The following is a 48,334-nucleotide window of genomic DNA, read 5'->3' on the forward strand; positions in this document are numbered from 1 at the left end:
TAGAACGATTAGTAAAGAATTATAACTAACCAATAATTTCCAACGCATTTGCTACATATCACAATGTTATCCATTAACGTTCACTTAGGGGTACCGCCAAACATTTCTTCTATTCGTTTGGTTTCTTCAGGATTGTTTTCTTCCACTATTTCAATTAATGGATCAAACTCTTCTACAGATGCACTCATACCAAATAAACAAGAAACAGCAATTAGAAAAAACCATCTGAGCCCTTACTCAACCAAACTGCCATTCGTATTATATGATTAGCCAGAATTTTAAAATGTACCCTATGTAAAGGACAATAAAAAAAGGTTATGCCACACAAAGAAGATGATTTCTGTATTCTACAGGGCTCATCTTCTTTAAATTCCATTGATATCGATAATTGTTATAGTAGCTCATATAATTTCTTATTTCCTTTTTAAGTTCTTCTAAAGTATTACACTGTTTTATATTAGCCTCATCTTTAAAATGACCAAAAAAGGACTCTTGAAGAGCGTTATCCCAACAATTCCCTCTCCTAGACATTGATTGTTTTAGTCCTAATTTTTTTACATGTTTCTGAAAAGTAGGGCTGGTATAATGTGAGCCCTAATCGGAGTGAATAAACGCACCTTCAGCTAATAAGGTATGCCTGATTCTTTTTAATTTCAATAAGGTATCTATCGCTAAATCCAATGTAAGTCGATTGGATACATTATAGGCAAGTATTTCATTTGTGGAACTATCTAAAATAGTAGATAAGTATGCCTTATGACCGTTTCCGTAATAAAGATAAGTAATATCAGTAAGAAGTGCCTTACCTGGGATACCCTGTTTAAAATTGCGGTTTAGTAAGTTCGGTAAAACAGAGTGTTCTTGTGTAGCTTTTAACATCTTCTTATAAGGATTAGCCTTTCTGATTGGACAGATAATCTTATACTTCTTCATAATTCTTCGACTGATATAGAAAACAAGACATTAGTTAAACCTACTATCATTCTAGAAGCCACAGGACATTATCAAGCACCTGTCATACAATTCTTAGAGTAATACAATTACTTGTATATTATGATTAATCCTTTAGTGTCTCATCAGTCTAAAAAAACAAGCTTACGAAAAGTAAAAACTGATGCCATGGATGCCTATAATCTGGGCAAATTGTTTTATAAAGAAGAACTAGAGCCCTATAAAAAGCGAGGAATTCCCACTGTGCTTATTGAACTAATCTGCCATTTAGTTGAATAAGAAAAAGCTAAATAAGTGAGTATTCGAGAGATAATCGTATCTAACTGAGGGAGCTTAATAAGAAAAAGCTGCCAAAGGGTGGCAGCCAGACTTAAATATCAAGATCAGTTTAGTGTAATAAATTTAAAATTATCATTAACAAGATGGATATTGATAAGAAGCTAGCCATAAAATACCCAAAATATTTTAATGGTTTAGGCAACTTTTTTACAGCATCCTTGCTAACAACATTTGAAGCATTTCCTTCTATCTTGTTAAAGTGGTCTATTACATCATTAAATGGTTTGTTTTCTTCCTTCATAAAACAACCCCCTTTACCACATTTTAACATATGTACTATTGTATAAATGCAATTATTTCTTGAACTAAACTGCACGTTTGTTCAATAAGTAAGTTCAACAAATAGAGTGTTAATCTCTTTTTGATCAACGCTCCCGTTGGGTATAACAATCTATTAACGTGGATATTTTAGCTTTTTATGACTTTACGATTATTTAGAGATTGAACTGGACGATGATCATCGGGGAAAATCTTTTGAAATGCTTCAATTTGTTCTTTTGACATTTCAATCGGCATTTCAAAAATGGTCCATTTTACCTCTTCTGTACAAGGAGGGGTCGTTAATGAACCCTCATAATGAAATGCAGTTTGATCTTCAGGAAGCAAAGCCTTTAAATCAACTGACTCATTCAAGGGAATATCTTTATCTGTTTCTTCTTTCGGTAGAATATCCCAGACCGCTGCCAGATTTTTATTTTCTTCACCTTCCTGAATCATCACTCCAAGGACAGCAATCTTTCCATTTGAATCTTTATGTACAAGGTGAAGCTCCATTACATAGTTTTTGCTGTTGAATTGATGCTCACTTGGGGTATGGAAATGAAATTGTGCAAGCTTGTACTCCTTCCCCTCAATGAGTATGCTGTTACTACCACCCGCAGCATTTGCCTGTACAGTATGACCATTGTTCATGAGTGAAAATAAGGTCGGTTCATAATTAATTTGAAGGTCTTCTGCAGCTTGTTCATTCTCAACTTGCGAAAATTCAATGTTAATTGGCGATTGTTCACTACCATTTACACAGGCTGAGTTAGCAGGATCTAATTCCCCCCAGTGCTCGGGGCTTGTTTCCCCTTCATAGGACCAATGGGAAGTATTTATTTTAGTTACTTCTGTTCCTGCATTCTTTTCAGTTGCCTGTTCTTCTTTTAGTTTGGGAGTTTGTACATTTTGTGATGTACAAGCTCCTAATACAGAACTTAACATCACAGCTAAAATTGGATAAACGAGTATCTTCTTCATGTCAGTGTCTTTCCCCATTTCCTGTTTTTATAAAACCTATATTAATTAAGATACTAAATATCCAATAAAATACATATACCTAACCTTTAAGTATAACGCTTACATTTGAATTTTGGGTGTATTTTACTACCTCAAATTTTTTGTGTTGATTTTTGAATTTCTTTTCATATCTCCTTATTAAGCTAACCTGCCATTATGTTGAATAAGAAAAAGCGATCTTCTATTGAAGAATCGCAAGCGTTAGTTGCATAAGTTCATTCACTTCTTACAGACACAAATCATTTCAATACTGTTTTTATTTAATGTTTTTTTATCCCAAGAACCGTATACATCTAATTCAAAATAAAATTCTCTTCCAGAATTCCCACCCGCCAATGTTTAATAGAAAAAAGCGCCAAACCATGGGCATAGTCTGACCCTTAATTTGAGTTCCTCTTACCGAACTTCTTTAATTAATTAGCTTTACACCATTGATGATAATCGCAACCATCCCAATCAATGAAACGATTACCCACCAGTTCTTTTGCTTCTTCTTAAAGTGAAGTGCTACAAAGAAAATAATTACTCCAAGGATGATACTAGCAATAGAACTATATAATTCTATCTGTGAGTTTGCACTATTTAAAAAGATACTATCTAACTTTTCCTTCATGAACAATTCCTCCTTACAGTTAAATGACCGAATCGGCTAATAGCATTTGTTCAACTACGCATGCGTTAGTTGCATAAACTATTTAGTTATGTAAGTTATTATCCCTATTCTTTTTCCCGAGAGAATAAACAGAAGCAAAAAAAAATATCATAGCTAATCCAACTCCAATAATCATTGAATAATCAAAATAATCTTTAAGTGCCATACCTCCAGAAATAGATGCAGTAAACAATAACAAAAAGAAAACTGTATAATTCTTTTTCTTAATTTCCCATCACCCATTTGGTATATTTTACCATAAATATATAATTTCTTATTAAACTATACTGCCATATCGTATTATAAGGTTAGCCAGATTTTTCTGGTTGACCTATTTTTTTTAGGTTTTATGATTACAGTAGCCAGGGTAGAACGTAGCTGCCATTGGGACATTGATCTCGTCAACTAAACTGTTCTCCCTCTACTTATAGAAACATGTTTAGTTGAACAAGAAACTCTCCATTTTCCTATGAAAATGGTTCGAATCTAGTTTACATAAATACACTTAACGGAAGTACAATAAAAGCCATATCCCTTACATACCAAGGATATGGTTTTCTTCTTTTTTCTCACAATATACATTTTTAATATATTGTTGAGTTAACAGGGTTTTGGGGTGCTAATCCATCTTTAAGGATTCGCTTTTTTTGTATGAAATCCTGCATAAATTATTTGCAAAAATACCACATTTTCGTTTGTTAGTTGCTAGTAAACCGTTGAGTATCTTGCGTCCACGAATGTCTCCATTAGTTAGCGATCTCGACGCTCCATAGATGAACATTCTTTCTCCTTTTCCTGAAATTCTGCTACTACTTATGAGTTAAGTGTTAATTACTTCTAATAAATGATAAAATAAATTTCTCCTCTACATTAATAATTTATCCGATCATAGAAAACACGAATGAAATTTGGTTTTAGAAATATAGGAATATGTACCTATTTGTGAGTCTTTTCACTTAAACTAATCTGCCATTTAGTTAAACAAAAAAATCGACTATAAAGTCGATCATACAAATGCACCACGTTATTTCCATAAGCAGTTATTACATTATTTAATTTTTAATCCAAGTTAGCATACGTAAGAAAAGAAAAGGTTCAAACCAAGTAATCAATAAAAATATGATAAAAAACGATGATACTGCAAAAAATTTAGTGTTCCCTCTTTCTCTTTTGGAAATTGCTATAAAGCTACAGATCGCCCCAAATAATAACAATAAAAAACCAATTAATGCAATAAGTTCGTTGAAGCCTGGAATTACATAAATTATTCCAAACAAAATCAATCCAATGATTAATAATATTAGTGAAATTATACTGAAATTTTTCATAGTTTCACCTCTTTTAATAATTATTATTTTTTATGTTAGCTACTAATATATTAACATATATTTCCATTTTTCCTTTGTTCAACTATCTTGCTTTTTTAACAAAATAAAAAAACAGAAACAAGCCACTATAATCGGCTGTTTCTGTTTTAATATATTATTTCCCTTTATTACGTGTCATTACGTCAAATACAACCGCAAGAACAAGTACTGCTCCTCGAATGATGTATTGGTATGAAATATCAATACCCATTAAGTTCATCCCACTTGTTAATGAAGCCATTACGAATGCACCAATAATTGTACCTGTTACTTTACCTACACCACCAGCAGCAGAAACACCACCTACATAAGCTGCAGCAATTGCATCTAACTCAAACATTGTACCTGCTTGGGGAGAAGCAGATGCAAGTCGAGCTGTAAACAATACGCCTGAAAGGGCTGCAAGCATACTCATTGAACCGAATACAATGTAAGTGATTTTCTTTACGCTAATTCCACTTAACTGTGCTGCCTCAGGGTTCCCACCAACTGCATAAATGTGACGCCCTAAAGGAGTTCTTGTTGTAATGAAGTGGTAGACTACTACTACAATAAACATGATCACAGCAGTCCAAGAAATTCCTTGATAGCCTGCAAGAATATAGGAAATGTAACCAATGATACCGGAAATAAACAATAATTTTATGATTTGCATTGGCATTGAAAGTACTTCAAAACCGTACTTTATGTTTACGCTTCTCTTTTTAAAGTCGCTCCATATAAGAAGAATAATACAGATGGCACCAATTAATAGTGTTGAGATGTGTAAACCGTTCAAATCTCCTAAACTAGGAATATAGCCATTTCCAATTGCCTTAAAGCTTTCGTTAGCAACAATAATCGTACCAGTTTTAACAAGAGACATTAGTAGTAATCCCTTGAATATTAACATTCCTGCTAGTGACACTACGAATGATGGAATTCCTAAATTAGCAACGAAGAATCCATTTATTAAACCAATAATAGCTCCAAATACTAGAACTGCAATGATTGAGATCCAAACTGGCATTCCATGTGTTAGAAATAGAGCAACCACTGCCCCTAGAAAACCAGCAACAAACCCAACTGAAAGGTCAATATGACGAATGACAATTACTAGTGTCATCCCTACAGCAAGAACAGCTACATAACCTGTCATATTGATTAAATCACTTAAATTACGAGATGACATAAATAGTCCATCTGTATTTAAAGTAAACACTAACATTATTACTGCAAGAGCAATATACATTCCATATTCACGGATGTTTTTCCTTAATAACATGCCTGCTTCTTGAAAAAAGTTCATTTTATTCAACCTCTCTTAAACGGTAGCTAGAGCCATAACGCTCTCTTGAGTTGCTTCTTCTCTTGATAATTCCCCGGTTATTTTACCTTCTGCCATAACATAAATTCGGTCACTCATACCAAGGACTTCTGGAAGTTCAGAGGAAATCATGATAATGCTCATGCCTTGTTCAACCAGTAGATTCATAAAACTATAGATTTCAAATTTTGCACCTACGTCGATCCCACGAGTAGGTTCATCGAGTATAAGTACGTTTGGATTTGTAAATAACCATTTACTCAATGATACTTTTTGCTGATTACCACCACTTAATTTTCCAACGATTGAAGTAATTGAAGGAGCTTTTATGTTTAACTTGTTTAAGTAATCATTTGCAACGACGATTTCTTCATGTTGATTAATCACGCTTGACTTAGAAATTTCAAATAAGTTCGTAATCGAAATATTATTTTTAATATCTTGTTCAAGGATTAATCCATCACCTTTACGATCCTCTGTTACATAGGCTATACCTGCTTTTATTGCATCTTTCGGATGTTTAAAACGCTTTTGCTCACCTTGCACTAAAACGGAACCCTCAAGCTTGAAATTTGTTGGATTACCAAAAATACTTTTCGCTAATTCTGTTCGTCCTGATCCCATCAATCCAGCAATACCGATAATTTCACCTTTTCGAACATTTAGATTGATATGATGAAGAATCTTTCGACCTAATTTTGGATCGTATACATTCCAGTCTTTTAATTCTAATGAAACTTCACCAAACTTTTGGTTTGGACGTTTCGGATAAATATCGTCAATTTCGCGACCAACCATGTGCTTTATTATTGTGTTTTCGGTGATTTCTTCTTTATTTAAAGAGCAAATTGTTTTCCCGTCGCGAAGTACAGTAACCGTATCTGCAACAGCAATTACTTCTTTAAGTTTATGCGAAATCATAATACAAGAAATTCCTTGATTTTTTAATTCTCCCATCAAGAAAAGTAGGTTTTCACTATCATCTTCATTTAAGGCAGCAGTGGGCTCATCGAGAATAAGTAATTTAACATCTTTACTAAGTGCTTTTGCTATTTCAACAAGTTGTTGCTTCCCTACACCTAACTCTTTAATTTGCACGTCAGGATTTACATCTAGTTTTACTTTTTTAAGCAATTCAATTGCTTTTACAATCGTTTCATTGAAATCAACGGTCATTCCCTTTTTAATTTCATGTCCGATAAAAATATTTTCGTATACAGACAGCTCTGGAAAAAGAGATAACTCTTGATAAATGATTCCGATACCCTTTTTTTCACTATCGCTTATTTTTGAAAACTTTTGAACTTCATCTTCAAAAACAATATCGCCTGTATATGTTCCAAATGGATAAATACCACTTAAAACTTTCATTAAGGTTGATTTTCCAGCACCATTTTCACCAACTAAGCAATGTATTTCCCCTTTTCTAACCTTGAAGTTAACATCACTTAATGCTTTAACACCTGGAAACTCTTTTGAGATATTTCTCATCTCTAAAATAAATTCACTCATATGATCAGTCTCCCGAATTTGCCATCTACTTGAGTCATTGATTAAATTGAATAATTAACAAAATAGTGACGGTTAGACCATCACTATTTTGCAAGGTTTTCCTTCTATTAATTACTTCAATCCAGTGAAGTCTGAAGCACTATAGTATCCAGAATCAACTAAGTCTTTCTTCACTGTGCTTTGATCAACAACAATAATATCTGTTTGTTTTGTTTTGATATCAGCTTTACCGTTGTTTGTTACGCCTGAAGCATCAGGTGTTTCATTTTTTAAGATTGAAGTTGCAGTAGCGATTGCATCTTTAACTAAAGTACGAACATCTTTGAAAACAGTCATTGATTGTTTGCCATCGATAATGTATTGTACAGAAGCTTTTTCAGCATCTTGACCAGAAATTACATATGAAGATACGTCTTTATCTGATTTAAATGTATCAGCGATTGAACGAGCAGTTCCATCGTTTGGAGCAAGAACTAATACATCGCCTTTATCAGCTTTTGAAGCTTTTGTTAAGTTAGAAGCAGTTAAGTTTTTAGCTACATTGAAGTCCCAGTTAGTTGTAACTTGACCAATAATTTTTGCTTGCTCATCACGAGTTAAATCAGCTTTAGCTTTTAAGCTATTTGCAGCTGCTGAATTCTCAACTTTGAATGTACCATCAGCAATTTTTGGTTGAAGAACTTTCCAAGCACCTTGGAAGAATAAGAATGCATTGTTATCAGATGCAGCACCTGCATATAGGTATAAAGGTTGACCTGATTTACCTGAAGCATGGTCTACAAGATATTGTGCTTGTGCAGCACCTACAGCAACGCTATCGAATGATACATAGTAATCAACTGCGTCAGTACCTGTAATTAAACGATCGTAAGAAATTACTTTAACACCAGCAGCTTTTGCAGCTTCAGCTGAAGCAGCAGCAGCAGCACCGTCTTGAGGACAAATAATTAAAACTTTGATGCCTTTTGAAATTAAAGAATCAACGTTTGCTTTTTCTTTAGCAGAGTCACCTTGTGAGAATAAAATTTCAACTGAATAATCTGTATCTTTTAAAGCATTTTTAAAGCGAGTTTCATCTTGAGTCCAACGTGGCTCATCTTTCGTAGGTAAAACGATACCAATATCAACTTTACCATTTTTACTTTTCTTACCAGCAGAAGTGCTATCACTTGATGTTGCTGAAGATCCACATCCAGCTGCAACAAGAGTCATTACTAAAAATACTGAAATTATTGCAAAAATCTTTGATAACTTTTTCAAAGTGTTTCCCCCTTTTTTTCTGGTTACGCTTACATAAATAAGGTTATCACGATTTTTATTGGAAACGCTTACCCATTTCCTTCACTCTTTTGTCTATTATCTGCACTAATTTACCTAAACTTAGAAAACGTTTACATTCAGAATATTGAAACTAGCATTATCTTAACTTTGGGACATATTAGTACAGTTAATTTCGATTCAAAACAAAAAAGAGTCAAACAGCAACTTGATAAAAGTATGTACAAATTAAAAAGCAATTCGTAAATACGATCATTAAGTATGTCGTTAGACTCTTTTAACAATAAATATTCAAATACAGTAAATAATCGTTTATCAGTTCAAATTCAAGTATTCAAATTATCCTCTTATTCTCTTTAAATATTCATTAATACCTTTTTTCGATATTCCTTAGGAGATTCATTCGTACATTTTTTAAATACTCGGCTAAAATAATTTGGATCATTATAGCCCACTTGGTAACAAATTTCTTTTAAATTCAATTCTCTTTTTTCCATTAATTGTTTTGCTTTATTGATTCTCAAATTCATTAAATAATCACTGAAAGTCTCACCTGTTTGCTTCTTAAATAGTTTGCTAAAGTAGACTGGATTTAATTTTAAATAATTGGCCACTTGCTCAAGTGAGAGATCCTCAATGAAGTGATGAGCGATATATTCCCTCGCCAGTATCATCAGATGATTCGTTTTGATTTCTTTTTCTCGATCGATCTTTGTAATTAAATTAATGATTTGTTGCTCCACAAACCTCTTCAATTGACTGATTTCATTAATATCTGGAATATGAAATTTCTCAACTTCAATCGATGAACTACGGAGAGATTGGAAAATTTGATTAAATAGTGAATTTAATTCCCTTCTAACTTGTTTAACATGATAATTAACAAATCTTTCATACAAATTATTAAATTGGTTCATAACTTCTTCCAAATCAGCTTTTCTAAAAGTATCAATTAAAACTTGTTTTTCCTCGTCCGGTATACTTAAAGAAAGATTTACTGAATGCAGATTAACACGTGTTAACTCATCACATTCTAAACTTGCGTGAAATGCCTCATTATAAGATTGTCGTAACCCTTCAATTCCTTGCTTTAAAGACCCAATACCAATCACTGTTTGATAACCAGTTTGATTTTCTATGTATTCAATGGTTTTTAAAGCATCTTGATAGAGTACAAGCGATTGAAGATCAGCTTCTCGATTTGGCTGTACTGGAATAAATATCGCTAATTGGCCATCTACAACAGGGCTAATTAAACAATTCCTCGAAGTTTTCATAAAATGCCTTACACATTCATAAATTCTCCTCTGTTCCTTGGCATTTTGACTAATTTCTTTAGGCAATTTAATGACGTTCGCATAACCTAACTCGATTTCAAAACCGAGAATACTAGACAGTTGAGACACATTTAGTTCTTGTACAGTGTTAAACATTAACATTAACGTATATTCATTTTCAGTGAGAGGACGTATAATCGATAAATTTTCAATAGCCTCTAATTCTTGTAATCTTTTCTTATGATCTTCTTCTATCTCATCAATCATCTTTTGAAGTAATGAAATGATATGATCCTTTTTAGCAGGCTTTAAAATATAATCTTTAACACCTAATGAAATGGCTTCTTGTGCATACGTAAAATAGTCATATGCCGTGACAATGAATATTTTCGTATCAGGTAGTTTTTGCTTTATAACTGATACAGCTTCAAGCCCTTGAATACCAGGCATTTTTATATCCATAAAGATAATATGAGGCTGGTATTCTATTGATTTTTCAATCGCAACTCGTCCATTTTCAGCCTGTTCAAATTGAAATAGATTAGGCATTGAACGGTTAATCATCAGTTCAAGTCCCTCGCGCTCTAATGGTTCATCATCAACAATTAATAAACGATACATAGTAACCTCCTTAATTTTAAAATTTTGATGGGACAGGAAGCTTTAAAATAATGTTTGTCCCTTTATTTATTACACTCTTAATATCAACAATATCTTCTTCTCCGTAAAAGAGGCGCCAGCGTTTAAACACATTTGTTGTGCCTAATCCAGTTGAGCTTTTTTGAGAGATGATCGGCATAGACGACGTTAAAAGAGCCTCTCTAGTCTCTTCTTTCATACCAGCACCATTATCATAAATTTCGATGTAAATATATCTTTCATGATTCTTGATATTAATCCCTATTACTGCTCCTTGCTCCATCCCCTCGATACCGTGTATAAATGCGTTTTCAAGAAGTGGTTGCAATGTTAAACAAGGAACTTTATTTCCTAAACAGGACTCATCTATATTTAATTCAAAGCGTACACGATCTCTAAACCTTGCCTTTTGAATCGAAAAATATTCCTCAGCATTTCTAACTTCTTCCAAAAGAGTTACGGGCTCGTCTAATTTTCGTAAATTATAACGTAGCAAATTCGAGGTCGATACAGTTAGATCACTCGTTTGCTCAGCTCCTTCAATATAAGCTAACTTAGATATAACGTTTAACGTATTGAACAGGAAATGCGGGTTTATCTGACTTTGTAAAGCCTTTAACTCTAGCTCCTTCACAAGGCGATCCTTCTCTACTATTTCAATATTTTTTATCATTAAATTGCTTAAATTTTTAGACATTTCATTAAGGATTTTACCAAGAATACCTATTTCATTATTTCGATACAATGTGGGTGGATCCACATTAAAATTACCTTTACCAATTTGTTTAGCCATATAAACTAGACGATTGATTGGAATGACGATACTTCTAGACAACCAAATGGCAAAAACAATACTAATGATAGTCGTTATAACGAACAACTGGACACCTAATTGATTCATAGACTGAGTATTTGCAATAATCTTTCGAAAAATAGGCTGATAATTACTAAGCTCTAAATCAACTAAGTTTTGACTATCCTCTCTAATAAACCCTGATATTTTCTCTATATCCCTGTATTGATCTGTATAACTTGAAAAATTTTGAGAGACTAAATTATCTGTTATCGATGATTCTAACTCTAGAAAAGAATCAATCATATGGGTAAAATTTTCTAACACAAGCTGATTATTCTTAGTAGCATTATGTGTTAATAGTTCCTTTTTTAATTTTTGTAAATTGCTTTTATGCTGCAAAATCGATCGATAGTTTTTTGGCTGTGGATTAATAATATAACTACTAACTAAACTTAAGTTTTCCTGAGTTTCAGAAGAGATTTGTTTATATAAAAATATTTTATTAATCATTAAATTATAACTCTCTTGAACTTTCTTACCATTTTCAAAAACAAAAAATGAAACTAGATTTAATAAAATAACTAAAATAGGAATAAAAATAAATAACTTTGTCCTAATTTTCAACGTTTCTCCTCCTGATCAACGTTTCTTTCGTCACCACCTCGGTTGGTGTAAAATTTTCTTTATTAATAACTTTTCCATGTAACCAGTCGATTAATAAACCTACAGATTGAAAGCCCATTTCATATGGCTTCTGAATAACCGTTGCTTTAATCGCATCATCTTGAACTGCTTGAAGTGTACCTTCAATGTTATCAAATCCAAAGATCTCAACTTGATTTAACTTTAAATTTTTTGATGCATTCAAAATGCCAATCGCGTCTAAAGCACTCGTACCAACCATAACTGAAATGTCTTTATTATTACGAAGCATACTTTCAGTTTGAAGCTTTGCTTGAATAATCGATATATTAGAGGACTCAATATCCTTTACTACTAATTTCGGATGCTTTTTAACGATACTTAAAAATCCATTTAATCTCGCCTGCTGACTTTCCGATTTTTCACTCCCTATAATAACGCCAATTTTCCCAACACCATTCGTTTCCTCTACAACAACTTTTCCTAACTGCTCTCCCGCGCTAAAATTATTTGTACCAACATAAGCAATGCGCTTACTTTTTGGCGCATCTGTATCAATTGTAATAACAGGAATATGTTGTGTAACCGCTTTATTAATTACGGGCGAAAAAGTATTCTCATCCAGACTTTGCACGATAATACCATCCACCTGAGAAGCAATTGCCTTTTCTAATAACTTAATTTGTTCTTCCGGACTTGTACGTAAAGGACCGATGTACTCAACATTCACTCCATATTTTTCTGCAGCAACATCTGCCCCTTCTTGTACTTTCCTCCAATAAGGATTATCAAACTCCTGCGAAATAAGGACAAAATGGAGTTTTTTCTTCGGTTCTACTTCCCGATCCTGTAATTTTTGAACTGAATTTTCAATATTTCTAGCATTTATTTCAAAATGAATAAGTACATAAACAAACAATAAAAAAAGCACGCTTAAAATAATCGACCATTTTTTCTCTTCCATAACGTCCTCCAGTCCTATATTAAAATAGTACATTTTGATGATACAGTTTACAAGACTATTAAACTTTACAATTTTTTCCCTTTAATTTTATTCGAACGAATGATTTAATAAAGAAATTTGAAACTTCAATCTACTTTTACTAAATCTTAAATCGCTATATTAAGATTTCTTCCAAAAAAAAATGATCCCCTTTTCGAAAATAGGAGATCATTTTCATAAAACTATCTAGTCTTTTGGAAATAACCCACATTCCTTTTGGCAAGTTGAGTATTATAAAGATTGATTTGCAAGTACTGCTCTGGTAATTGAACAGCTATCCAATTATTAGACTGCTTTTATACTGGTCAAATAAAAAAAGTGCACAGACTATTTCTGTACACTTTGTTATAAAGCTTGCTTTCGCATTTTCTAACTTAAACTGTAATTTTTGTCTCCTCAACCTGGTAAATCGGATGAAATTCACCTTCAGACTTGGAAACTACGACAGTAGCAACACCGTTTCCAATAAGATTAGTAACTGCGCGTGCTTCAGACATGAAACGGTCAACTCCAAGAATCAGTGCCATTCCCTCTACTGGGATTGACGGAAATACCGCTAAAGTTGCGGCTAATGTCACAAACCCAGAACCAGTAACTCCCGCTGCGCCTTTTGAAGTCAACATTAATACACCTAGTAGTGTAATCTGCTGCCATATGCTTAGGTCAGCACCATAAGCTTGTGCAATAAATAATGCTGCCATCGAGAGATAGATGGAAGTTCCATCAAGATTAAAAGAATAACCAGTTGGAAGTACAAGTCCCACTACTGATTTTGAGCAGCCATATTTCTCAAGCTTTTCCATCATTTTCGGTAACGCTGCCTCAGATGATGACGTTCCAACAACAAGAAGGATTTCTTCTTTTATATAAGCGATAAATTTGAAGATATTAAATCCGAACATTTTAGCAATTCCGCCAAGAACTAGAACAATGAATATGGCCATTGTAAGGTAAACAGAACCCATTAGTTTTCCAAGATAGATAAGAGAACCGATACCGAATTCTCCAATTGTATATGCCATCGCACCGAAAGCGGCAAATGGAGAAACCTTCATGATAATATTAACAATTCCAAAGAATACCTCAGTCAATTTCTCAAAAAAATCGATGACCGGCTTACCTTTCTTACCTAAATGAGCAAGTGAAATGCCAAATAAGATTGCAAGTAGAAGTACTGGAAGCAGCTGACCATTTGCAAATGCCCCAATGAAGCTTTCAGGAATGATTGATGTGATAAAATCCATGAAACCATGGCTTGTTTCCGAGGCTGCCTTAGTGTATTGAGAAATATCTCCTTTTCCCGCTGCTGCATCAATCCCTTTACCTGGCTTTAATACATTTGCAACAATAATACCGATTGCTAAAGAGATTGTCGAAACGATTTCAAAATAAAGTAAGGCCTTCCCACCAATTTTGCCAACCTTTTTTATATCCCCCATTCCTGCAATCCCGATAACAATGGTTAAGAATATAATCGGTGCAATAACAACTTTTACTAGCTTAATAAAAATATCAGCAATAACCTTTAGCTGTGAACCAATCTCTGGAAATACGAATCCGACCAAAATACCGAGAAAAATTCCTAAAATCACTTGAGTTGTAAGACTTTTAAAATTAATTCTCAATGTGCTTAACCTCCAATCAATTTTGAAAACGATTACATTTTTTTGAATTATTTACATGTTACAATTTTGTGAACATTATAAATAGTTAAAATAACTTTATAAAGTGTTTTGTAATTAATGTAAGTAATAAAATCATGAGGTTAAGTTTAATTGGACTGTATTTTATAGTAAATTGGAAAAGTATTATTAAAAACCATTAGAGCAATAGTAGTTCGATATGATGAATCTAGTAATAGTTGGAGGTTAATGTGCACGATCGGCGATTTAGATTTAAATTAAGTACAATTATTATTTTCTTTGTTTGTTTAGTGGTACTCCTATCTTTAATGATTACTGACTTATTAATCAGTCATACTGTCAGTAAAAAAATTATAAATTACCAAGAAGAAAAGGCCTTAATTGTAGCTAGGACTGTTGCTAAATCACAAATTGTAATTGATGAATTAAGTAACGACCACTCCACTACTGCAATTCAAGATTATACAAAGGATATTCAAACTGCTACAAATGTAATGTTTATTGTCGTAATGGATATGAACGGAATTCGAAAATCACATCCAAATCCGGCAAATATCGGCAAACATTTTGTTGGCGGTGATGAAAAGGCGGCACTAAAGGGTAAAGAGTATGTATCGATTTCGCATGGTACTTTAGGTGAATCAGTTCGTGCTTTTACTCCATTATACAATTTGAGAAATAAACAGATTGGCGTGGTTGCAGTTGGAATTTCACTTAAGAGTGTAGAGTCTGTACTTGGCAAAAGTCATTGGGATATCCTTATCGTGACAGTTCTTGGTTTAATAATAGGCGTCATTGGCGCTATTTTACTTGCAAGATATATTAAAAGGACATTGCTAGGGCTCGAACCCTTTGCTATTGCTAAGATTCTTGAGGAGAGGAGTACGATGCTCCAATCTGTTCATGAGGGTATTATCGCAGTTGATAATCAATCAACAATTACTTTAGTAAATAAATCTGCATTACAAATCTTTCAAAAGGCAGGGCTTTCTCAAAAGCCCGTTGGCATGAAAATTGATGAATATATGCCTTCAACAAGATTGGATCACGTTTTAGAAACAGGTAAACCCGAACTAGATGATGAACAAAACATTAACGGTGTTTCCATCCTCGTTAACAGAGTTCCTCTTGTGGTAAATGGCAAAGTAGTTGGAGCTATTTCTACATTTCGGGATAAAACCGAAGTAAATCAGTTGGCCGAACAATTAACAGGTGTAAGAACCTATGCGGAATCCCTTCGCGCCCAATCCCATGAGTTTATGAACCGACTTCACGTTATTCTTGGTATGGTCCAAATGAAATCCTACGATGAATTATCAGGATTTATCCGTACTTTAGTGAACTATCAAAATCAAGAATTTGGACAGATTACTCAGCATATTAAAGACCCTGCCCTGGCCGGATTTATTATGGGAAAATTAAGTTATGCAAGGGAAGAAAATGTGGAGTTCTCTTTCGAATGTAAAAATGTCATTCCAGAGCCGAAAGACCCTAAGTTCACTCAAGATTTAATTACCATTCTTGGGAATTTGATCGATAATGCAATAGAAGCATTGTCTGATACTGAAGAAAAAACACTGGAAGTAATCTTTAATTATGTAGATAAATTTTTAACAATCGAAGTTCTAGATTCAGGACCTGGAATGACTGAAGAGTTACACAAGAAAGTATTTGAAAAAGGGTTTTCCACAAAAGGAGAAAATCGTGGCTACGGCCTTTATTTGGTTGCAAATAGTATCAAAAAACTGAGTGGAGAATTAATCATCGATTCAAAATTACTACTAGGGACTGAGTTCCAAATACAAATCCCATATGAAGAAAAGAGGTATGGTTATGATTAAAGTCCTGATTGTAGAAGATGATCCTATGGTTGCTGAATTCAACAAACGTTACCTTAATGAGATAAGAGGTTTTAGTTTAATAGGGATATCCCATACCGTGACAGATGCCATTACGTTCCTTGAAAACGAACAGGTAGACCTTATTTTGCTAGATGTTTATATGCCTGGTTCAACTGGACTTGAATTGCTTAGTTTTATTAGAGAACAAAACATGGCAGTAGATGTCATTCTAATTACTGCAGCTGCGGACAAAGAAAAAATTCATACTGCAATAAGGTATGGGGCTGTAGACTATCTAATTAAACCGTTTGAGTTTGAAAGATTTAATCAAGCATTGTTGAAGTATAAAGATAAGTATAATTTTTTTGCAAATAAAACCTTATTTAGTCAGGAAGATCTGGATGAACAGTTCTTTAGTATAGATCAAAAACTGGTCGAAGAAGCAATGAGTAATTTGCCTAAAGGCTTAACTAGCAGCACCCTACAGGTTGTCATTGGGGTGATAAACTCAAAAGGCAACAGTCAATTTACAACTGATGATATCTCTGAGACCACCCTTATATCACGCGTATCGATTCGAAAATATTTGAAGTTTCTAACTAGTCTTGGTGTCCTTGAAGAGTCATTGACATACGGGATTGGAAGACCAGTTTATTTGTACACACTAAAATTAGATAAACTAAATAAAGTGAATACATTACTTTAAAAGTGACTTTTTTTAAATTTAAATAAAAAGGCACTGACTTTTTCAAGGTCAGATGCCTTTATACTTATGATGTTGGAGACGGAAATCTTGCAGCTTCAAAATGAGTACTAACTTCACCATCAACATTTGCTCCGATCACACCAGCAATGCTACTTTGTGCAAAAACCTCAACCTTATCCAAAGCATTAAGTTTCTGGATCGTCGAAACATTTACAGCATTTCCGAAGTTTATTGGACCAAAGAAATCGTTATCGATCGCGATTGCGGGTTGTCCATTCACACGGATTTCGATCCGTGCTCTATATTTGACATTATTATCATTTGGGATAAAAGAAATCGTAGCAGAAATTAAATAGACCCCATTATTTTTTGGTCTAAACACTGAGGTAAATGGAATATATTCATTAGCCAAATCAAATTGTTTAAGTTGATAATTCACTTTTACAAAGGTGTTTTCAGGAACAGTTTGATTTGCATTATTAACCGCTCTAAATGCTGAAGCAATATTAATATTCTCTTTATTCTCTTCATTTGAATCATTTGGTTTTTTCATTTTTGGAGGCACACTTTTCACTTCACTCTCTAATAAACTCCTATCATTATATTGAGACCAGGCTTAAGTGATTGTATGCTTGTCCTTGGACGAGTACTATTTATGGCAACTTAAATCTTTTCATTTAAAGGCTCAGTTAAATTAACTTTTTGATCTACTAATCAAAAAAAAGAGCTTTACTCATTAGAGTAAAGCTCCTATTAATTGAAGAACAAGTATTGCATAAGTGTAGTCACTACAAGAGCTGCCTTAAGTAAACCAAACTTACCAACTATTTTCTACAAGTTTTTGTTAAGGCGACTTTTCCATATATACGTTATCGTAATAAAGATATAGATGCAAAGAGTAATAACCGTTACGATAACTGGTGTCGTGAAAATAATTCCGATTAGAATCATCATTAAAGCGATGATCACAGCCCAAGTCGTATATGGGAACCATTTAACTAAATAATCGCTTGTTTTGCCAGATGACTGTTTACGTGACTTCAAATGGGCAAAGGCAATAATCAACCAGATGAATAATACGGTATATCCAAGTGATCCCATTAGGAAATCAAAGGTCTTGCTTCCTGCAAACAAGGAAATTAGTACACCGCCAAGTAAAGTGGAAGTACACATTAATATGGCGTTTACAGGAACTTTCCTCTTAGATAATCTTGAAAAGATTTTCGGAATGCGACCGTCCGCAGCTTGCGTATACAGAACGCGGGATGAACCATACAATCCAGAGTTCATCGATGAAATAATCGCTATTAAAACAACGGCGTTCATAATATGGTCAGCACCAGGAATACCGATCATTTTAAAGACCATCACAAATGGACTTTCAGGTACCCCGTTTACTTTGTTCCAAGGAATTAAACTAACGATGATGAAAAATGGAATGATATAAAAAGAAATGATTCTGACCAATGTACTTCGAACGGCTTTTGGAACCACTTTTTCGGGATTTTTCGTTTCTGCTAATGTAACCCCGATAATTTCCGTACCACCATATGAATAAATTACCACCAGCATAGCTGAGATTAAACCTGTTGATCCATTCGGAAAGAAACCGCCATGGTCTGTTAAGTTATGGAAACCAACTGCTTTATGATCGCCAAAGTTCACTAGTAACAACACTAATCCAGCTAAGATGAACACGATGATGACAGTAATTTTAATTAAAGCAAGCCAGTACTCCGTTTCAGCAAAAACCTTTACTGATAGCAAGTTGATTGTTGTAACTACCACCGAAACAATTAATGCCAGTATCCAGATTGGATAGTCAGGCAACCAATATTGAATGAAAATGGCAGCTACGATTGATTCGGCCGTGATGTTCAATACCCACATTTTCCAATAGATCCAATCAAGGAAATAAGCAGGATACTTTCCTAAAATAGATTGGACAAGATCCCTGAATGTTCTTGCATCGCTATTGCGAACCGCCATTTCAGCTAAACCTTGTAAGATGAATAACAAGATGATGCCTCCTAGCAAGTATGCAATTATGATGGATGGGCCTGCCATATCAATTGCTGAACTACTTCCCTTAAATAAACCTGCCCCAATGGCACCTCCTAATGCCATCATCGTAATATGTCTTGACGTCATTGTCCTTTGTAAATTCCGTTTTTCCGTTTTCATATCCTAACCTCCCAAAAATCAAAAAAGGCATATCATCTCATTCTTCATAATCAAATGAAGAAAGAGACGATATGCCTTAGCTTACCGCGGTACCACTCTTATTGGCTCTTTTATGAACCCTACTTTAAAAACCTTGTAACGAAGGTTAATCGTTAAAACAAGAGAAAAGATTAAATCTAATCTTTCGCTTTACCACTCCCAGGCAAGTTCAAAGTATCATTGGACTGCGTTGCACCAACCCGCAGCTCTCTTAACCTAATAATTAACTTTTACTACTCCTGATCTTTGCGTTTTGATAAATATTTCTGAATATTTTTTATAATAACTAATACTATACGGACGTGAAGCAAACTTGTCAACAGTTTTTTTAGGATAATATTTTTTAAAAAACAAATTATAAGCTTATTGGTTCAATAGCAAAATAGATCCGTAAAACCCTTTTATTGACGTATCATCTGTCAATTTCGTTAGCCCTTAGAATCCAACTAAATTAAACAATATTTGTTTCAAATATTAATATTTATCAATTCATTTTTAGTGGTCACATGTATGTATAAAATTACAAAATGAAATGGAGAGTGCCAAGATTGAATGAAATGATTGAAAGTTTGAAAAGTATACACAATGAAATAAGTCTTAAGCTTAGCAATGCTTTCAACTTCTCAGAAACCAATGATCAGCATAACCAAAGTTCACATCAAAATTATACTGAATTATCTAAAGCTGCTAAAGAACACTTAGAACAAAATAAAGAACATCAAATAGCTAAGACAATTTTAAAACATTTAGAAACATTACTTAGTGAGGTTGATGAAATAAAAAACGCTTAACTTTTAATCGTTACATAACAATAATATTTTTAATCAAAATAGCACCCCAAACCTGTATATAGGATAGGACCAATTAATACAAAAAATCTCTACGGAATTTTCCATAGAGATTTTTAATAATTATCTTTTTGCCCCTGTGAAGCGTCTATTTAAAAACTTAGCAAATAATCTAGCAAATAAATTAAATAAAAGGATCATTACGATTAAGACTGCCGCAGATTTTGTAGCGATGCTTTGCGCATCTGGAACGATACCTTCTGAATTTAATTTCCAGATATGAACTGTTAATGTCTCTGCTGGTCTGAAAATATTAAACGGATTCATCGGTGTATTTAATGGAGCAGCATTATTTAGAATAGGCGTTGTAAGTCCTGCCGTATAGATTAATGCCGCTGCTTCACCAAAAATTCTTCCAGCTGCTAAAATAATTCCCGTAATTAATTGTGGAATTGCTGTCGGGATGCTAATTTTAGTAATTGTTTGCCACTTTGTAGCTCCTAATCCAAGACTACCTTCTTTACTAGTTTTAGGAACATTTAATAACGCTGTTTCACTTACCCTTGTTAAACCTGGAAGATTTAAAATTGAAATCGCAAGTGCACCACCAATTAAAGTGTAACCCCATCCAGTCATCGTTACAAATACTAATAAACCGAATAAACCTACTACGATTGAAGGTAAAGAAGCCAACGTTTCTATACATAATCTTAAGAAATTTAAAAAACGACCTGGTTTTGCATATTCTGCCATATAAATCCCAGCTCCTACTCCAATCGGAACTGAAATAATTAATGTTAGCACTAAGATATAAAATGAATTAAAAAGTTGTGGTCCGATTCCACCACCTGCTTGAATATTACTAGGTTTTCCAAACAGGAAATCAAAGTCCCAGAATCCCCAACCTTTAAAAATAATTTCACTTAATAAAAATAATAATAATATTACAACTAAACCAGCTATTAAACAAAGTATTCCCGTCCAAATCTTATCCATTTTTCTTGCTATCATGATTCATATCCTCCTTTTCTTCCAATTAATCGAATGACTAGTATAAAGAGGAAGGATATTAGAAGTAAGATCATTGCTAGAGTCCATAAAGTGTTATTCCAAGCTGTACCGTTTAATGTATTTGCCATATCCATTGTTAAAATTCCTGTTAATGTTGCTGTTGGATCGAAAATACCATTAGGGAACTTAACTGTATTTCCGATGACCATTTGTACTGCTAATGCTTCACCAAAAGCACGAGCAAGTCCTAAAACGATCGCAGTTAAAATGTTTGTTTTTGCAGCTGGTACAATTGCCAACTTAATTGCTTGCCATCTAGTTGAACCTAGTCCGTATGACGCTTCTAAATATGTTCTAGGAACAGCTCGCACAGCATCAGATGCTATACTTGCAATTGTAGGTAAAATCATGATACTAAGCACAATAATCCCTGCAATTAAGCTAAACCCTACGCCACCTACTGTATTTCTAATAAGAGGAACTAATATTGTTACACCAAGAAATCCATAAACTACTGAAGGAATACCCACTAGAATTTCCAATACTGGAATTAATACTTTTTCACCAAACTTCGGTGAAATAAAATTCATGAAAATTGCTAATGCAATCGCAATTGGTGCAGCTATAATTACAGCACCAACAGATACTAGAATTGATCCAACAATAAAGATTAAAGCACCATATGTTGGGTTTGAAGCATTATTTGGACTCCAATGTTTTGAAAACAAAATTTCACTTAACGATATATCATTTACTGTAAATGATTGGATTCCTTTACTAACAATAAATCCTATTATAGCTATTGTAATACCGATCATTAAGAAACCACATAAAGTTACAAGAGTTCTTCCAAGGTATTCAATTAGAAAAAAGTTTCTTTTTTTGAAATTCATGATAAACCCCTATCATCCATTAATAAATTAGTTTGAGAGTTGGTATAAAACCAACTCTCATTTTTCTATTATTCTAAACCTGTCATTTTTGAAGCTGGGATATAACCCATCTCAACTAACTTGTTAGCAAACTCGTCGCCACTAATGAATTCAATATATTCTTTTACAGGAGATTTCGCGTCGCCTTTTGTAATCATGTACTCGTAAGAATAGAATGGGTAATCACCTGCAACGATATTGTCTGTAGTAGATTCTTTTCCATCAATTTTCACAGTTTTTAATGCATCTTTTTTATCGCCGATTAAATATGAGTTAGCAAGGTATGAGATTGCTCCAGGAGTAGAGTTTACAGCTTGTTCAACTGCACCGTTTGAATCTTGAACTGTTCCTACGCCATCATTAATCTTAACGTCTTTCATAATTTTCTTTTCAAATGCTGCACGAGTACCAGATGATGCTGGACGGTTAATTACATTAATCTTCTCATCTTTACCGCCAACTTCTTTCCAATTCGTCACTTTACCAGCGAATATATCTTCAATTTGTTGAAGTGTAAGTGAATCTACACCAACGTCTTTATTTGTTACCATTGAGTAACCAACACCAGCAACTTTAGCTTCTACTAATGAACTTGCTAAAGTTTTATCTTCTAATTTTTCAGCAGCAGGTACATCTGAGTTACCGATTTGGATTGCTCCAGTTGATACTTGGTTTACCCCAGTACCACTACCGCCACCTTGAACTGTAATTGAAACTTGTGGGAACTTCGCCATAAATTCAGTTGCCGCTTCGTCAGCTAATGGTTGTAATGCTGTTGAACCTGCAGCACCAATTGTTCCAGTTAATTCTACTTTTTTATCATCTGTAGTCTTACCAGTTGTTTTTTCATCTTTATTAGAACATCCTGCTAACATACCTGTAATTGCCATTGCTGCAAATGTTAATTTTAATCCACGTTTCATTGTAATCCCCCTAAAATGTTTGTTTTTATTTTTAATGTTGTTTTTAATTTTTGTTTGTTATCTCTTACAATCTCTACTTTAAAGTTTTTAGGTTAAGCAAGTTTTAATCAATCGTAAAGAAATTGTAAATCTTTTTAAGGGGAAGTATGTTTAATTGATTTATGGGAACTTAATATAGCGATAAAATACTAATTAGTTATTAAAATCTGCTAAATATAAAAAAGAAACTACTTAAAAGTATCTTAACTTTTAAGTAGTTTCAGGTGCTGATCTATGCCGAATAGGGAATGCTAAAACACATAAGGGAATCTTAAGTGAAATAAAAAAAGCTGACTCAGAAAAGTCATAGACCTTTCGAGTCAACTCTAAATTGATTTATTATTGTAAACCTGACATTTCTGAAGCTGGGATATAACCCATTTCAACTAACTTATCAGCAAATTCATCGCCACTAATAAATTCAATATATTCTTTTACTGGAGATTTCGCATCACCTTTTGTAATCATATACTCATATGAATAGAATGGGTATGCACCAGAAGTAATGTTATCAGTTGAAGATTCTTTTCCATCAATTTTCACAGTTTTTAAAGCATCCTTTTTATCGCCGATTAAATATGAGTTAGCAAGATAAGAAATTGCACCAGGAGTAGAGTTTACAGCTTGTTCAACTGCACCGTTTGAGTCTTGAACAGTTCCTACGCCATCATTAATCTTAACGTCTTTCATAATTTTCTTTTCAAACGCTGCACGTGTACCAGATGATGCTGGACGATTAATTACATTAATTTTCTCATCTTTACCGCCAACTTCTTTCCAGTTCGTCACTTTACCTGCGAAAATATCTTCAATTTGTTGAAGTGTAAGTGAATCTACACCAACATCTTTATTTGTTACCATTGAATAACCAACACCAGCAACTTTAGCTTCTACTAATGAACTCGCTAAAGATTTATCTTCTAATTTTTCAGCAGCAGGTACATCTGAGTTACCGATTTGGATTGCTCCAGTTGATACTTGGTTTACCCCAGTACCACTACCGCCACCTTGAACTGTAATTGAAACTTGTGGAAACTTTGCCATAAATTCAGTTGCCGCTTCGTCAGCTAGTGGTTGTAATGCTGTTGATCCTGCAGCACCAATTGTTCCTGTTAATTCTACTTTTTTATCATCTGTACTAGTCTTGCCAGTTGTTTTTTCATCTTTATTAGAACATCCTGCTAACATACCTGTAATAGCCATTGCTGCAAATGTTAATTTTAATCCACGTTTCATTATTGTTTGTCCTCCTAAGGAAAAATATTATTTTCTACATCTCTAACTATAGAAAAGAATAATTAACCTAGTTTTAAAGGATTGTAAATAATTCGTAAAGTTGGGATAGGAGAATAAATTAATGATAAAAATAAGACTCTCTAATTATTTTAGAGAGCCTAGAGAAACAATCTATTTCGTTTACGATTAGTGAAAATCATACCACTTATCACTAGTAGTTTTGAAATAAAGCCTTATTTATTCACTTTTTCAACGCATAGTTTTAACACAGCATTAAGTAAAACATTCGCCCCTTTAGCACAATCCTCATATGAAGTTAACTCATCTTCACGATGACTATATCCATTTACACTTGGTACAAAAATCATAGCAGTTGGAATATAGTAAGCAATGAATTGAGCATCATGCCCCGCACCGCTATACATACGATTTTCTTTATACCCAAGCTCTTTACAGGCATATTCCACAGCATTTACGACTTCTTCATCAAAGTCAACTGTGTCTCGATCCCAAAGACGTGTTGATTTGATTGGACAGCCATTTATATTTCCTGGCAGTTCTTCCACCATTCGTGTAACTTCTGCAATAAAACTCGGATCCTTATGTCTCGCCTCTAAAGTAAAGGTTACTTCTGAAGGAATGACCGTATGAATATTTGGATATGCATTTATACGACCGATTGTGTAAACGAGATCTGAATCTAGTCTTTGTAATTGCTTTTGTAAATCTACTACCACATTAGCAGCAGTGAACATCGGATCTTTGCGCATACTGATTGGCGTCGTCCCTGCATGGTTGGATTCTCCAAATACAGAGATTTCATAGCATACCATTCCTAGTACACCTTCTACTACCCCGATTTCTAAGTTTTTTCGTTCCAGTACAGGTCCTTGTTCAATATGTAGTTCGATATACGCGCTAGCATCTTTTAAGCGATTTGCTTCAGAACCCTCGAAGCCACTTTCATTTAGTGATTTTGCAAATGTAATTCCATTTTTATCTGTAGAAGCAATCATCTTCTTTTTATCAAATTTACCTGATAACACTCCAGAAGACATAAGAGATGGCTCAAATCTTGCCCCTTCTTCATTTGTAAAATTGACAATTGTAATTGGATAATCTAATTCAATCTTTTCATCTATAATTGTATAAACAGTCTCTAAAGCTGTGAGTACACCTAGTACGCCGTCGAAACGTCCTCCCTTAATAACTGAGTCCAAATGGGAACCAATTACAATAGGAGGCAAGTTTTGTTTCCCCGGTAAAGTGGCATACATATTCCCCATATCATCATGCTTTACTGTCATTCCTAGTTCTTCACATAACGCTTGAAATTTCTTCCTTGCAGCAATATCTTCGGCAGATAATGCTAGTCTTGTTACTCCATTGTTCTCCGTTTTACCATATTCACTAAACAACTCAATTAATTTTTGAAGCCGAATAGCATTTGTCCTGATCATATGAAGGCCTCCTTTATTTATTGGGCAATATCCTCAATAACAATTGCTGTTAATTCATTTAGTGAACTAGAAATATTTAAAGTTGTTTCATTAAATAATACGATGGAAACTGCTGTTATAATACTAGGAATTGCACATTACTTATTCATTCAAAACAAAGACAGACATGCTTAAATCGTCTGAAACTGATTAATTACCTAATCCCTAACGAAAAAAGGAAAATTAACATTATTTATATGAGTCCTTTCTATGACTGACATTAAGTGTCCACAATTCAGAAAATTTGTATTATTTTGCTATTTTCCATTGATTTGTGTTAATAAAAAGTTATAATTATTTTGAAAACAATTTGTGCAAACGTTTGCAATAAGTTGGCATTACCTACATACATATTTTTATTGCATCTTTTGTAAAAACGTTTTCCTAATTTAGAAAGAGAAAGGGGTTTTTTCATGAGGAGAAAACAGAGATCAATATTATCGCTTGTTACTGTATTAGGATTAGTTCTACAGATGTTTCCGGGATTTTTTACAAATGGAACTGTAAGAGCAGCAGAAACGACAGCTAGACAAGTTGTCCTTGTAGGAAGCCTTCAAAAATTGTTAGGAAATTCAGGTGATTGGGACCCATCCTCGCACCAAACTGAAATGGTGTATAAAGGTAATGGGCTCTATACATTTACTGGTACTTTACCGGCTGGTGAATATGAGTACAAAATCGCCATTGGTGGAAACTGGTCAGAAAATTACGGTGAAGGCGGAAATCCTGGTGGCAACAACATTAAACTAATACTATCCGAACAAAAGGATGTCACTTTCTACTATAATGATAACACTCATTCAATTGCTGATAGCACTCATTACAACTCTATAGCAGAGGAAAGACTACCACGTCTTGTTGGAACGATCCAACCTGCTATTAATGCAGGGCCAGCATGGAGCCCAGCAGACTCAACAGCCTTTTTAAAAGATGATAATTTCAAAAATATCTATTCCTTTACTACAAAAGTGCCAAGTGGTACTTACGAATACAAGATTGTACTAGGAAAAGATTGGAGCGAGTCCTACCCTTCTTCCAATTTGAAGTTAACTGTACTCTCTGAATCTACTATTACATTTTTCTTTAATAACCAAACAAAAGAAGTTTATACAGATTATAAACCAACAGGCTCTGATGGCTTGATTGATCAAAATGCCCTCTATCATGATTCATGGGACCAAGTATACAAAAAGCCATTTGGTGCCGTTCCAGAAAAGACACCTGTCAATTTCCGGATCTCGGCTAAGAAAGGAGATTTAACAAGCGCGAGCCTTTATGTAAAAAACTATAATTCAGGTACAACAAAGGTCTTGGCTATGAAGAATGTAGGCTGGTCAAATACAAATGGCAAAGGTGACCTTGAATACTGGGAAGCTACGTTTACGCCAACAGACAAAGGGATTCATGGGTATAAGTTCATTGTCAGAGATCAAGATACAACAGCAGAATATGGAGAAGACACGCAAGAAGGTCATACTGGAAAAGCAGTAGATAAAAATGCAGGCCTTTTCCAACTGACAGTATTTGACCCTAATTATCAAACGCCAGATTGGATGAAAGAAGCTGTAGTCTATCAGATCTTCCCAGATCGCTTTTTTAACGGCAACAAGACAAATGACTATGCAAAGGATAAGGTTGGGGCTCGTGGTAATCAGCCAATCGAACATCCCGCTTCTTGGTCAAGCTTACCTGATAATCCTTATGAACAGGGAACTGGATCATATACTGGAGATGGAGAGTTTAGTAATGATTTTTATGGTGGAGACATCGTTGGAATCAAATCTAAGCTTGATTACCTTCAATCACTTGGTGTCAACACACTCTATTTAAATCCGATTGCTCTTGCACCATCTAACCATAAATATGATGCAACAGATTACAAATTAGTTGATCCGATGTTTGGCTCAGAAAAAGAATTTAAGGATTTCACAAAAGAATTAGCAAAACGTAATATGCATTTAATTTTGGACGGTGTTTTTAACCACGTCTCAGACGATTCAATCTATTTTGACCGCTATAACAAATATAAAACAGTTGGTGCATATGAGTACTGGTCTCGTATTTATGATTTGATGAATAATGAAAAACTGTCCGAGGCTACTGCCAAAGAGAAAGCGAAAAAGCAATTTATCTCCGAAGGCCAATCATTTAGCCCGTACGGTTTTGAAAACTGGTTCCATATTGAAAATGTTAAAATGCCAAATGAAAAAGTAAACGGTGTTTCAACTGGAGAACATTATAAGTATGAAGGTTGGTGGGGCTATGACAGTCTCCCAGTATTTGAATCAAAAGAAGGTTCAAAGGTTGATCACCCTAGTGAACTTAATAACACCGCATTTGCTAACTATATAATGTATGATAAGGATTCCGTAAGCAAATCATGGATTGATCGCGGTTCTTCCGGTTGGCGTTTAGATGTAGCGAATGAAGTAGACAGTTCATTTTGGCAGGAATTTCGAAAAGAAATTAAATCCAAGACGATGACAGGCGCAGGACAAACTCTCCAAAAAGATGAAAAACCACTTATTTTAGGAGAAATTTGGGATGATGCTTCCAAATACTTTTTAGGAGATCAATATGACTCCGTAATGAATTATCGTTTCCGAGGTGCCTTACTAGATTATTTAAAGAATGGTAATGCAGAAAATGCACAAAACTCACTCCTTGCTGTTCAAGAGGATTATCCAAAGGAAGCTTTTTATGCTCTCATGAATCTAATGGGATCTCATGATACTGCACGAGCTATTTTCCTGCTAGGTAACGGAACAGATACTTATAACAGAGCTGAACAAGATCCGAACTATAATTACAATGAAGGTGTGAAACGATTAAAGCTAGCCTCTATCCTTCAAATGGGTTATCCTGGTGCCCCGACCATTTATTATGGAGATGAAGCAGGTCAAACAGGTTCAAAAGATCCAGATGATCGTCGTACGTATCCATGGGGAAATGAAAACCAAGATTTGATTAAGCATTATCAAAATATTGGTCAAATTCGCAGTAAAAATTCCGATCTATTTAGTCATGGTGATCTTCACCATATTTATGCTAAAGACGATGTATTAGCTTACGTTCGTACTAAAGGCACAAAATCAGCTCTTATCATCATCAACAGAGGAAAAACTGCACAAACTGTTGATGTTGACACCAAAAAGCTGATTGCAAACGGAATTCGTCTAGAAGACCAATTAGATAAAAAATACGCTGCAACAGTGAAGGATGGCAAGTTAACATTGACCATACCTGCTGAATCAGGAAGAATGTTACTATCTAGCAATGACTTGAAAAATCGACAGTCAGTTAAAAATGTAATCGGTACTGTAGGATCTAAACAAATTACGTTAAGCTGGACAGGAACTGGCACAAAATTCATTGTCTATCAATCAACTGTTGCTGGCGGGTTATGGACAAAAGTAAAAGAAACTACGGACAATACTGTAACCATTTCAGATTTAAATAATGGTCGCAACTACTATTTTTCTGTAACTGCTGTAGATTCAAATGGGAACGAATCTGAACCTGCAGTCTCTGTTGGTCTCGTGCCTCATTACGATGTTAGCAAAGCTAGCGTGTCCAACATGACAGCCTTAGACAACCAGGAGCTGAATTTAGCGCTTAATTCTAATGTTAAAGCAACTTTTTACTTGCCGGGTGCAACAGAAACAGGTCCAGCTGAAGGAATTACGGCCGAGCTTCAAGTAAGAATGAAAGGCCAGACTGCTTGGGAATCATACAAAGCTCTATATAATGGTCAATCTCAGGAAAATCAAGCTAATGAGTTCCAAGGTAGCTTCACACCATTAGAGGCCGGCATATATGAATATCGAATGGCCTTTACACCTGATTTAGGAAATACATGGGTATACTCTAAAACAAAAGAAGTGAATTATACACGTAGCACGATAGATACTACTCCCCCAGCTAGTAAGGTCACTTTGGAGACACCAATTCAAGAATCTGGTCAGGTTAACTTGAACTGGAAACTTACGCAGCCAGATCAGCCATATAAATCTGTCATTTATCGTGACGGTCATATACTTACTTCAGTGACTGGGGATACTACTACATTCCGTGATTATCAAGTCTCAAACGGTACAACATATACCTACCAAATCCGCGTCTTTGATCAAGCAGGGAACTATGTGGATTCAAATACTGTAACTGTCACACCAGATATTGTCATGGTACAAGTCACCTTTAAGGTGCATGCACCAAATGATACTCCATTGTCAGCACAAATGAATATACCGAACAGCTTAAATGGTTGGAATACAGGTGCATGGTCAATGAGCCGAAATGGTGCAGTTACACCGGATTGGGAATATACAGTTGAGCTTGAAGAAGGAACTGAAATTACTTATAAATATACGCGAGACAACACATGGGATCATGAAGGATTAGCAGACCATACACCATCTGATCCATCAGACGATGATATCAGTTACTATGGTTACGGTGCGACTGGAACTGATATGAAAATAATTGTTTCAAATCAAGGTGGCAACAAAATGACTGTCCAAGATACGATTCTACGCTGGATTGATAAGCCACTTGTAGTGAGTCAGATTGAAGTGAATGGTTCGACTTTAACTGTCAAAGGGAATTCTATTAAAGGCGCTAACCTCACGATCAACGGAGAAAAAGTAACTGTCGATAATGAGATGAATTTCAACCAATCTTTTAAACTAAACGAAGGTCAAACACAAGTAGCAGTTCACATTGAACCAACTGATACAACCAAATCCACGATTTTTAAAGGTGATGGTGGTTCGATTAATAAAAACACTAAAAACTACGTAATAGATGTTATTAATAAAACCATTAGTGAGTCTAAATAATTAGAATTAGGAAAGGTCTACCGAGTTCGGTAGACCTTATTTGAGGTTAATTTTGTTAAATTATTTTTAGGTCCCTTTATATGGGTCCTTTACTCTCATTAATCTCTTCTAATATAGAGTGAATAGCTCTCCAAATATGTATAGCCAGAGAAATTTCAAATTTTTTTAACTGGGACTTGAATTTCAAACATCACTTCATTAGGATTATCCGTTACGGTAATATCCACCACCATAATCTGCAATGCGTCACCAATAATACGATAGCCTGTTTCATGAAGGTATGTAAATAATTTATTTAAGCTTTTACTGCGATTCCTTAATAATTCCCCATTATAGCGGATGCATGCAAATAACCCTTCAGGAATCATTTTCAGATACTTTTTTTGTATTTTTTCATCCTTTTTCGCTACAACAAATATCACTGAGGGCTCTTCAAACCGTTTATCCTTTAGGTCATCTTCTTCGATGATAATGCCCAAACGATTACTCGCGAGAATGGGTGCCTTCTCTGTTAGCATCGTTTCCAATCGGATAATACTGTAACAAAGTTCCAAATTACTATTAATTTTTTCATTTAAAGTAATTAACTTTCTACTTTTTATTTCGCGAAAGATAATCTCTTGAAATGCTTCTTTTCTTGAAATAGTGTCTAAATAGGCTATTTTTTCTTTGATGTTTACTTCTATCTCGGTTAATTCCTTTAGTTTCGAAACAAGTTCAGCATGTTTGGCTTTAAGAATCTCACTTGATTTCTTAAAATTTCGTTGATTGAAATACTGTTTAATTTCACCTGTGCTCATCCCAATTTGACGAAGCTCTTTGATGGTTCCAAGGATCTCGTACTGAAAAATGGAGTAGTATCGGTATCCTGTTTCGGGATCAACAAATTTAGGTTTAAATAAATCAATTCGGTCATAATGACGCAAAGCCTCTGTCGTCATTCCTCTTAATTTGGCTATCTCACTTATCGTTAACCTTTCTTTCATAAAAACACCACCGTTTCCGAGAGTTAGAATAGAAGAAAAATGCTAAAACAAATTCTATTGACTTTTGTGTAACACAAAGCTTTACTATGATTATACACAATATTCAGAGTAATCTGAATGAACGGATAAGGGTGGTGATAAAATAGAAGATTTTTTGTTTAGTAGAGAACCCCAAGTATAACCTCATTGACCTCTGTAAGATTGAAAAGAAACAATGTTTAAAGCTAAAAGCCCCTATTAAATTCGTAAAGGAGATATGGAACTTGACTGAAAAAATAACGCTTAGAAGATCACTTACATTGTTTCACGTTGTTTTTTTAGGTTTAGCATGGAATAATCCGATGGTATTCTTTAACACTTATGGAATTGCAGCGAATAGTTCGAAGGGAGTGCTGGCGGGTGCGTATGCAATTGCATTTATGGCGATTGTTTTTACTGCATTAAGCTATGGAAAGATGGCAAAGGCTCACCCGGTTTCAGGCTCAGCTTATACTTATACTCAGAGGTCGATGAATTCCGAAACCGGCTTTATGATTGGCTGGACCATTTTATTAGATTATTTACTGACACCGATGATTACCTGTCTTATGTCCGCTGTATTTTTAACATCGCAATTTCCACAAGTTCCATTTTGGCTTTGGATTGTAATCCTAAATATCGGCATTACGATCATTAGTTATATTGGTATAAACGTTTCAGCAAATACAAGCAAGATTTTTGTGATCGCCCAAATCCTTTTTATTATTGTCTTTGCATTCTTAACGATAAAAAGCGTCTTAAACGGAATGGGTACAGGTACACTTTTAGCAGTTGAACCTTTCTTTAAATCAAATGTTTCAACTTCTGTTCTCCTTTCTGGAGCTTCCATTCTCTGTTTCAGCTTTCTAGGATTTGATTCTGTTACAACATTGTCTGAGGAAACCATTAATCCTGAAAAAACGATCCCTAAAGCAATTTTTGTCATGATGGTGATTATGGGTTTAATCTATATTGGTTCCTCCTATCTGGCTCAGATTGTCTTTCCGGGATATGCCTTCAAAAACACTGATTCTGCGGCGCTAGAGCTCGTAAAAATGGTTGGTGGCAATTTATTTAGCTCTTTATTCATAACGGTTATGATAATTGGTAATTTTACTTCAGGTGTTTCCTCTGTTACAAGCGTATCTAGAGTGCTATATGTAATGGGACGCGATTCTGTTTTACCTAAAAAGACATTTGGATATATACATCCACGATTTAGAACACCAACTGCTAATATTCTTATTGTTAGTTTAATTTCCATGTTAGGGACTGTCCTAAGCTTGGATACAGCGATCACGTTTATAAATTTCGGAGCTCTTATTGCATTTACTTTTGTCAATCTTTCTGTAATTGCTCACTATTATATTAAAAATTGTAAGCGCTCTCCTAAAGGGACTATTCAGTACTTAATTTTTCCTTTAATTGGGGCAGGATTCATCATATGGCTATGGTCCTATTTGAATATAAATGCGTTAATTTTAGGGATCGGCTGGATGGCAATTGGGTTTGTATACCTGACTTTCTTGACAAAATTCTTCCGTCAGCGTCTTCGAAAGCTCCATTTTGACGATGTGAATGATGAAATTATGTTAATGGAAAGCAAAGAGAAAAATATTCCAGTCCATTCATAATACTATGTAGAAGGAAAAGGATATGTATAAAATAAAAAACTGGATTTCCCACTTGTGTTTAAGGAATCTAGTATCTAAAGGACTCCTCAAAATTTGTGGAGTTTCTTTTATTTTCCTCATTAAAACAAAGAGCCAAAGGGCTCAAAAGCAGGCTAAAATGAAAAACTTGAGTACACAGTAGAATTTGTGGTTAATTATTATGAAATAGAGCGTTCCGGTTTCGGGCATTCCAGAATAAAGTAAATTACAGCGCAATTTTATACGCTATTTCGATGATAATGCGGCTGAATTATGAGAAAGTAACGATTCACGGTCCACCTTGAATCCCTGGTAACACCGATAAATTTATGGCGTTCGTTTATGATCTCTTCCTCATACATAATAAGGCACCATTTCAAACCATTTTCCTGAGACGCTGACAGAACAACATCCGTTTGTTCGATTCCCACCATGTGAAAGTTTCATTCCAATTTCTTTATTAAGGCTGAAGAAGCGCGTAAAACCAAGCAAAGTTTGCTTGTGCTCCTGAGTGAAGCTGAACAGAACTTCCTTTTTTGCATGCAAAAAGGACAGGCAGGGGTAGCTTTTCCCCTTCTCTGTCCTTTTAGCTAGAACTTTGTCCCCTTTAGGTAGGTAACCTTACCCTTTGGTGACGAAACCAATCCGTTTAAAATAGCATTCCTTTCTTCTCTTTTCCGTATTTTTTATTCCCTTTTATCTCTTTTTCCTTTAATACATAGCTGAGTAAGTCTAGTAAAATGCGGGCCGCTACTTGTCCGGTCATGCCAGTAGGGTCATATTGCGGGGCAACTTCTACTAAATCAAAACCGATAACCTCTCCTCTTTTGGAAATCCCTTCAAGCAATTCATTAACCTCGTCATAGAGGAGACCACCTGGAGAAGGCGTACCTGTTCCAGGTGCAATGGACGGATCGATTCCGTCAATATCAATCGTAACATAATATTTTTCGCCCGCAGGAATTAGCTCCAGCACTTCCTTAAGTCCCATCTTTCTCATCTGGCGTGGCGATAGGATCACGCTGCCATACGATCTTGCTGCTTCGACGTCTTCTTTTTTGCTGCTGCTGATCCCGCGAATGCCAAATTGAAATATTCTCTGAACATAATCCAGTTCTGATAAACGGCGAATGCAATTTCCATGACCATACCGCATTCCAGAGCGATGGTCTGCCCAGTCTAAATGGGCATCAATTTGAATCACATGAAACGGACCTATATCTTCTAGACCCTTTCCAACCGCTGCTGTAATAGAATGATCACCGCCTAATACAACCGGCATCGCACCTTTAGAAATGATTTTTCGAATAGCTTCTTCTGTATTCTCATGGCATTGCATAATATCCCCATGTACCATGTCTACATCACCGCAATCGGCGACTTTCCATTCTGGCCCAAGGTACATAATATCGTTTTCAATGTCATAAGCACCATCCAGACCGAAACTATATAATGTAGAGCCTTCGCGTATTCCTCTAGGGCCCATTCTTGCTCCTGATTTCCATTGTGTACCCATGTCATTAGGCACCCCGATGACCGCCACATCTGCATCAAGCTCATCCAGGTTCACACATATTGGATATTTTCCAAAAGTACAAATGCCTGTAAAAGGTAAATTTAATACCTGCTTTTCATCCCGATTAGACATTCATGCTACCTCCTTCCAAATTTTTAACCCCGCTTCGTTATGCAATATTTTCTGCGGATGATCATTTCTTAACTGAGGATTTTACATTTTACTTCGATCCATTTTACACATTAATTTTTAATAAAAGTGGTGTTTTTTACCTCATAAGTTTTTTGAAATAAGTTCAGATAATCTTCCTCTGTCAAATCTCTTGAATTGGCCTGAGTACACAAATGTTTATAGGCTCCTTCCGCTAGGAAAGGGAAGTCTTCGGGATTTACATTCCCTAAATCTTGGAAGCTAGGAATGCCGATTTTATTTGCCAGTCCTTTTAACAGCGCAACACCCTCGTACGCAGTTTCTTCCACTGTTTTTCCTTCTGGATTTGCCCCAAGTTTAATTGCTACCATAGCGTGCTTTTCTGGATTGGAAGGAATATTAAATTCAAATACATGTGGAAGAAAAATAGAGTTCGCTACACCATGTGGAGTGTCATAGAGTCCTCCAAGTGGTTCGGCCATCGCATGTACCGCCCCAAGATCCGTGTTATCAAAGGCAATTCCTGCAACTAAACTGCCCAAAAGCATATTTTTCCTAGCTTCTAAATCGCGACCATTTTCTACTGCTAATGGAAGATATTTTGCTATTAATTCTATGGCATATAGTCCTAAAGCATCTGATAGTGGTTGTGCAACTTTGCAGGTATAAGCTTCGATTGCATGTGTGAGTGCATCCATTCCTGTAGCGGCTGTAATTGATTTAGGCAATGTTAGCGTCAATTCAGGGTCGACAAGTGCTAGTTTAGGAGCGATTTTCAAATCTAGTATCGCCTCCTTCTGTTTCGTCACGGTATCGGTAATGACAGAACCTCTTGTAACTTCACTACCGGTGCCTGAAGTTGTGGGAATACAAATTAAAGGTGGAATTTCCCGTTCTAGTAAATTTACGCCGTAACGTTCTCTTAGCTCTCCTCCGTTTGTAAATAGTGTTCCAATTGCTTTGGCTGTATCCATCGAACTTCCGCCACCGAGACCAATTAAAAGATCGATGTTCTCGTTTTTAAACTGTTGATAAGCACTCTCGCAATCTACATCTTTTGGATTTGGAGCTATTTTATCGTAAACAATATAATTGACACCTTCTTGATCTAGTGACTGTGTGATTTTATCCAAGATTCCTGTTTGTGCAAGACCTTTATCGGTAATAATAAGGGCTTTATTTCCACCTAATTCTTTAGCTCTTTTCCCAATATTCTTTACTGTTCCATTCCCAAACTCTATAGAAGTAGGCAGATTAAAATGAAAATCCCATAACATAATGAATTCCTCCTTATTTTTTCAATATTTTGAATTTAAAACTGATTTTTTTCCTCGATTTAATGGCTAAACCATTCAGTTGGCTTAACATCTAAATTTATATTAATTTGTTTTACCTCAGTAAACGTATCCAAACCAAAGGTTCCTAACCCGCGTCCAATCCCGCTCTGCTTGTAACCGCCCCAAGGTGCTTCATTATAGGCAAGGTTATATGCATTAACATAGGTAATTCCGGCTCTTACTTTTTTAATAACCCTCAAAGCTTTTGCGCCATCTTGTGAAAAAACCCCTGCAGCAAGACCGTATGAAGTATCATTTGCCAGTTGGATGGCTTCTTCTTCATCTTTAAACTTTTGAACGACAAGAACTGGTCCAAAAATTTCTTCCTGAACAATTCTCATGTCAGGTTTAGTATCAACAAATATTGTTGGCTCAATGAAGTAACCATTTTCAAGCCCTTTGCTAGGAATACGGTTTCCACCGCAAGCTAATGTTGCTCCTTCGTCTACCCCAATTTGAATATATTCAAGAATCTTCTTCATATGGTCTTCACTTACAAGCGGACCCATTTCTGTAGAAGAATCATCCCCAGGGCCAACCTGAATCTTTTTCGCTCTTTCTACCAATCTAGCAATAAACTTATCATGGATGCTCTCTTCTAACAGCAAACGGGATCCTGCATTACATACTTGGCCGGTATTTGTAAAAATCCCATTCAGAGTATAATCGATGGCTGTCTCAAAATCAGCGTCTGCAAAAACAATATTTGGTGACTTGCCGCCTAACTCGAGTGAAATGTTTTTTATATTTCCTGTTGCAGAATTCATAATGCTTCTACCCGTTGCTGTACTACCTGTAAAAGATATCAGATCTACCTTTTGGCTTTCCGCTATTTCATTTCCTACTGCTGAACCACCTCCCAAAACTAGGTTTACAACACCAGCTGGTATCCCCACTTCTTCCATGATTTCAAATAATTTGTAAGTAGTGACTGGAGTGATTTCAGCTGGTTTAAAAACAAGCGTATTTCCCGCAGCAAGCGCAGGGGCTATTTTCCAAGCTCCCGTCAACAATGGAAAATTCCATGGGGCGATAAGTCCGCATACACCGACAGGTTCTCGAATAACCATGGCTTGGACAGGATCGGCAACAGAATAGGTTTGACCATTTGGCTTAGTCACTAGCCCAGCATAATATCGAAAGCAATTCACGGTATCAGCAATATCAAACTCTGATTCTTTAAGGGGTTTTCCCATATTCTCTGTTTCAAGTTTGCTTAGCTCTTCTGCCTTTTCTTCAATTTTATCTGCTATTTTAAATAAATAAGAAGCACGTTCAGATGCCGGTAATTCTGACCAAATTCCTGAGTCAAAAGCTATTCGTGCTGCATTAATTGCCATTTGGGCCTCTTCTCTACTCCCGCGTGGAGACTCAGCCATGATTTTACCGTTTGCGGGATTCACAGCATGACTCTTTTCTCCGCTTATTGAATCCATCCATTCGCCATTAATAAACATTTTCAACTTTAACATTTTGATAAACCTCCAATATGTTATTTTTACATTGCCTGTAGAGAGATAACCTCGCAATCGATGCCTAGGACATTATTTGAGATTAATAGATTTTTATATGATAGGTTAAGCTTTTCCCCCATCTTTCCTTGAAAAGAATGCCAATAAACGTAATATCATACGCGTCTACTAGTGCGCCATTCACTAGCGCTTACTTCTTCTTTAAACTCCCTCCATATCAATAAATTAAATTATCAAATCATTTTGAAGATTAAGTATTTTTAGTGTAAACCTTGTTGTTACACAAAGGTCAATAAGTGTTTTTATATTTTTTTATGAGTTAATTCCTATGAAAATAAAGGGAAAATCACCATTAGTAAAATAGAGAGAATAAGTGGGTTAAAGAAGGGCACAAAAACTTGATAAAAAAATAAGGAAAAGGCTTAAGGTGACTACGATCGTCCCTTTTTCCTTTTCCCTGTTTGTGCCTTATGTCAGATGATTGTTCCGGTTACGTTTTAATTATTTGCCGGAGAAGGTGCGCTGCTTTCAGGTTGCTTCTGCACTTCTTCTGGGCTGAGGGGTTGTTTATCCCCTGGATATGGTTGATCAAAGCCTTCTGTTGCGTACCAAACAGAATGATTCAGCATGTTGGCGTTAACTTCATCCGGAGAAGCATTTTTTCCGGTGAAAAGTTGCTTGTTCTTGTTAGACCATTCCGTCCATTTTTTTGAAAGTTCTTTTGACTCTGGTGTAACTTGTTCTGTATTGGCAAGTGCAGCCGTATTGGAGTTCGGCTGTCCGTTTAAAATATCAAGCGGTATCTGATTAGGCTCGAAGTTATACGGTGTAAAGTCAGGCTTGTCTGTAAAGAGTTCGCTCATCGGTTCTGCAGCTGCATCATTTTGGTTCATAGCAGGGAGACCAAGAATTTGCTCGATACTTCTTACCATATTTATGACAGTCCAATAGTGGCTGTCTGTAATCCCTTTTTTCACCCATGGACTAATTACATGCGCAGGCTGACGATGACCATCGACATGGTCTAATCCATTCTGTGAATCATCTTGAGTAATGAAGATGACTGAGTCCTTCCAATAAGGACTATGTGAAATAAGGTCAACGATTTTACCAATAGCAAGATCATTATCCGCAACCATAGCTTGTGGTGTAGGAGAACCTGTTGCATTACCTGCAGTATGGTCATCCATTACCCACAACGTGTTTAAAGCTGGTAAATCGTTATTTTTGACGTGTTCTTCAAACCTTTGCTTAAATATTTCAAATCGATATTGATCTGGAATATTCGTATCAAAGGTTGGGAAAGGTTTATAAGTAATCGGTCCGAGAGATGGAATATCATATGTTGCCGAATAGTTTCCTATTGGTACATGAAGATCGCCCTCTTTCTGTCCGGAAAGAATCTGATAATCTTTGTACCAGTCCGTCCAGGTTCCAAATGGTGCTGATCCAGTGAAACCAGTTGTATCTTCGCCAAAGTTTTCTACAGATACGTTATTTTTTGCTGCTTGATCCCATAAGTGTCCTGTAGGTGCGTACGCCATAGGATCCCCGGCCCCTCCAGGATAACTTCTAACATTGGCTGAATCTGTTTCTTTATCCTCATAGTCCGTATTAGTTCCTTGCATTACCCATTGGTGTCCGCTTGCTGATTGAATACCTGAAGTATATACGTTATCAAGGAGCGGGAATGTACTTGCAAGTTTGTGAATGTTTGGAGTTACTGCTTTTGGGAACTGAGTTAAAGCTGGTTCTCCATTTCCTTTACCTAAATCTCCTAGAACCTGATCATAAGTGCGGTTTTCTTTAATAATATAGAATACATGTTTAATTGTTGAAGGCTCACCAACACGCTCAGGCATAGCAACCGGTTTTTTATTTTTACGAGGTTTTGCGTTTAGGTTCTTTAATCCAAACCAGTTGTTGTCGGCAAAAACCTGCTTGGTTCCTTTTGCAAGATCCTCGGCAGATGGGAATGGGATTAATGAAAGAGAACCAATTTGAGCATATGACGATTTCCCGGTAACCTTAATTCCTTGAATCGTTAAATCACGTGAAGGTCCACGTGAACCAATACCATCCGCATTAGCAACGATTAACTTCTTATTTTCAGAATCAACAGCAATATCTACTGGAAACCAGGCTGTCGGCAAGAGTCCTTGCAGTTCAGCAGTCTTTTTAGGTCCTTGCCAATCGTATACTGCAATCGCATTATCCCGCCCAAGGCTGACCATTAATTTGTTATCTACTACTTTCACAGCGTTAGGTGCTGAGCCTTTAGCAGCATTAGGGTATGGTTTAATGTCTATCGTTTGTGCGACCGTATTAGTTTCGGAATCAATGACAGAAACCGTGTCGCTATTTGTATTTGCAACAAATATGTATTGACCTGACTGCGTCATACGTTCAGGCTGCACACCAACTTCGATCGTTTTTGTGACTGTATTCGTAGTCAAGTCAATAACCGATACTGTTCCTGTCGTCGTTGCACCTGTTTTAGGGTCCACAACCACATTTGTCCCTGAAGAATTTACCGTTGTGTCCCCTGCTTTTGCAGTACGGCCACCCTGGTTTGTTACATAAGCAAAGTTGCCTTTGACTAATACACTTGTAGGCGCATTTTCTACTGCTACTTTCGTTACAGAACCCGTTTGAGGATCAATAACTCCAAGGCTGTTATCACGGTTTAGGGCAACTAGCAGCTTACCTTCTTGCGTAACTGCTATATCAAGTGGATTAATATTTCCGCCGACAGATGCTTTGGGCAGATTAATGCTTTTTTTGACAGATGGAGTTCCATCTTCACTAACTGACATAACAACTACTTTTCCGGTTGTTCCTGATGAACCTGTTGCATATAGCTGGCTACCATCCGCAGAATAAGCTAATCCCCACATTTGAGAGAGGCCAATGGATAAATCTTGAGTAGTCAATTTTCCAGTCGAAAGATCGACAATGTTAATCCCTTTTCCACCGTAATTATTGCGTCCAACGATAGTTGCTGCTGTCCTACTATTTGGATGTACAGCAACTGTTATAGGGTTGCCCCCAAATTCAATTTGTTTTCCTGCTGGTGTGATGAGTTGATTGACAGGTGTTAACACGGAGCCGTCTGCCTGAGGGCCAACGAGCCTATTTCCAAAAGTATTATCATTTGCAGCATAAGCACCAGCAGACCCTAACAATACCGTACTTAAGGCAACCCCAGCGAACAATTTTGTCTTATTTACTTTTTTCTTCATTAATTTTCACTCCTTTCTGAATCTTCCTAAAGAATACTCCTATTCTATTAATCTACTACTCCAATTTAGTAAATTTATATAAAGGTTATATTTAGTAGAGTTAAGTATTAATTAGTAAATTTCCCCTAAAAAATAGGGTGGTTGGAATAATCTTTCACATTAAAACGTTGATATATCAATATTGGTAGTCCTGGTATGCTCATTTTCTCATCTAAACAAATTTACATAATTTAAAAAAAGTACAAGTAAATAACATAATTAATTACTTACTAGGATATTGAACGCCCCTCAATCGGGGATGTAGTAGAACAATTATTGCGAAAAAAGAGTAGAAAGATAGGATTTAATACTAAATGTAATCCAGGAGTCTAGCAAATTTGCTGTGTTACGGACCAGAAATGATTGCACTGGGCTGATTGAACGGCGCATTCTATGTAATTTATATCTATAAAAGAATTTCACCAATAGAAAAAAGAACCGTTTATAAAACGATTCTTTGATATAACGACAAGAATGGGCATAAAGTCTACAGCCAAAAACAATAGGATCTAATTCAAGAGATACAATAAATACTTAACACTTCCTAAACGGTTTTTTGAGATTTATGACTGAGGTCACCAACAATGTCGTTGGAACTCTTGTCATATTCCTTATGAAGCCATTTATACAAAATAGGAATCATAAATAAGCTGATAAATGTGGAGCTAACTAACCCACCAATCACAACTATACCGAGAGTTTGAGAGATAATGGTGTCAGTTCGAGATGATAAAGATAAAGGCATTAGTGTTAAAATTGTTGTTAAAGCAGTTGTGAGAATCGGCCTGATTCTAGATAATGTACCTTGTAATATTGCTTCTTCTAAAACGTGTCCTGCCAACCTATTTCTCTCTATTTTATCTACTAATACAATCCCATTCGTAACCACAATTCCAGTTAACATTAACAGTCCGACCAGAGCAGCCAGATTCCATTCTAACTGGAAGATTAGCATTCCAGCGACCGAACCAATGAAGGCAAGTGGTATACAAATTAATACTGTGAGAGGTGCCTTCCATCCCCTGAATACACAGCTGATAATGGAAAGAACGATCAAAATGGAAAATGATAAAGCGATGGCCATTTCAAAAATCATTTCCTTTACTTGCTCAGGAGCTCCTGCAAAAGAGTAATTGACTCCTTCGGGCAGTGGAGTATCCTTAAGTACACTTTTAACTTGTTTGGTTACTTTCCCTACATCTCTAGAGAGTATATTTCCATTAATAACAGCGTAAGGATGACCATCCTTCTCTTGTATCACAGATGAATCTGTGATTGGCGCTGCAACAACAAGCTGATTTAATCTAAAAGTTCTTCCCTCTTTATTAATAAACGATTCGTTACCCATCTGATTTAATAATCGCAGAGCCGGATCTGTTTCATTGATGGCTTGGGCATTCTTACTAGCCACATTCTTAAGATGTAAAACGATAGGATAAGTATTATTGTTAATCGAAATCTCGCCTATTGTGCCTTCAGCTGTATATAACTTGAACCTATTTATGATATCTGATAAATTCAGACCATTTTGTTCAATCATCTTTCTGTTTAAGGTTAATTGATATTGAGAAGCAGTTCCTTCTTCATCAGCCAAACCTTGCACGGAAAGGCCCGGTATCAACTTTAGGCGATTTCCAACAGAGCGTGATAAATTTTCAAGAGTTTGGCTATCCGCACCACTTAAATTAATTTTTAATAAAGAGTCATCTCCCGAAATACTCTTGTCAGTTACCGTGTAAATTGCTGAACTTTTAAGAGAATCCAACTGCTTTTGTAATTGGTTGGTCATTCTAGTTTTATCTGCATTTTTTCCAATACTTAGGGACAGATTGGCTATATTCGGCTGCTGGATCCATCCACCTCCTGCATCAAATACATCGTCTGATTGAGGAGTAAAAGAAGAACCGAGGCCGGAAGAAAATGAAGAAACGTTTGGATTCCTTTGCAAAAGTCCTTCAACCCTCCTCACTTCTTTATCTACTTCACTCAGCGATGTATTTTTAGGTAATTCAATTTGAATACCGAGCTGCCCTGTATTATTCGTCATGGTCAGGAAATTTACAGGAAGCAAGGCTGAGGCTACACCCAAAACAACAAATAAACTTACAGTTATTGTACTAAGAAGCTTTCTTCTCTGAAAAACCCAGCCATAAATCTTATAAGAACGTTGAGCCATGAAATCATCGTGTGCTGTGGGCTTTCCTTTCCAGACAAGATTATACAGAGCAGGAACTACAAGAACTGAAACGACTAAGGAAATAATGAGAGCAATAACAACAGACCATGCAAAACCTGAAAAGGCTGCGCCAACGAGACCACCGACAAGAGCTATGGGAATATATACAGCAACTGTAGTGGCCGTAGATGAAACAATCGCCGGAATCATCTCTTTTACAGCCAGTGTAATGAATGAAAAGCTTTTTAATTCTTTTCCTTCTTTTACTTTTCTGTTGATATTGTCCAAGATCACAATTGAATCATCCACAACTCTTCCCATCGCCACAACAAGGCCGGAAACGGTAAGAATGTTAAGTGAGATTCCTAATAACTTTAGGATACCCGTAGTAGCTAAAAGGCATATTGGCAAGGAAATAGCAATCAATAATGTAGAGCGTACATTGCGAAAGAATAGAAATACGCAAATCATGGAGAATAAGCATCCCAATAATCCCTCTTTAACGAGCCCCTGTAAAGAATGGTTCACCTGCTGCCCTTGGTCAAAAAGTATGGAAGTTTCTACATCATTATTTTTAATCGGTGTTATATCTTGTAGTCGGCTGTGAATGCTTTTCGACAGATTGCTAATATTTGATGAAGGCGTTTTTAATATTTCCAGTACTACACTCGGTGTACCTTTTGTTCTGGAAATGGTCTGAAGATTAACAATTGAATTCGAAATATCTGCCACGTCAAATAGAGAAATGGTCTTACCATCTGCCCGACTTATAGACAACTTCTGCAGATCTGTTTTATTCAGCCCCCAGCCGTTCACTTTTATGGGCACCGTCATCTGCCCGTCTGATAAGTCCCCTTCTGTTTCAGTTGTGTGTTGTTGTTTGAGGGAATTATTGATATCGTCCACACTAAAACCGGACTTAATTAAATCGTCCTTGCGAATTGAGATGGCGTATCCAGCATTTCCACCGCCTGACACTTGAATGTCCTTTATTCCAGGAACAGTTTTAAGACCTTTTACCACTTCTTCTTGTACGGAAGTCCTAAGCATGTTTTCTGTAATATTGACATTATTGCTTTTTAGACTGATTGTCATAATAGGAAGCGAATGCGTACTAAGTCGGTTCACAAGGGGTTTGTCAGATCCTTTTGGCAATGAAATTTCTTCGATCGCTTTATTCACTTGCTGCTCTGCCTTTTCCATATCATATTTCATAGGAAAATTTAGACTTATAAATGAGCCCCCATTAAAGGAATTAGTTTCCACATCTTGAAGATTGTCTACTACCCTGACCGCCTCCTGGATAGGCTTTGTTATATATTCTTTAACCTGATCAGCCTGTAGGCTTTGTGCTTTTACTGTAACCGTAAGTGTAGAATTATTAATTTCAGGAAGATAATCCCTCTGCATTTGAAAGGCTGATATTGCTCCCCATACCAAAATGATGATAGTTAGTGTAATAATAAGGCCAGCTCTTCTAATAGATGCTTGTAATAAACGATTCATTTTCTCCTGATTCCCTCCTTATAAAGAAATTATTATGTACGTTTTACTGCGCCAAAGAAACATGCCAAGCATATTTACCTTTTGAATTGGCATGAAACCTAAACTGCCCTCTTTTTCAGCAAGTAGATAACCAGTGGTAGTTGTAAAATTACGGTCATCGGTTCTGCGTTAAAAGACCCAGCAAGCAAACTTATGTCTCTCTTTAATTTCCTTTCCCCTTTTGAATAGATTAATCTCCATCTGTTAATCTACAATTTCAGATTTGTAAAGCTATATAAATTCTTTGTTAATCCTTTCGAATAACAAAAAAAAGGCACCAACCACAAGGGTTAGTTGCCTCCTTTTCCTATTCAATTAATCCTAAAAAGTTTTTTCCGAGTATGTATTCCTTTTCGTTATCAGGAATTACAAGGGATTCCACCCATCTTTTCTTGTCCGAATAGTCATATTCATTAAATGTCTTCATCCCATATGGTCCGTCACAGCCAAATAGAACTTTACGGTAACCTAAAGCCTCTACCGCTTGTTTTACAATTGACGGATTGAGATAATCACTTGATGTATCAACATATACATTTGGTTGTTCCTTAACGTATTTCCATAGTTTTCTCCAAAATGGTAGACCAGCGTGAGCATAAATTAATTTAAGTTTAGGAAAATTTTCAGGTAGATATTTATAGGAGTCAATCTCAGAAGAAAGATGAATAATCATCGGTACACCTTTTGATTCACATAAAGCAGCAACTGGTTCAAGAGCTTTAATACGATAACCATGCATGAATGGATGAGCCTTTACCCCAATAAAACTAGGGTTTTTAAGATAGAATTCTATTTCTTCCATAAAATTAGGAATCTTAGGGTTCACTGCTACCCAACCTAGAAAACGGTCTGGAAATCTTGCAATTGCAGTAGCCACGATATCGTTTTTCGGCTCGGTAAAAATCTTATATGTGTTACCATAAAGTTTCAAATAGCCATCTTTCACTAGACCATCATAAATTTTATGCCCAATTTGAGGTGTATTAAGTATTAGAAAACGGAATAATCGTTGGATATGATACTGAATGGTACGATCCGATTCAAACATTGTTTCACTCATAGGGGGGATTAGAGCAGTTTTTGCTATATTATTTTTATCCATCCCCTCTATCATTTTTTCTAAAGTCAGCATGGATTCATCCACATGAAAATGGCAATCAATAATTATATAAATCTCCCCTCTTCTACTCTATTATTTCCAATGTATTGCTTTATCAACTTTTAAATTATTCACTTTTAACCTATTTTTACTAGTATCATATATATGCTTTGAAAAAAAGCTTTATTAAATTAAAGACTTCTGAGCAGATTCATTGCACCTTTAGCAGCAAAAGAATTGCTCTTTCTTTTTTACGAATATATTTAAGAGGAACGAGACTTAGCATAGGAGGAGAAGTTCGAAAAATCACTTCATACTTGATCAATAAGTTATAAAATTTGGAAGGATTAATCATTCTTACCCTCCTTACGTCTAATTAATAAATTACGTTTCTCTTCCTCTAACTCTTTCCAATCAAAGATATCAACGGATTCAGCCGAATGATCCATATCTTCATCATTGTAGTTTCCGAAAAGCTTGTAAAAATTATCTCCAAACTGTACTTCAAAGAATATCGTACTCCCTATAGTGTTCGTAATTGGAGTTTCACACAGGACTTTTAACCTACTTTTTCTTTTGAAATTTTAAAAAAAGTTTAAAAAAATCAAAATTGTTATTAAAATTAACCATAGAGACTCGATTGTATTATATCGAATTTGGGTTTTCTTTAGTAAAATACGTACAAAAATTCATAGTAGCGGGATAAAGAGAGGTGTTCACCATGCTAGAGGGACAAATAATCAAATTCTATCGTGAACGTCAGAACATGATGCAGAAGGATTTAGGAATTGGCATCTGTTCAAGTACACATATAAGCAAAATTGAACGAGGATTAACAGAAGTCTCTAAAGAAACGATAGACTTGCTGTCAAAGCGCCTTTGCATTGAAATGGAAACAGAAATTAATACTTACTTTGGCCTAGATTCCCTTTTAAAAAAATGGCATGAATCGATCATTTTAAAACTGAATGCAAAGGCTAAGAGTATTAAGAAACAATTAGAGGCTATTTCTCTACTACAAATACCAGTTATTTACCGTTCCTATACGCTCGTACTTACGAGATATTATTTATTAATAGGGCTGGATCACCAAGCTAAATCTCTAATTGATGAAATGGAAAATTGGTCTGATCTTTCACCATATGAAAACAGCATGCTTCTTCACATTAAAGGGATTAATAGCTTAATGAATAAGGACTTTTATAAGGCAATTTCTTATTTGCAAGGAATCGATTCAACTAATTACAACAACCAAGAGTACTATTATCATTTGGCTGTTGCCTATCATTCTCTCAATTCACGAGTAATGGCTTATTATTATGCCGAAAAGTCTCTGCGCTTTTTCACAGAAATACGCAGTATTACAGGTATGATTGAAGCAGAAATGCTTATGCTAATCCAAGTAGAACAGGACGAGTATTGCGAATCAAAAGATACAGAATACCAAAAATTAATCGAAATGGCGGAAAACTTTAGATTAGACCATCAAAAAGCAATTCTGACCCATAACCTTGCATACCAAAAACTTTGCCAAGGAAAATATGAAACAGCTAGTGAATACTATAAACAATCTATGGATACAAGTGACACACATACCGAAATTTACTTAGCTGCTTTGGAAGGCTATATAAAGGCATTAACGCAACAAGGGTTGAAATCAAGCGAAGAATTACTCCAATTGGCCGAAAAGGGTATTGCTCTTTCTGAAGAACTAAACGAGACAATCTTTAAACATTCCTTTCACTTACATAAATATAAGCTTCAAAACGTTGAAGAAAAATACTACTATTACCTTGAAAAAGAAGCATTTCCTTATTTCAAGAAAATGGCATATGGTCTTTTAATTGAACATTATTCGATAAAGCTGTTCGACTTTCACATGGAAAAAGGCAATGTTAAAGAAGCAAATCAATACGCAACGTATCTCGTGGAAAAGTACCGCAAAAACGATAAATTTGCTTGATTTATAAACTATATCTTTAAGGAAGTCGTGTTACAACAAACATTATATAGAAAGATTGTTTTCATATGTAGCTTTAATCATTAGAGTTGATTGTAGCGGAGGGCACTTTACTCCTTCGGGAAATAGAGGGAAATGGGCGACCTAGGTAAAATGATTCCCCTGAGCGGCACCGAAAGATTTAAAAATATGTGGTGACAACACCTATACTTTCGTTTATAAAGAAAATTTTCTAATTTTAATTTATTTTATTTCCATTTTTTTTAATAACAAAAAAGTGCCAGCTACCTGAGTAAGAGTTTTTCTCTTTTCTCAGGAGCTGGTACTCTTTTTGTTTAGTTATTTTTTAGCAATAACCTGTGTTACTTGTCCATCTTTGTAACCCTTTGCTTTTATTACAATCTTGTAGGATTGAGCCTT

General features: G+C 35.5%; 33 protein-coding genes, 2 pseudogenes and 1 other annotated feature. Of the genes and pseudogenes, 7 read left to right on the forward strand and 28 right to left on the reverse strand.

Going from position 1 to position 48,334, the window contains the following annotated elements; genetic code table 11:
* Positions 1-315: 315 nt before the first annotated feature.
* A pseudogene (locus tag COJ46_RS12660) lies at positions 316-942 on the reverse strand (IS3 family transposase); the annotation flags it as partial.
* A 36-nt stretch (positions 943-978) separates the two neighbouring features.
* Between COJ46_RS12660 and COJ46_RS25000 the strand changes: the two are divergent.
* Positions 979-1,185: pseudogene (locus COJ46_RS25000) on the forward strand (IS110 family transposase); the annotation flags it as partial.
* A gap of 154 nt (positions 1,186-1,339) precedes the next feature.
* Here COJ46_RS25000 and COJ46_RS12670 read toward each other — a convergent pair.
* From COJ46_RS12670 to COJ46_RS12720, 11 genes are all read right to left on the reverse strand, one after another.
* The gene (locus COJ46_RS12670; protein WP_097973438.1) at positions 1,340-1,531 is read right to left on the reverse strand and encodes an amino acid transporter; all 192 of its coding nucleotides are present in this window, start codon (positions 1,529-1,531) and stop codon (positions 1,340-1,342) included.
* Between the two features lie 167 nt (positions 1,532-1,698).
* Entirely contained in the window at positions 1,699-2,532 is an 834-nt protein-coding gene (locus tag COJ46_RS12675; RefSeq protein ID WP_097973436.1) for a carbonic anhydrase, read from the reverse strand.
* A gap of 448 nt (positions 2,533-2,980) precedes the next feature.
* Positions 2,981-3,184 (reverse strand): hypothetical protein, encoded by a 204-nt coding sequence (locus COJ46_RS12680; RefSeq protein WP_097973434.1) that lies wholly within the window; start codon positions 3,182-3,184, stop codon positions 2,981-2,983.
* 1,091 nt (positions 3,185-4,275) lie between these two features.
* Positions 4,276-4,551, reverse strand: a complete 276-nt coding sequence (locus COJ46_RS12685) for a hypothetical protein (RefSeq protein WP_097973432.1) — start codon at positions 4,549-4,551, stop codon at positions 4,276-4,278.
* A 154-nt stretch (positions 4,552-4,705) separates the two neighbouring features.
* Positions 4,706-5,878: a sugar ABC transporter permease gene (locus COJ46_RS12690; RefSeq protein WP_097973430.1), complete on the reverse strand. Its 1,173-nt coding sequence runs from the start codon at positions 5,876-5,878 to the stop codon at positions 4,706-4,708.
* 15 nt (positions 5,879-5,893) lie between these two features.
* Positions 5,894-7,408 carry an ATP-binding cassette domain-containing protein gene (locus tag COJ46_RS12695; protein WP_097973428.1) on the reverse strand — a complete coding sequence of 505 codons (1,515 nt, stop codon included), beginning with the start codon at positions 7,406-7,408 and terminating at the stop codon, positions 5,894-5,896.
* A 111-nt stretch (positions 7,409-7,519) separates the two neighbouring features.
* A complete protein-coding gene (locus COJ46_RS12700; protein ID WP_286133401.1) occupies positions 7,520-8,668 on the reverse strand; it encodes a sugar ABC transporter substrate-binding protein in 1,149 nt (382 codons plus the stop codon).
* 374 nt (positions 8,669-9,042) lie between these two features.
* Positions 9,043-10,584: a response regulator gene (locus COJ46_RS12705; RefSeq protein ID WP_098565986.1), complete on the reverse strand. Its 1,542-nt coding sequence runs from the start codon at positions 10,582-10,584 to the stop codon at positions 9,043-9,045.
* 16 nt (positions 10,585-10,600) lie between these two features.
* A complete protein-coding gene (locus tag COJ46_RS12710) occupies positions 10,601-12,022 on the reverse strand; it encodes a sensor histidine kinase (protein WP_097973425.1) in 1,422 nt (473 codons plus the stop codon).
* Positions 12,012-13,004, reverse strand: a complete 993-nt coding sequence (locus COJ46_RS12715; protein ID WP_097973423.1) for a sugar-binding protein — start codon at positions 13,002-13,004, stop codon at positions 12,012-12,014. The genes COJ46_RS12710 and COJ46_RS12715 overlap by 11 nt, the downstream gene beginning before the upstream one ends.
* A gap of 413 nt (positions 13,005-13,417) precedes the next feature.
* A complete protein-coding gene (locus COJ46_RS12720) occupies positions 13,418-14,668 on the reverse strand; it encodes a dicarboxylate/amino acid:cation symporter (RefSeq protein WP_097973421.1) in 1,251 nt (416 codons plus the stop codon).
* A gap of 248 nt (positions 14,669-14,916) precedes the next feature.
* Here COJ46_RS12720 and dcuS point away from each other — a divergent pair, with 248 nt between their 5' ends.
* Together dcuS and COJ46_RS12730 are read left to right on the forward strand one after the other, a co-directional pair.
* Positions 14,917-16,527, forward strand: coding sequence for a DcuS/MalK family sensor histidine kinase (gene dcuS, locus COJ46_RS12725; RefSeq protein ID WP_097973419.1), 1,611 nt, complete (start codon positions 14,917-14,919; stop codon positions 16,525-16,527).
* Positions 16,520-17,233, forward strand: a complete 714-nt coding sequence (locus tag COJ46_RS12730) for a response regulator (protein ID WP_097973417.1) — start codon at positions 16,520-16,522, stop codon at positions 17,231-17,233. Before dcuS ends, COJ46_RS12730 begins: the two co-directional genes overlap by 8 nt.
* A gap of 64 nt (positions 17,234-17,297) precedes the next feature.
* Here COJ46_RS12730 and COJ46_RS12735 read toward each other — a convergent pair whose 3' ends face one another.
* Both COJ46_RS12735 and COJ46_RS12740 read right to left on the reverse strand, forming a co-directional pair.
* Positions 17,298-17,786, reverse strand: coding sequence for an ABC transporter permease (locus tag COJ46_RS12735; protein ID WP_141437747.1), 489 nt, complete (start codon positions 17,784-17,786; stop codon positions 17,298-17,300).
* Positions 17,787-18,064: 278 nt separating this feature from the next.
* A complete protein-coding gene (locus tag COJ46_RS12740; protein ID WP_097973414.1) occupies positions 18,065-19,417 on the reverse strand; it encodes an amino acid permease in 1,353 nt (450 codons plus the stop codon).
* A gap of 59 nt (positions 19,418-19,476) precedes the next feature.
* Positions 19,477-19,712 (reverse strand) — a binding site (T-box leader).
* Between the two features lie 292 nt (positions 19,713-20,004).
* On the opposite strand from COJ46_RS12740, the gene COJ46_RS12745 reads away from it, so the two are divergent.
* Positions 20,005-20,247 (forward strand): hypothetical protein, encoded by a 243-nt coding sequence (locus COJ46_RS12745; protein WP_097973412.1) that lies wholly within the window; start codon positions 20,005-20,007, stop codon positions 20,245-20,247.
* Positions 20,248-20,367: 120 nt separating this feature from the next.
* On the opposite strand, the gene pstA is transcribed toward COJ46_RS12745, so the two are convergent.
* The 5 genes from pstA to COJ46_RS12770 all read right to left on the reverse strand — a co-directional run bounded on the left by pstA (position 20,368) and on the right by COJ46_RS12770 (position 25,845).
* On the reverse strand, positions 20,368-21,255 hold the full coding sequence (pstA, locus tag COJ46_RS12750) for a phosphate ABC transporter permease PstA (RefSeq protein ID WP_097973410.1): 888 nt from the start codon (positions 21,253-21,255) through the stop codon (positions 20,368-20,370).
* Positions 21,252-22,148: a phosphate ABC transporter permease subunit PstC gene (gene pstC, locus COJ46_RS12755; RefSeq protein ID WP_141437746.1), complete on the reverse strand. Its 897-nt coding sequence runs from the start codon at positions 22,146-22,148 to the stop codon at positions 21,252-21,254. Before pstC ends, pstA begins: the two co-directional genes overlap by 4 nt.
* A 68-nt stretch (positions 22,149-22,216) precedes the next feature.
* Positions 22,217-23,116 (reverse strand): phosphate ABC transporter substrate-binding protein PstS family protein, encoded by a 900-nt coding sequence (locus COJ46_RS12760; RefSeq protein WP_141437745.1) that lies wholly within the window; start codon positions 23,114-23,116, stop codon positions 22,217-22,219.
* A 372-nt stretch (positions 23,117-23,488) separates the two neighbouring features.
* Entirely contained in the window at positions 23,489-24,385 is an 897-nt protein-coding gene (locus COJ46_RS12765) for a phosphate ABC transporter substrate-binding protein PstS family protein (RefSeq protein WP_097973405.1), read from the reverse strand.
* A gap of 233 nt (positions 24,386-24,618) precedes the next feature.
* A complete protein-coding gene (locus COJ46_RS12770) occupies positions 24,619-25,845 on the reverse strand; it encodes a Zn-dependent hydrolase (RefSeq protein ID WP_097973403.1) in 1,227 nt (408 codons plus the stop codon).
* A gap of 452 nt (positions 25,846-26,297) precedes the next feature.
* On the opposite strand from COJ46_RS12770, the gene COJ46_RS12775 reads away from it, so the two are divergent.
* The gene (locus COJ46_RS12775) at positions 26,298-30,722 is read left to right on the forward strand and encodes a pullulanase X25 domain-containing protein (protein WP_098565987.1); all 4,425 of its coding nucleotides are present in this window, start codon (positions 26,298-26,300) and stop codon (positions 30,720-30,722) included.
* A gap of 155 nt (positions 30,723-30,877) precedes the next feature.
* On the opposite strand, the gene COJ46_RS12780 is transcribed toward COJ46_RS12775, so the two are convergent.
* Positions 30,878-31,708: a MerR family transcriptional regulator gene (locus COJ46_RS12780; RefSeq protein ID WP_097973400.1), complete on the reverse strand. Its 831-nt coding sequence runs from the start codon at positions 31,706-31,708 to the stop codon at positions 30,878-30,880.
* A gap of 263 nt (positions 31,709-31,971) precedes the next feature.
* On the opposite strand from COJ46_RS12780, the gene COJ46_RS12785 reads away from it, so the two are divergent.
* Entirely contained in the window at positions 31,972-33,360 is a 1,389-nt protein-coding gene (locus COJ46_RS12785; RefSeq protein ID WP_097973398.1) for an APC family permease, read from the forward strand.
* 372 nt (positions 33,361-33,732) lie between these two features.
* On the opposite strand, the gene COJ46_RS24490 is transcribed toward COJ46_RS12785, so the two are convergent.
* From COJ46_RS24490 to COJ46_RS12815, 7 genes are all read right to left on the reverse strand, one after another.
* Positions 33,733-33,870 (reverse strand): hypothetical protein, encoded by a 138-nt coding sequence (locus tag COJ46_RS24490; RefSeq protein WP_176522432.1) that lies wholly within the window; start codon positions 33,868-33,870, stop codon positions 33,733-33,735.
* Positions 33,871-34,027: 157 nt separating this feature from the next.
* The gene (gene speB, locus COJ46_RS12790) at positions 34,028-35,026 is read right to left on the reverse strand and encodes an agmatinase (RefSeq protein ID WP_097973396.1); all 999 of its coding nucleotides are present in this window, start codon (positions 35,024-35,026) and stop codon (positions 34,028-34,030) included.
* Between the two features lie 110 nt (positions 35,027-35,136).
* Positions 35,137-36,321: an iron-containing alcohol dehydrogenase gene (locus COJ46_RS12795; RefSeq protein ID WP_097973394.1), complete on the reverse strand. Its 1,185-nt coding sequence runs from the start codon at positions 36,319-36,321 to the stop codon at positions 35,137-35,139.
* A gap of 59 nt (positions 36,322-36,380) precedes the next feature.
* The gene (locus COJ46_RS12800; protein WP_097973393.1) at positions 36,381-37,853 is read right to left on the reverse strand and encodes an aldehyde dehydrogenase family protein; all 1,473 of its coding nucleotides are present in this window, start codon (positions 37,851-37,853) and stop codon (positions 36,381-36,383) included.
* Positions 37,854-38,350: 497 nt separating this feature from the next.
* Positions 38,351-40,957 (reverse strand): bifunctional YncE family protein/alkaline phosphatase family protein, encoded by a 2,607-nt coding sequence (locus COJ46_RS12805; RefSeq protein ID WP_286145508.1) that lies wholly within the window; start codon positions 40,955-40,957, stop codon positions 38,351-38,353.
* 721 nt (positions 40,958-41,678) lie between these two features.
* On the reverse strand, positions 41,679-44,816 hold the full coding sequence (locus COJ46_RS12810) for an efflux RND transporter permease subunit (protein ID WP_097973389.1): 3,138 nt from the start codon (positions 44,814-44,816) through the stop codon (positions 41,679-41,681).
* 346 nt (positions 44,817-45,162) lie between these two features.
* Positions 45,163-45,987 (reverse strand): amidohydrolase family protein, encoded by an 825-nt coding sequence (locus COJ46_RS12815; RefSeq protein ID WP_097973387.1) that lies wholly within the window; start codon positions 45,985-45,987, stop codon positions 45,163-45,165.
* A 688-nt stretch (positions 45,988-46,675) separates the two neighbouring features.
* Between COJ46_RS12815 and COJ46_RS12820 the strand changes: the two genes are divergently transcribed.
* Positions 46,676-47,917: a helix-turn-helix domain-containing protein gene (locus COJ46_RS12820; protein ID WP_098565988.1), complete on the forward strand. Its 1,242-nt coding sequence runs from the start codon at positions 46,676-46,678 to the stop codon at positions 47,915-47,917.
* 336 nt (positions 47,918-48,253) lie between these two features.
* On the opposite strand, the gene COJ46_RS25240 is transcribed toward COJ46_RS12820, so the two are convergent.
* Positions 48,254-48,334: hemoblobin-interacting domain-containing protein (locus COJ46_RS25240; RefSeq protein WP_141540900.1), on the reverse strand; the 81-nt coding region annotated here is incomplete at its 5' end.

The organism is Bacillus sp. AFS077874, assembly GCF_002566505.1.
In the GTDB taxonomy this organism is placed as follows: Bacteria; Bacillota; Bacilli; order Bacillales; family Bacillaceae_G; genus Gottfriedia.

Coding starts and splice junctions, on each gene's coding strand:
- COJ46_RS12680 (WP_097973434.1), bottom strand. CDS start 3,184: ATGAAGGAAAAGTTAGATAGTATCTTTTTAAATAGTGCAAACTCACAG.
- pstC (WP_141437746.1), bottom strand. CDS start 22,148: ATGAATTTCAAAAAAAGAAACTTTTTTCTAATTGAATACCTTGGAAGA.
- COJ46_RS12715 (WP_097973423.1), bottom strand. CDS start 13,004: ATGGAAGAGAAAAAATGGTCGATTATTTTAAGCGTGCTTTTTTTATTG.
- COJ46_RS12690 (WP_097973430.1), bottom strand. CDS start 5,878: ATGAACTTTTTTCAAGAAGCAGGCATGTTATTAAGGAAAAACATCCGT.
- COJ46_RS12730 (WP_097973417.1), top strand. CDS start 16,520: ATGATTAAAGTCCTGATTGTAGAAGATGATCCTATGGTTGCTGAATTC.
- COJ46_RS12685 (WP_097973432.1), bottom strand. CDS start 4,551: ATGAAAAATTTCAGTATAATTTCACTAATATTATTAATCATTGGATTG.
- COJ46_RS12810 (WP_097973389.1), bottom strand. CDS start 44,816: ATGAATCGTTTATTACAAGCATCTATTAGAAGAGCTGGCCTTATTATT.
- pstA (WP_097973410.1), bottom strand. CDS start 21,255: ATGATAGCAAGAAAAATGGATAAGATTTGGACGGGAATACTTTGTTTA.
- COJ46_RS12820 (WP_098565988.1), top strand. CDS start 46,676: ATGCTAGAGGGACAAATAATCAAATTCTATCGTGAACGTCAGAACATG.
- COJ46_RS12770 (WP_097973403.1), bottom strand. CDS start 25,845: ATGATCAGGACAAATGCTATTCGGCTTCAAAAATTAATTGAGTTGTTT.
- COJ46_RS12695 (WP_097973428.1), bottom strand. CDS start 7,408: ATGAGTGAATTTATTTTAGAGATGAGAAATATCTCAAAAGAGTTTCCA.
- COJ46_RS12800 (WP_097973393.1), bottom strand. CDS start 37,853: ATGTTAAAGTTGAAAATGTTTATTAATGGCGAATGGATGGATTCAATA.
- COJ46_RS12765 (WP_097973405.1), bottom strand. CDS start 24,385: ATGAAACGTGGATTAAAATTAACATTTGCAGCAATGGCTATTACAGGT.
- COJ46_RS12780 (WP_097973400.1), bottom strand. CDS start 31,708: ATGAAAGAAAGGTTAACGATAAGTGAGATAGCCAAATTAAGAGGAATG.
- COJ46_RS12705 (WP_098565986.1), bottom strand. CDS start 10,584: ATGTATCGTTTATTAATTGTTGATGATGAACCATTAGAGCGCGAGGGA.
- COJ46_RS12795 (WP_097973394.1), bottom strand. CDS start 36,321: ATGTTATGGGATTTTCATTTTAATCTGCCTACTTCTATAGAGTTTGGG.
- COJ46_RS12740 (WP_097973414.1), bottom strand. CDS start 19,417: ATGAAAACGGAAAAACGGAATTTACAAAGGACAATGACGTCAAGACAT.
- COJ46_RS12670 (WP_097973438.1), bottom strand. CDS start 1,531: ATGAAGGAAGAAAACAAACCATTTAATGATGTAATAGACCACTTTAAC.
- COJ46_RS12815 (WP_097973387.1), bottom strand. CDS start 45,987: ATGCTGACTTTAGAAAAAATGATAGAGGGGATGGATAAAAATAATATA.
- COJ46_RS12775 (WP_098565987.1), top strand. CDS start 26,298: ATGAGGAGAAAACAGAGATCAATATTATCGCTTGTTACTGTATTAGGA.
- COJ46_RS12735 (WP_141437747.1), bottom strand. CDS start 17,786: ATGAAAAAACCAAATGATTCAAATGAAGAGAATAAAGAGAATATTAAT.
- speB (WP_097973396.1), bottom strand. CDS start 35,026: ATGTCTAATCGGGATGAAAAGCAGGTATTAAATTTACCTTTTACAGGC.
- COJ46_RS12675 (WP_097973436.1), bottom strand. CDS start 2,532: ATGAAGAAGATACTCGTTTATCCAATTTTAGCTGTGATGTTAAGTTCT.